The organism is Isoptericola sp. Y541 (assembly GCF_059445465.1).
Genome location: NZ_JCAIUJ010000007.1, coordinates 222,274 through 279,944, shown reverse-complemented (window position 1 = coordinate 279,944; position 57,671 = coordinate 222,274). Strand labels below are relative to the sequence as shown.

Genomic DNA, 57,671 nt, shown 5'->3' with positions numbered 1-57,671 from the left:
GCGTACCGTTTCGGGCCCGCCGACAGGTCGAGGATCTCGTCCGCGTGGTAGCCCGCGAGCGCCACCTCGCTGGTGCCGACCAGGTACAGGTCGTCCTTCTCGAGGTGGTACACCTCGTCCGCGTGGCTGCCGAGGAAGCCGGTGCCGCGCATCGTCTCGGGCTTGACCAGGGTCGGGGTGATCATCGGCGTGAAGCCCGCGCTCACCGCCTGGTCGATCGCGGCGTTGAGGATCGCGAGCTCGAGGCGGGCGCCGATGCCGGTGAGGAAGTAGAACCGCGACCCCGAGACCTTCGCCCCGCGGGCGGTGTCGATCGCGGCCAGGCCCTCGCCCAGCTCCAGGTGGTCACGCGGCGTGAAGCCCTCGGCCGCGAAGTCGCGCGGGCTGCCGACCTGCTTGACGACGTCGAAGTCCTCCTCGCCGCCGGGAGGCGCGCCCTCGACCACGTTGGCGATGCGGTAGAGCAGCTCGTCGACGTGCTTCTCCGCGCTCGACGCCTCCGCCTGCCGCGCCTTGACCTGCTCAGCCAGGTGCTTCGTGCGCGTCAGCAGCTCCGCCTTCTCGTCGCCCTGCGCCTTCGCCACCTGCTTGCCGAGCGCCTTCTGCTCCGCGCGCATCGACTCGAACTCGGTCAGGGACGAGCGACGGCGCGCGTCGGCGTCGAGCGCCGCGTCCACGAGGGCGGGGTCGTCGCCACGGGCCAGCTGGCTGGCGCGGACGACGTCAGGGTTGTCGCGGAGGAGTCGGAGGTCGATCACGCCCGCCAGCCTAACCGGCCGGCGTCGTGCGGCCCGGGGAGACCACCCGGAACTACCTCGCGCCATTTCGAACTACCTCGCGGGGTTCCGAACTACCTCGCGGGGTTCCGAACTACCTCGCGGGGTTCCGAACTACCTCGCGGGGTGGCGGACGTCTCGTCTGGCTCAGCGGGTCGCGGGGTGGGAAACGTCGTAGGTTGCGCTCATGGCGCTCATGCCGGGAGAACTCGTGGTGGGGATCGTCGTGCTGGCGATCGCGCTCGTCGCGCTCACGGTGATGCTCGTGGGGTGGCGGCGGGCGCGGGGGCGCGAGCGCGCCCTCGACGAGCGGGACGCGCAGCGCGCGCAGGAGGACGGGTCGCAGGGCATGCGGCTCGCGGTGGTCATCAACCCGTCCAAGGAAGGCTCCGCGGAGGTGCGCGCCGTCGTCGAGCGCATGTGCGGGGACGCGGCCCTGCCGGCGCCCCTCTTCTACGAGACCACCGTGGAGGACCCGGGCACGGGCCAGGCGCGGCAGGCGCTCGCCGACGGGGCGGACGTGGTGGTCGCCGTGGGCGGCGACGGCACGGTGCGGGCAGTCGCCGAGGCGCTCACCGGGACCGGGCACGCCATGGGGCTCATCCCCGTCGGGACCGGCAACCTGCTGGCCCGCAACCTCGACCTACCGCTGGCGTCGGTCACCGAGGCGCTCGCCGTCGTGCTCGGCGGCAGCGACCGGGCCATCGACGTCGGCAGGGCGCGCGTGGCCGAGTACGCCCCGGACGAGGAGCCGCCGGACGACCCGGACCGGGCGCACATCTTCCTCGTCATCGCCGGGCTCGGTTTCGATGCCGCGATGGTCGCGGACACGGACGACCAGCTCAAGGCCCGGGTCGGCTGGGTGGCGTACTTCCTCGCGGGGGCGCGGCACCTGCACGGGCGCAGGATGCACGCCACGATCCGCCTCGACGACGGCGACGCGGTGGAGGCCCGGCTGCGCAGCTTCATGGTCGGCAACTGCGGCCGGCTGCCGGGCGGCCTCACCCTGCTCCCGGACGCCATCATCGACGACGGCGAGCTCGACGTGGCCGCGATCGATACGCGCGGCGGTCTGGCGGGGTGGGCGCAGCTCCTGGGCGAGGTCGTGGCGCAGGGCATCGGCGTCCGCAACGACCTGCCGGGCAAGATCGGCCGTATCGACCACACACGGGCGCGCCGTGCCGTCATCCGCGTGGACGAGGGCGAGCAGGCGCAGGCCGACGGCGACCCGCTCGGGCGCGCCGTCGAGTTCGAGACCTGGGTGGAGCCCGGGGCTCTCGTGGTGCGCACCCCCTGACGCCGGAGGTGCAGCGGAGGGTGGGGCCGAGGCACGAGGACCCGCCCGCAGCGCAACCGCAGGCGTCCGGCGCACAAGACGGGATGATCGCGTGAACGTCCCGGTCGGGCCGGGACCCCGAGGAGGCCACGAGGACCGCCCCGCATAGGGTGGCCAGCGTGATCAGCCCCGCCCGCCCGCCCGTGGCCGCCCGAGCCCCCCGCGTCGTCCTGGTCGTGGCGGCCGTGGCGGCCGTGCTGCTCCTGCTGCTCACGACGCTCGCCGGCGCCGCACGGGCCTCGGCGGCGCCCGCGGACGGGGACGGGGCCGACCAGCCCGACACCCCGCTGGTCCTCGCCGGCGTGTCCGGGCTGCAGTGGTCCGACGTGGACGTCGCCCGCACCCCGAACCTGTGGCGCCTCATCGGCGGCGGCTCGGTGGCGTCGGTCGCGGTGCGGACGCTGACCCCGACGTGCCCCCTCGACGCGTGGCTGTCGGTGTCCGCCGGCGGCAAGGTCGCGGCGGAGAACGACACCCCCGACGCCGACGCCGACGCGCCAGCGGACGAGTCCGCCGACGAGTCGGCCGGCCAGGAGGACGCCGAGGACGCCGCCGCGCTGGGCTGCTCCCCGCTGCCCGTACCCGCGAGCACCGCCGGCACGGCCGAGCGGGTGTCGGTGCCCGGCTGGTCCGCCCTCACCGTCACCGACCCGGTGGTGCCCCCGACCGCCGAGCCGGGCGCGCTCGGCGACCTCGTCGACCTCAGCGGCACGTGCGCCACCGCGGTCGGCCCCGGCGCCGCCGTCGCCCTCGCCGACTCCGCCGGCGAGGTGCCGCGCTACCTGTCGGACGCCGGGCAGCTCACCGCCGAGCAGCTCACCTCCTGCCCCGCCACCGTCGTCGACCTGGGGGTACTGCCCGACGCCGCCGGCGAGCGGAGCGCCGCCGTCGAGGAGCTCGACGCCCAGCTGGGCCGCCTCGCGGACCTGCTGCCGACCGGGGGCAGGCTCGTCGTCGCGGGCGTCTCGGACACGCCGCTCGGGCCGTCCGACCTGCAGGTCGTGGTCGACTGGACGCGCCCGGGCGGCTCCGCGACCTGGCTCTCCTCCACGTCGTCGCGGTGGGTGGGCGTCGTCGTGCTGGCCGACCTGTCCGCGACCGTCGCCGACACCGTCACGGGCGGCGCGCTCTCCGGCACGGCGCCCGTCCCGTCCGACGAGGACGACGTCGGGGACGCGGAGGAGGCCGGCGACCCGCTCGCCGAGGCGCTCGCGCCGTTCACCGGCTCTCCGCTGGAACGCGGCGACGACCGGCGCATCCCCGTGGCCCGCACGGTGGAGAACCGCCAGTACCTGAGCGTGCTCACCGACACCGTGCCACGCCTGTCCCCCCTGCTGATCGGCCTCGTCGCGCTGTCCGGCATCGCGGTGGTCGGCGCCCTGCTCCTCGCTCACCGGCGGGGCCGGGCGAAGCCGGGCCTCACCCCGTCGGGCCGCCGCATCGCGCTTGCCGTCCTGGTGATCGCGTCCAGCCTTCCGGTCGCGGCGACGCTCGCGACGCTCTCGCGCTGGTGGGCATGGCCCTCGCCCGTGATGACGCTCGTGCTGTCCCTGGCGGTGGCCGCCCTCGTCGCGGCGCTGATCGCGTGGGCCGCGCGCCGGCTCCTGCCGCCGTCCCCCTGGCGTCTCACGACGTGCCTCGCGGGCGTCACCTGGCTGGTGCTGACCGTCGACGGCCTCACGGGCACCACCCTGCAGCAGGGGTCGCTGCTGGGCCCGGCCCCCTCGCTCGGCGCCCGCTTCTACGGCTTCTCCAACACCGTGTTCGCCGTGTACGCGGTGGCCGGGATCGTGCTCGCCGCCGGGCTGACGGCAATCCTGCGGGCCCGCGGCGCGGCGCCGTCGCGCGCGGCGTGGGTGGCGGGCGCGGTGGGCGTCGTGACGGTCCTCGTGGACGGCCTCCCCCCGTTCGGCGCCGACCTCGGCGGGATCCTGGCGCTCGTGCCCGGCTTCGCGGTGCTGGTGCTGGGCATCGCCGGCGTGCGGGTGACGTGGCGGCGGGCGGTGCTGGTGGGCGCGGGGACGGTCCTCGTCGTCGCGCTGATCGCCGCCGTGGACTGGCTCGTCGGGGGCGGCAGCAGCCACCTGGGCGGATTCGTGCAATCGGTGGTGGACGGTCGCGCGCTGGGCGTGCTGGCCGGCAAGGCCGCGGGCGCCTGGGCCACCGTCGCGAACCCGGCCGGGGCCGCCGCGCTCCTCGCGTGCCTCGCCGCGGCGTGGGCGGCGCTCCACCCGGACCGCGCGCGCCTCGGCGGCCTCGCCGCCGCCTACCGCCGCGACCCCCTGCTGCGCCGCCTCGTCGTCGCGCTCGTCGTGACCGGCACCGTCGGCACCCTGCTCAACGACTCCGGGATCGCCATCGCGTTCCTCGTGCTCGTCCTGTCCGTCCCCGTGATCCTGGCAGGCCACCTGGAGCTCGCGGCACAGTCGGGCGCGCAGCCGGGGTCGGTCGAGGGACCCGAGTCCCGCGAGCCCGGCATCCGTCGGATGCCGACCATGCTCCTGACGGCGAGCGGCACGCTGCTCGTGGTGCTCCTGCTCGCCTCCACGGTGATCTCCGCGGCCGGGCTGCGCCCGGCGTCGGACACCGCGAACGCGGGCTCGCAGGTCACGCCCACGCGGGAAGACACCGTCGCGTCCGAGGGCCCGCTCGTCGTGGTCGGCACCACCGGGGTGCAGTGGGACGACGTCGCCGAGGGCCGCGCGCCCACCCTGAACGGGCTCCTCGCCGACGGTGCGGGCGCCGGCGGCGTGTCCCAGCCCACGGGCGCCGCCGCCCGGTGCGTGGTGGGCGGCTGGCTCGCGCTCTCGGCCGGCACGCTTGCCGACGTGGCCGACCAGCGGGCAGCCGACGGGTCGTGGGAGTGCCCGACGGCGGAGCCCGCCACCGCCGGGGACGGCGCCACGGTGGACGGCTGGGACAGGCTGGTCGACCTCCAGCGGGGCTCCACCTACCAGGCCCGCCTCGGGACGCTCGGCGCCCAGCTCGCGCCGGCCGGGTGCGCCACGGCCGTCGGCCCCGGCGCCGCCGTCGCCCTCGCCGACCCGAGCGGCGACGTCGCCCGCTACCGCGACCTCGACGCCGCCCTCGCCCCGGGCTCCGACGCGTTCGCCTGCCCGGTCACGGTGGTCGACGCCGGGGACGCGACGCCCTCGGGCGTCGACCCCGGGCTGTCCGGCGCCGAGGCCCGCGCGGCGCGGGAGGAGGTGCACGCGGACCGCCTGGCCGACGTCGACGACGTCGTCGGGCGCGTGCTCGACGCGGCCCCGCCCACTGCGACGGTACTGGTCGTCGACCTCGCCGGCACGCCCGGCACCCGGCCCGTGCTCGGCGTCGCGCTCGCGCGGCCGACCGCCCACGCGCCGGAACAGCCCCGGTACCTCACCAGCGCCGCCACCCGCACGGACGGCGTGGCGCGCATGCTCGACCTGCCCGCCACCGTGCTGGGCGCGGCGGGGATCACCCCGGCGGCACCGATCCAGGACACCCCGTTCGCGTGGGGGTCCCCGCGCCCGCAGGACGCCACGTCGTCCGCCGAGGCGCTCGCCGGCCTCACGTCGCTCGACCTCGTGCGCCGCACCGTGTACACGTCGTTCGTCGACGTCCCTCTGTACGCCGGGCTCGCCCTCGCCGCGGCCTGCCTGCTGCTCGGCGCGCGGGCGGCACGGACTGGGCGGACGCTGACGGCGCGCGCCCGCGCCCGTCGCCCGATGCTCTGGGCCTGGGCGCGCGGCGCCGCCCTGGTGCTCGCCGCGCTTCCCGCGGCGGCGTTCCTCGTCTCGCTCAGCGGCTGGTGGCGGTTCGACCAGCCCTTGCTCGCGTTCGTCGCGTCCACCCTGGGCGCCACGGCCGTGGTGGCGGCGCTCGGCGCGCTCGCGCCCCGACGGCCCGTGTGGCTCGGGCCGGGAATCGTCGCCGGCATCACGTTCGGCGTCCTGACGCTGGACGCCTTCATCGGCACGCCCCTCAACCGGGCGAGCCCGCTGGGCTCGGCGCCGACGTTCGGGGCGCGCTTCTACGGCTTCGGCAACCCCACCTTCTCCGTGTACGCGGTGGCCGCGCTCGTGGTCGCCGCCGCGATCGCGCAGGCGCTGGTGCGGCGCGGGCGGCGCGGCGCGGCCGCCGCGGCGGTGGGCGTGATCGGCGTGGTGACGATGGCGGTCGACGTCTGGCCCACCCTCGGCGCCGACCTCGGGGGCGGCCTGGTACTCGTGCCGGCGTTCGCCGTGCTGGGGCTCGCGGCGTCCGGCGCCCGGCTGACGTGGCGCCGGTTCTTCCTCGTGGCCGCCGCGGGCGTGGCCGCGGTCGCCGTCGTCGGGGTGCTCGACTGGCTGCGGCCCGCCGACGAGCGCTCGCACCTGGGCCGGTTCGTCGCCCAGGTGGTCGAGGGCGAGGCCTGGGAGACGCTGGCGCGCAAGGCCGGCTACGCCGCGCGCTCCGTCCTCGGCGGCGTCCCGGTCTGGCTGACGCTCCTGGTGCTGGTGGCGTGCGCGCTCCTGCTGTTCGCGCCGGGCCGGTTCACCCCACGCTGGTTCGCGCGGACCGAGGACGCGTGGCCCCTGCTGCGCCCCACCGTGCTCGCGATCTGGATCGTCTGCGTGGCCGGCTCCGCGGTGAACGACTTCGGCGCCCGCATCGCGGTGATCGCGCTCGTGCCCACCGTCCCGCTCGTCACGGTGGCGGCGCTGCACGCGCTGTGGCCCTCAGGCCCGCTGGTCGAGCCCGTCGAAACCGAACCCGGCGGTTGAGCCCGTCGGGAGGTGTCGTGGTCAGTGACCGGCGCCGAGGTGGCCGGCGAGCCGCGACAGCCGGGCAGTGCTGTCGGCGTCGAGGCCGCGGAAGGTCACGGTCTTGCCGTGGGCGGCGTACTTGTGCTGGACGGCGTCCAGGGCAGCGACGGTCGAGGCGTCCCACACGTGTGCTTTCGACATGTCGATGACGATGCGGTGCGGGTCTGCCGTGTAGTCGAACTGGTAGACGAGGTCGTTGGACGAGGCGAAGAAGAGCTCACCGTCGACGGCGTAGACGCGCTCGTCGTCGGCGTCGTCCGCATCGAGGCGCGTGACCGTCGTCAGGTGCGACACGCGCCGCACGAACAGGATCGCCGCCACCACGACACCGACGAGCACGCCGTAGGCCAGGTTGTGGGTGGCGACGGTGACGACGACGGTCGCCAGCATGACCGCTGTCTCGGATCTCGGCATCCGCCGCAGCGTGGACGGGCGGATCGAGTGCCAGTCGAACGTCCCGACCGACACCATGACCATCACCGCGACGAGCGCCGCCATCGGGATGATCGCGACCACGTCCCCGAGCCCGACCACGAGGATCAGCAGGAAGACGCCGGCCAGGAACGTCGAGAGCCGCGTGCGGGCGCCGGACGCCTTCACGTTGATCATCGTCTGGCCGATCATGGCACAGCCGCCCATGCCGCCGAACAGGCCGGTGACGACGTTGGCGACGCCCTGCCCCCAGGACTCGCGGGTCTTGTTCGAGTGGGTGTCCGTGATGTCGTCGACCAGCTTGGCCGTGAGCAGCGACTCGATGAGGCCGACCAGCGCCATCGCGAGGGCGTACGGCGCGATGATCTGCAGCGTCTCGAGGTTCAGCGGCACGTCGGGGAAGAAGAGCGTGGGCAGCGACTCGGGCAGCGCGCCCTCGTCACCCACCGTCGGGACGGCGATCGCGGCCGTGACGGTGACCACCGTGAGCAGCACGATCGCGACCAGCGGTGCCGGCACGACCTTCGTCAGGCGCGGGAAGAACACCATGATCGCGATGCCCGCGACCACCATCGGGTACACCGCGAACGGCACGCCCCGCAGGTGCGGCAGCTGCGAGCTGAAGACGAGGATCGCCAGCGCGTTGACGAAGCCGACCATCACCGACCGCGGGATGAACCGCATGAGCCGGGCCACGCCCAGCAGCCCCAGGACCACCTGGATCACGCCGCCCAGGATGACCGTGACGACGAGGTAGTCGAGCCCGTGCTCGCGCGCGACGGGCGCGATGACCAGGGCGATCGCTCCGGTGGCGGCGGAGATCATCGCGGGTCGGCCGCCGACGAACGAGATCGTCACCGCCATCGTGAACGCCGCGAACAGCCCGATACGCGGGTCGACACCCGCGATGATCGAGAAGGCGATCGCCTCCGGGATGAGGGCGAGCCCGACCACGAGGCCGGCGAGGACCTCGGTGCGCAGGGTCCGCGCCGAGGCGAACGCGGCCCGGAACGACCCTGGGGCGGCGGCCTCGGGCGCGCCGGTCACGCGCAGGGGCTCGGGGGCGGGGTCGGGCAGCGAGGCACGCAGGTCGTCCGACACGCGGAGTCTCCGATCGGTCCGGGGCGGAGGCGCGTCGTCGCGCGGAGGGGGTCGTGGGCGCCGCATCGCCACGCGGCACGGCGGCGCACGCATCGACGTCGGGGGCGCCGGGCACTCTACCCGTCGTCGGCTCGCCCGAGGTCAGGCTCCCGGGTCAGGCCTCAGCGGCGGCGGGCAGGCCCCGGTCGAGGGCGCGCGCGCGGAGGTGGTCGACGGCCATGCGGACGGCGCCGGTCCGCACGACGTCCGGGCCGAGGTCGGAGACCACGATCTCGACGGCCGGGTGGTGCAGGTGCACGGGGAGCAGCGCGCGGGCGCGCTCGACGACGGGCCCCAGCGCCGGCGCCATGGCGCCGGTGACGATGACGCGGTCGAGGTCCAGCAGCCCCGACAGGACGGCGCAGACCCGGGCCAGCCGGTCCGCGAGGTGGTCGCAGAGGCGCAGGGCGACGGTGTCCCCCTCGGCGGCGGCCGCGAGCACGTGCTCCGCGTCCAGCTGCTCGGGGGCGACGCGGGCGAGCGCGCTCCCGGCGGCCTCCCCGGAGGTGACCGCGCGGCGGGCCTCGTCCCGGGCGAGCGCGCCGAGCCCGTCGCTCGACCCGACGCCCTGAACCAGGTCGAGGATCCGCATCTCCCCGATCGCGCCGCGCGGCCCGCGCAGCAGCGCGCCGTCGAGCACGATGCCCGCCCCCAGCCGCTCCCCGACCAGGAGCGCGGCGTAGGCCGCCGCCCCGTCCCCGTGCTCCGACTCGGCGACGGCGGCGAGGTTCGCGTCGTTCTCGACGACGACGTCCCAGCCGCGGGAGGCGAACAGGTCGCCCAGCCCCGGGTTCATGAGCGCCCAGAAGGGGTTGCGCTCCCCCGCCGGCATGCCCGTCGTCCCCACGGGCGCGGGCACGCCGACCACGACGGTCATGACCGTGCCCTCGCCGCGGCCGGCACGCGCGACGGCCGCGTCGACGGCCCCGAGGACGGCGGCCCGACGACCCCCGGCGTCGCTGTCCGGGTCCAGGTGCACGGCTTCCTCGGCGACCACGTGCCCGTGCAGGTCGGCGACCGCGGCCGAGACCCGGTGCTGCCCGGCGTCCACCCCGACGACCAGCGCCGCGTCCGGGCGGAACGCGTACCGCAGCGCCGGGCGGCCCTTGGTGTAGGCGCCGGCGGCGCGGGCGTCGTCGAGCTCGACGAGCCAGCCGCGGTCGGTGAGCTCCCGGCACAGGGCGAGGACGGTGGAGCGGGCCAGCCCGGTGGCGGCCATGAGGGCGCTGGCCGTGACGGGCTCTCCGCCCCAGACCTCCTGCAGCACGCGCTCGGCGTTGAGCCGTCGCAGCAGGTGCGTCGAGGGCATGGCCTCCTGACCGTGGGTCATTACGCTCCGGTTCGTCGTCGCCGTACCCCGGATGCCGCCGGGGGCAGTTCGGGATCAGTTCGGGTTCAGTATGGTCGAGCAGTTGATTCTAGTGTTAGATTTTCTGCGCCAACAAAGTAGCGGCTTCACCTCCAGTCCGCCACACCGGGAGAGGAACCACCCCATGACCGACCTGCTCGACGTCCCTGCCGTCGCCGCCTCCGACGCGACCTGGTGGCGTCAGGCCGCCGTCTACCAGATCTACCCGCGCAGCTTCGCCGACTCGGACGGCGACGGCATCGGCAACCTGCGCGGCATCACCTCGCGCGTGGACTACCTCGCCGCGCTGGGGATCGACGCCGTGTGGCTCAGCCCCTTTTACCCGTCCGCGCTCGCCGACGGCGGGTACGACGTCGCCGACTACCGCGACGTGGACCCGAGGATCGGCACCCTCGCCGACTTCGACGAGATGGTGGCGGCGCTGCACGGCGCCGGGATCCGCGTCGTCGTCGACATCGTGCCGAACCACTCGTCGGACCTGCACGCGTGGTTCCGCGAGGCCCTCGCCGCGCCGAAGGGGTCGCCCGCGCGCGACCGCTACATCTTCCGCGACGGCCTCGGCCAGGACGGCGAGCTGCCGCCCGCGGACTGGACGTCCGCCTTCGGCGGCCCGGCCTGGGAGCCCGTCGGCGACGGGCAGTGGTACTACCACCACTTCGCGACCGAGCAGCCGGACCTCAACTGGGACAACCCGGAGGTGCGGGCCGACTTCCTGGCCACCCTGCGGTTCTGGTCCGACCGCGGCGTCGACGGGTTCCGCATCGACGTGGCGCACATGCTCACCAAGGATCTCCCCGCGCCCGGCGAGCCCCTGCCGTCCCAGGCCGACCTGGAGGCGCTGCCCCAGGACGGCAACCACCCCCTGTTCGACCGCGACGACGTGCACGACGTCTACGCCGAATGGCGCGAGGTCTTCGACTCCTACGACCCGCCCCGCACGGCGGTCGCCGAGGCATGGGTCGCCGCGGAGCGCCGCGCCCGCTACGCGAGCCGGGCGGGCCTCGGGCAGGCGTTCAACTTCGACCTGCTCGAGGCCGACTTCGACGCCGACCAGTTCCGCCGCATCATCACGGCCAACCTGGAGCTCGCGGCCGTGTCCGGGTCGTCGACCACCTGGGTGTTCTCCAACCACGACGTCGTGCGGCACGCCACGCGCTACGGCCTGGCGGCCCGCGGCGACAAGCCCGGCAAGGGCGGCGCCGACTGGCTGCTCGCGGGCGGCCCCGAGGCGGAGCTCGACCGCGAGGCCGGGCTGACGAAGGCCCGGGCGGCGACGCTGCTCGAGCTCGCCCTGCCCGGCTCGTCCTACCTCTACCAGGGCGAGGAGCTGGGCCTGCACGAGGTCGCGGACATCCCGGACGCCGAGCGGCAGGACCCGGCGTTCTTCCGCAACCCGGGGGTAGACCTGGGCCGCGACGGTTGCCGCGTCCCGCTTCCCTGGTCCGCCGACGGGCCCTCGCTGGGCTTCGGGGAGGGCCCGGCGCACCTGCCCCAGCCGGCCTGGTTCGCCGAGCACGCGGCGTCGACCCAGGACGGCGTCGACGGCTCGACCCTGGAGCTGTACCGCACGGCCCTCGGTCTGCGGCGTCGGCTGCAGACCCGCGAGGAGCTCGAGTGGCTCGACACCGACTCGGCCGTCGTGCTCGCCTTCCGGCGCCCGAACGGGTGGACCAGCGTGACGAACTTCGGCAGCGCGGCGGTGCCGCTGCCCGAGGGCGAGGTGCTGCTGAGCAGCGGTCCGCTCGCAGACGGCGAGCTGCCCGGCGCGACGACGGTGTGGCTCCTCGCTGGTTGAGCCTGCGCCGTCCTGAGCCTGTCGAAGGGTCGAACCCCGATGGTCGGGCCTGTCGAAACCCTCGCCGGGTTTCGACAGGCTCAACCAGCGGCCACGACAGGCTCGGCCGGCGCCGCGGCGCGCAGGGGGTAGAACCAGAAGCAGACGAACGCCAGGGCGGCCAGCACCACCGGCACCCCGCCGATCAGCAGGCGGATGCCGGTCGCGACCGCCGGCAGCTGCACGTCCGCGCCCTCCACGTACCCGCTGGCGCCAAGCACCACCGCCAGCACCACCGCCTGCACCACCACCGACCCGCGCACCACGAAGCCGTTGGCGCCGAAGTACATGCCCTCGCGGCGCAGGCCCGTACGGCTCTCGTCGTCGTCGATCACCTGGCCCAGGGCCACCTCGAGCACCTGCATGAGCCCGGCCACGCCGAGGCCCACCGCGAGGCCGGCCGCCGCGCCGCCGAGTACCGTCGTCGGGACGAGGTACAGGCAGGTCGCGAGGCCGTACACGGCCACGACGAGGAGCATCGTGGTACGCGGGCCGACCCGCCGCACCACCCACGACCAGCCCCAGATCGCGGGGATCGCGACCACGAAAATGGGCGCCAGGAGCAGGGTGGCATCGGCCTCGCCACCGCCCACGGTGTACCGCACGTAGAACGGCACGCCCGCGAGCAGGATCGCCGTCGTGCTCTGCAGCATCAGCGAGCCGAGCACGTAGGTGACGAAGGCGCGGTTGGCGAAGGTGTACCGGAGCTGGTCGCGCAGGCCGACGGTGGACTCGCGGGCCCGGACCGTCTCGTCGGCGTCCCGCTCGACCATCCCCACCAGCGACCAGGCGAAGAAGCCCGCGCACACCACCGCGAGCACGAGGGCCATCGCGGCCCAGCCGATCGAGTCGTACAACAGCGGCGCCCCGGCGGTGCCGAGGATCATCCCCACCAGCGCGAACAGCTGCCGCGGGGAGTTGCCGCGCGCCCGCTCCGCCGTGGTGCGGAAGATCTCCGGGAAGAGCGCGGAGACGTTCAGCACCACCGCGACGTACGCGACGTCGTACACCGCGACGACCACGAGGAACCACACGACCAGCCCGGCCGGGGGCAGCGACGGCGGCATCCAGACCAGCGCGAACGCGACGATCAGCGGCACGATCCCCAGGCCGATCCACGGCACGCGCCGGCCCCAGCGGGTGCGGCGCCGGTCGGACGCGGCGCCGACCAACGGGTTGAGCAGCGCGTTGAGGATGCCGTGCGCCACCATCGCCCCCGCGACCCACCCCGCGGGCACGCCGAGGTGGTCCACGTAGAAGTAGACGACGAAGGCGGAGAACGTCTGCAGCAGCAGGTTGGCGGGGAACGCCGACGCCCCGTACGCGATGGTCTGCGCGCGCGTCGGCGCGCCCACCAGCCGCCGGTCGCGCACCCCGGCGAGGCGCGTCATCGCTCGCCCCGCTGCACGGCGCGCAGGTCGCGCCATCCGACGCGGACCAGCCCTTCAGCCTCGATCGTCGCCGCGACCTCGGGGTCCCGCAGCAGCCGGAGCTCGTATCCGCGCTTGGGCGCCGCGTAGTCGACGGTGTCGGTGAGCTCGTCCCCGGGCAGCATCGGGTGCAGGAAGATCTCCGTGACCCCCGGGCGCGCCCGGCGCAGCAGGTCGAGGAAGCCCGCCTTCACCGCGTCGTAGCCCTCTTCGTCGGGGGTACCCTCCCCCGCGAGCTGGAACGGGTGCGTCCAGAGCTGGTCGAGGATCACGACGCCGGCCGCGTCGGCCGCCGACGTCGCGGCGTCCAGGATCTTCTGCGAGCCCGGTGCCTCCGGGTCGGCGCCGGTCGCCGCGAGGCCGTCCAGGGAGCGTGGCAGCCGGAACGGCAGCCCCCGGGACGCGGCGAGCGCTAACACCTGCGGCAGGAACGAGCGCCCCGTCGCGAGCCCGTAGACGGACCCCATGTGGTTGTCGAGGTGGCTGACGTCCACCCCCGCCGCGAGCGCGGCGTCGAGCTGCGCCGCGAGCTCCGCCGCGACGTCCTCGTCGCGCGCCCCGCGCTCGACCGCGTCCACGGCGGCCGGGAAGTACCCCGCGCCGTCCACCAGCGACGTGCCCAGGCCGGTGAGGGGGCGCCACCGGTAGCGGGTCCACTCGCTCGTCAGGACCAGGTGGACGCCGACGTCGAGGTTTGGGTCGGCCGCAGCCTGGGCCAGGGCGTCCGGCGCCCACGAGCACGGCACCATGACCGTCGTCGAGTCCAGGTGGCCCGCCGCCAGCAGCGGCAGGATCGCGCGGTTGGCCGCGCGGCACATGCCCAGGTCGTCGGCGTTGAGGATGATCGCCCGAGCGTCGCGGCCGAGCCCGAGGCGGTCCGTGAGGTCGGATGGCGGCGCCGCCGGTGCGCTCACCGCGGCGCCCCGTCGCCGGCCGGCGCGCCGTCGTCCGTCCCTGCGTCGGGGCCTGCGGCCCCGCCCTCGCGCAGCGCCTGGCTCGCCGCCCACGCGGCGCCGAGCACGACGCCGTCCGCGCCGAGCGGCGACGGCTCGATCCGCGCGGGCAGCACGGCCACCCGGTCCCGCATAAAGGTGACGACCCGGTCCGCGATGGGCGCGCGCGCGGCCTGGTCGACGAGCACGAAGACCTCCGGGTCGAGCACGATCGCCAGCGTCGCGACCACCACGGCGATGCGGCGTGCCATCTCCGCGGCGACCTCGTCCGCCACGGCGTCCCCCGCCACGGCCCGGTCGACGACGTCGCGCACCGTGATGTCCTCCGGCAGGCCGTGCTCCTTGGCCAGGGCGGCGAGGGCGGCGTCGCCCAGCACCTGCTCGCCCAGCGCGTGGCCCGGTTGCGGCAGGAACGCGACCTCGCCCGCGATCCCCGTCGCCCCGCGGTAGAGGCGCCCGTCGAGCACGATCCCGGCGCCGAAGCCCTCGCCGAACGCGACCGTCACGAACGACGCCCGGCCCCGCCCCGCCCCGAGGTGCTGCTCGGCCACGGCCGCCAGGTTGACGTCGTTGTCCAGCGACACCGGGCAGGCGAGGGCGTCCACGAGCGCGTCGTGCAGGGCGGTGCCGCCCTTCTCGTAGCCCGGCACGTGCAGCACCGTGGCGAAGTCGGCGCCGACGACGGCCGGGAACGCGGCCACCGCCTGGCGCACCTGGACGGGATTCCCGGGGCCGAGTCGCGCCTCCACGTCCTCGCGGCACGAGCTCGCCAGGACGGCGGCCGCTCGCGCGCGGGCCACGGGCGTGCGCTGCACGTCGCGGCGCTCGGCCCGGGCCCGGACCGTGCCGGCGGCGTCGACCAGGGCGACCCGCACCCGGTCTCGGGCCACCTCCACTCCCAGTCCTAGGAGCAGGTATGCACCGGCCGACGACGTGGCGCCGTCCGGTGCGGGCGAAGCGGCAGCTGGCGTGTCCATTGAGCCTCCGTCGAGCGGTAGGACGTCGGGGCCGGCGTGGGCGCGGTCGCGCCCTCGCCGGCTCTCCGAGCCTAGTCACGCCCAGGGACGGTGTCGACGCACCGGGCCCGTCGGACCACCCCTCGTGGCGCGCCGCAGCGCCGGTCGGAGGCGTGCGTGCGCCCTGCTCAGGAGCGGTGTGGTCAGGATCCGGCGTGGTCGTGCGAACGGCCGATGCCGCGCACGGCGTCCACCGCGCCCCGCACCCGCCGCGCGTTCACGGCGAGGACGACGTCGCGGTACTGGGCGGCGCGGTGCATCTGGCCCTTGAGGTCGTTGGACGACGCGCGGTGCTTGAGGTCGCACGGCACCTCGACGGCGACGTACCCCCGGCGCAGCAGGTCGATCGTCATCCCGGTCTCCACGCCCCAGCCGTGCGCGAGCGGCGTCGCCGACTCGAACGCCTCGCGGGTGAGGCAGCGCATGCCGGACAGCGGCTGGCTGGGGCTCCACCCGGTGAGGTGCTGGATGGCGCGGCGTGCCGTGCCGACGACGATGCCGCGGCCGCCGGCACCGGTCTGCTTCGGCAGCAGGGCGATCGCGAGGTCCGCGACGCCCTCACGCACCGGGGAGACGAGCGGGGCGGTGTTCACGGCGGTGTCGCCGAGGTCGCCGTCCACGAAGAGCAGGAGGCGCGGGGCGCGCCCGTCGGCGTCGCGCATCGCGACCACGGCCGCACCGGTCTCCATCGCGGCGGCCTTGCCGCGGTTGTGCGAGTGCCGTACGACGACGGCACCGGCGTCGCGCGCCACGTGCTGCGTGTCGTCCGTGGACCCGTCGTCGACGACGAGCACCAGGTCGACGTGCGGGATGGCACGGGCCGAGCGGACCGTCGCCGCGATGCGCGCCGACTCGTCCTTGGCGGGGATGATCACGGCGACCCGCTGGGGGTTGCGCCGGCCCTGGGCCGCTGGTGGTCGCGGCGTCTTGGCGACCGGCAGCGCCCCCGCCCTCGTGGCGACGGAAGCTCCGTCGCCCCGTCCGGCGACGCTGTTCGCCTCGCCGGTCTCGTCCTGACTGGTGGACACCGCGTCGGCGCCCGTTCGGGTCGCCCCCTGGTCCGTGTTCACGACTCCCTGCCTGTTGTCCTAGCCCGTGTCCTGCCGGACGGTGGTTGGTCCGCCGGCGCTCAAGTGCGGTGATCTTTGGTGGAATCACCGGGTATCAGAAGAGCAAACTTTTCCTGAAGAACTGTACTCCCCCGGAAGGCCCGATCTCGGGTCAAGAAACGGTGTCGGGCGGGACGGGTCGTGAAGATCGTGCGGAGCACTGCGCCGGCGCGAGCGATCCTGGGCGGATCCTGGGTGGGAGCTTGCCGGGGTGTGTGCCGGGTGGTGCGGTGCCGCCGCGTCAGCGCAGCGTCACCTGTCGGGAGACGATACCGGCGCGGGCGCGGCGCTCGTTCGCGTCGAGCGGGTCCGTGACTGCGAGCGCCTCGTCGATCTTGCGGGCCAGCTCGGCCACCGGCTCCTCGAGCTCCGCGGCCTGCGTGCCGCGCGGCAGCTCCCAGACCGGCACGACCAGCCCGCAGGCGCGGAACATGCCGAGGAACTTGCCGCCCGCGAGGCCGGACTCCCGGCGCGCGTGCAGGCGGGCGATGGCGTCCACGACGCGGTCCTCGTCCTCCGTGCGCGCCCAGCGCAGGAACTCCCGCGACATCTGGCACCAGTACGCCGCCGGGACCGACGCGAGCTTGACCGTGGGGATCGAGGCCTCGGCCGCCTCTTCGAGGGAGGCGCGGATCTCGTCCGTCATGTCCGTGCCCGCGTCGACCCAGTAGTCGTAACCCTCGTGCACGGTCACCTCGAACGGCGCGTCGAGGTCGAGCACGTCCTGCAGGCGGGGGTCGCCGTCCTGCGCGGCCGGCAGCTCCTCCGGGAGCACGCCGGTGCCGGGCTCCGCCGCGATCGCGGCGAGCAGGGCGGTGGCGAGATCGCGGCTCAGGTCGTCCGAGCTGCCCATGCCGTGCAGCGCCAGCAGCACCGTTCCGTCCTCGCGGTGCAGCGCACACCAGCCCCCGGGCAGGACGGTCGTGATGACGACGTCGCGGCCGCCGTGGTCCGCCGTGGTCCGCGCGGTCGCCGTCGCCGACGGCACGACCTCCCGCAACGCCACCCAGTCGGCCTCCCCCGGGAGGCCTTCGAACGGACGCAGGACAGGGGTGGACGCAGAGCTCTTGGCCATGCCCGCGATCCTAGCGGCCCGCAGCCGTCGCCCCTCCGCGAGGTAGTGCCCCATCGGGCCGAGGTAGTCCGAAAATCCGCGAGGTAGTTCCAAATCTGCCGAGGTAGTTCGATCTTCTGCGAGGTAGCGCCTTCCTCGTTCGGACTCGAACTACCTCGGCAGATTTGGAACTACCTCGCGGATTTTGGAACTACCTCGCGGGATGCGGGACTACCTCGACGGGACGGCGTGGGTACCGTGGCGGGATGGAGTCGTGGCGCCGCCTGGTGGCGGACTACGAGTCGGGGGTCGGCGACGGCGGCACGTCGCCCGGCCGGGCCGGCGGCGAGCCGGGCACGCTCGACGGCGAGCGCGAGGCGTGGCTCGCAGCGACGCTGCCGGTGCTGGACCTCGCGCTCGGGTCGGTGGCCGCCCTGAGCGCGGCCGCGGGGCGGGCGGGGGCTACCGGGCCCCTGGTTCGCCACGGGCCGTCGCCCGCGCGGGTCGCGGCGTCGTTCGGCTCGGACCGGCTGCTGCGGCTCGACGGGCGGCCGGTGGAGTCTTTCGCGGCGCTGTCCGGCTTCTTCCGCACGGGTGACGGCTGGGTGCGCACGCACGCGAACTACCCCCACCACCGCGCACGGCTGCTGCAGCTGCTGGCCCTGCCCGACGGCGCGGGCCGCGACGACCTGGCCGCGCGCCTCGCGGACGCGTCCGCCGCCGCCCTCGAGGACGACGCCGCGGCGGCCGGGGCCATCGCCGTCCGCGTGCGCGACGAGGCCCAGTGGCGCGACTCCGCACCGGGCCGGGCGGCGCACGCCGGGCCGCTCGTCCGCGTCGAGCCGCGCACCGGCCCCGTTGCGGTACCGCGCCCGCCCGCCGGTGGCGCCGCGCCGCTCGCCGGGGTGCGGGTGCTCGACCTGACCCGCGTCATCGCCGGCCCGGTCGCCACCCGCGCGCTCGCGGCGCTCGGCGCCGACGTGCTGCGCGTGGACCCGCCCGTGCCGGCGGAGATCCGGCACCAGCACCTCGACGTCGGGCAGGGCAAGCGCACCACCCTGCTCGACCTGCACGACGCCGGCGACCTCTCCCGAGCGCAGGCGTTGCTGGACGACGCGGACGTGCTCGTGACCGGCTACCGCCCGGGCGCACTCGACCGGTACGGGCTCCGCCCGCCGCCCGGGGCCGTGGCCGCGCGCGTCTGCGCGTGGGGCGACGACGGCCCGTGGGCGCACCGGCGCGGCTTCGACTCGATCGTGCAGGCGGCGTCGGGCATCGCGATGACCGAGTCGCCGGACGGCGACACACCGGGCGCGCTCCCCGCGCAGGCGCTGGACCACGCGACGGGCTACCTCCTCGCGGCCGGGATCGTGGACGCGCTCGCCGCCCGTGGCCGTGACGGGCAGGGCCGGGACGTCTCGGCGGCGCTGGCCCGCACCGCGGCGTGGCTGCTCGACGCCGGCGGCCGCGACCACGCCCACCCGGCGCCGGCGGCGCCGGGCGGCGACGCCGTCGTGAGCCACGGGCGCCGGCCCTGCGTCACCTCCGCTCGTCCCGCCCTCCCGGGCGTCGACGACTACGCGTTCCCGGCCCGCCCGTGGGGCACGGACCACGCTTCGTGGTGATTCCTCCTGTCGCCGGCCGAGCTTGTCGAGACCACGTCCCCGGTTTCGACAAGCTCAACCGGCGAGGGTTCTACATCCGGTCGAGCCGCTGCAGCACCGCGCCCTCGCGCAGCGCCCACGGGCAGATCTCGACCTCGTCGACGCCGAGCGCCCGCATGGTCTCCTCGGCCACGACCGCCCCGCCCACGATCTGGTAGGTGCGCTCGGGCGTGACACCGGGCAGCGCGGTGCGCCCGTCGGCGGGGATACGGGCGAGGCGCGGCACCCAGTCGGCGAGCTGCGCCAGGCGCATCCGCCAGCGGTCGTCCGGGCCCACCGCCTCCACCTGCATGCCGGCGAGCCGCGCCAACGACCGGAAGGTCTTGGACGTCGCCACCACGTGGTCGGGCGGCGGCAGGGTGGCGAGGCGTTCGACGACGGGTCCCAGCGTGGCCCGGGTGTGCTCGCGCAGCGCCTGCACCTGCGCGGGGGCGGGCGGGTCGTCGGGCAGGAAGACGCGCGTGCTGCGTCCGGCGCCGAGGGGGACGGACGTGGCGAGGTCGGGTGTCTCGTCGACGCCGGTGGCGATCTCCAGCGACCCGCCGCCGATGTCGAGCACAAGCAGCCGGCCGGCGGCCCAGCCGTGCCAGCGCCGGGCGGCGAGGAACGTCAGCCGGGCCTCGTCCTCGCCGGACAGCACCTGCACCTCGCGCCCCACGCGCTGCGAGATCGCGGCCAGCACCTCGGCGCCGTTGGAGGCGTCGCGCAGCGCGGACGTGGCCATGGGGAGCAGCTCGTCGACGGCGGACTCCCGGGCGAGCGTCATCACGTCGTCGACCGCCGTGAGCAGTGCCAGCCGTCCCTCGGGCACCACCGCGCCGTCGGCGTCGAGGTAGCGCATCAGCCGCACCGCGATCTTGCGCGACGCGTGCGGCACGGGCCGCACCCCGTGGCGGGGATCCATGATCAGCAGGTGCACCGTGTTGGAGCCGATGTCGATCACGCCGAGGCGCGTGGCCCGGGTCGTGGGGGCGAGCGTCGCGCCGCCCGAGGTCGCGCCGCCCGAGGTCGCGCCGCCCGAGGTCGCGCCGTCCGAGGTCGCGCCGTCCGAGGTCGCGCCGTCCGAGGTCGCGCCGTCCGAGGTCATGGCTGCCGAGCGTAGCGACCGCGATCCGCCGGGGTCAGGAGAGGGCCTTGGCCTTCAGCCGCTCGTACTCCTCGGGCGTGATCGTGCCCTCGTCGAGCAGCTTCTTGGCCGACGCGATGTGGTCGGCCGGGGACCCTGCGACCGACTGGATGTACGCGTCCGTGCTCTGCTTCGCAGCCTTCACCGCCTCGAGCTGGCGCTCCGACATGCCCCGCCCGCGGGCGATCAGGTACACCAGCGACGTGAGCAGCGGCACGAAGATCAGGAAGATCACCCACAGCGCCTTCCACCAGCCGGACAGCTCCCGATCCCGGAACAGGTCCGTCAGGATCTGGAAGAGCACGATGAGGTAGGCGACGAACAGGAAGATCCAGACGAGGTACCAGAAGAAGTCCCAGAACGTATCCATCTCACGCGTCCTTTCGAGGCGGGCCCAACCGTCGACGGCCGGCTTGTGGCGGGCCGTTGGCCCCGTTCGGCACGTTAGTGCCGACATGCCGGACGCGCGCGTCGAAACGGGGTGATCTGGGCCTGCATCCGGCGAACCGGTCCCCGTGGGAGGTTCGCGACAGCCGGGCGGTCCTCGCGGTCCGCGCCGCGGCGGGACGGGGGCGACGCCGGTCAGCGCCCGGCGACCTGCTCCACGTCCGTGACCAGGCCCTCGGCGCCCGCCACGACCGCAGCCTCCTGTGCCCGGGCCCGGGCCAGCGCGTCGGCGCGCACGGCAACGATCCGCTCGTGCAGGGCGGAGTGCACCCGCTTGCGGACGCCGCGCGCGATGGCGTCGACGTCGGACTCGTCGGGCGCCTCGCCCCGCGAGGCCAGCTCGGTGGCCAGCCGATCCACGGCGGCGTCCACCTCCCGGCGCACCCGCACCTCCGCGGCGTCGAAGAGCGCTACGACCGCGGCGTCCGCCGCCCGGCCCAGGCGCGTCTCCTCGAAGTCGGCGGCCGCGTTGTCCACGATGCGCCGCGCTCGGTCGACGACGTCCGCGGCGGTGGCGGGGGCGTGCGCCTTCAGCGTGCTCAGGTCGTACAGCAGCACGCCCTCGACGTCCGCCACGCCGGGGTCGACGTCGCGGTGCAGCGCCAGGTCGAGCACGACCAGGGGCGCCATCTCCTCGCGCCGTCCTGAGCCTGTCGAAGGGTCGCCTGCGGCGGCCGCGGCACGCTCGCGGGCGCGCACCACGGCGGCGGCGTCGAGCACGTACTCCAGGGAGGCCTCGGCCGAGGTCCCGACGGGCTCGGCCACCGCCGGGGCGGGGCCGCGGCGTCCGCGCGCGCCCGAGCACGACACCACGAGGTCGGCGTCCGCGAGCGCCGTCACCAGGTCGTCCACCGGCTCGACGTCGTGCCCCCGGGCGAAGTCCTCCGCGCGGCCGGACTGTGAGTAGACCCGCACGTCGTCGCACCCGCGGGCCCGCAGGGCCGCCACCGACGCCCCCGCGTACGAGCCCGTGCCGATGAGGACCACGCGGACATCGCGCCACGACGCGCCGGGCGTGGAGTCGCCGCGGGCGGGCGGGAGATCGCGACGGGCGAGGTCGAGGCCGAGGGCGACGACGGAGCGCCCCGCCGCGCCGAGCGCCGTCCGCGTGCCCACCCGCTTGGACGTGCGCGACGCCGTCTGGAACAGCAGCTCGAGGGTCTTGGACGTGGTGCCGTCGGTGCGCGCCTCGGCGAGCGCCCGCTTCACCTGGCCCGCGATCTCCCGCTCGCCCACGACCATGGAGTCCAGCCCCGCGGCGACGGTGAAGAGGTGCTCGGTGACCTCGGAGCCGGTGCGGACCGTGAACGAGTCCGCCGCGACGTCTTGCGTCACCCCCGAGCTCTGCGCCACCAGCGCGGCCACGTGGCCGGTGGCGTGCCGGACGGAGTCGCCGTGCACCGGCGCGTCGACGTCCAGGTAGAGCTCGAACCGGTTGCAGGTGGAGATGACCACCGAGCCCTGCACGGGGCCGCAGGCCCCGACGACGGCACGCCCGAGGGAGCCCGCGCCGGTGGACAGCCGCTCGAGCGCATCGAGGTCCAGCTCGCGGTGCGAGGCGGTGAGAGAGAGGAGAACCACAGTGCTCCCACTTTAAGAGGATGGGCGGGGCGGGGCAGAATCATTGACCGTGACATCCCCCACGATCCCGTCCGAGCCGAGCCTCCTACCCGCCGACCACCCGCTGGTCGACGGCCGGACCCTCCGCTCCCCGTTGGTGCAGGCCCTGCAGGGCGAACGTCCGGACGTGACCCCCGTGTGGTTCATGCGGCAGGCCGGCCGGTCGCTGCCGGAGTACCGCGAGGTCCGTCAGGGGGTAGGGATGCTCGAGTCCTGCCTCCGGCCACAGCTCGCGGCAGAAATCACCCTCCAGCCCGTGCGCCGCCACCACGTGGACGCCGCCGTCTTCTTCAGCGACATCGTGGTGCCGCTGAAGCTGGCGGGCGTCGATGTCGACATCAAGTCCGGCGTCGGGCCGGTCATGGACCAGCCGTACCGCACGGCCGAGGACGTCGCCCGGCTCACGGAGCGCACGCTCGACGACGCCGCGCTCGCGCCGATCGCCGAGGCCGTGCGGCTCACCGTGGCTGAGCTCGGCGACGTGCCGCTGCTCGGCTTCGGCGGCGCGCCGTTCACGCTCGCGGCCTACCTGGTGGAGGGCCGCCCGTCGCGCGACCACCTCGCCGCCCGCACGCTCATGCACGCCGACCCCGAGACGTGGGCCCGGCTCACGGCGTGGACCGCCGACCTCACGGGCCGGTTCCTACGGGCGCAGGTGCTGGCGGGCGCGTCGGCCGTGCAGCTCTTCGACTCCTGGGCCGGGTCGCTGGCGCTCGCGGACTACGTGGCGCACGTGGCGCCGTCGTCCACCCGGGCGCTGGCGCGCGTCGCCGACCTGCGCACGGCCGCCGACGACGGCACTCCCTCCCGCATCGGGGTGCCGGGCATCCACTTCGGCACCGGCACCGCGCACCTGCTGCCCGCCATGCGAGACGTGCTGGAGGACGCCGGCATCACGCACCCGACCGTCGGCGTCGACTACCGCACCCCGCTCGACGAGGCCGCCGCGCTGCTGGCCGGCGGCCCCCGTGGCCCCGTCCCCGTGCAGGGCAACATCGACCCCGCGCTGCTCGGCGCCCCGTGGCCGGTCCTCGAGGCGCACGTGCGCGACGTCGTCGCCCGGGGCGCTGCGGCGCCAGGGCACGTCGTGAACCTCGGCCACGGCGTCCCGCCCGACACCGATCCCACCGTGCTGACCCGCGTCGTCGAGCTGGTGCACTCGCTGTGACCCCGCTCCCGCCGCTCGGCGCCCCGGCGACCGACGCACCGGCGGCCCGTGCGGCGGAGCGCGTCGACGCGGTGGTCGTGGGCGGCGGTGTCGGCGGGCTCGTCGCGGCGCGCACGCTCGCCCAGCGCGGGCTGCAGGTGGTGCTGCTCGAGGCGGCGGACCGCGTGGGCGGCCCCGTGCGCGGCGGCGCCTTCCCGTCGCTCCCCCGGCTGCGGCTCGACCTCGGCGCGGAGTCGTTCGCGGCGCGCGGCACGGCGGTCACCGACCTGGCGGACGAGCTGGGGCTGGACGTCGTGAGCCCGGCGCCGCTGTCCGCCTGGGGGTACGCGGCGGGGCGCGCCTTCCCGCTGCCCGCCGCGGGCGTGCTCGGCATCCCGTCCGTGCCGTGGGCGCCCGACGTGCGTCGCGCGATCGGGTGGCCCGGCGTCGCGCGTGCCGCGCTCGACCGGGTGCTGCCGCGGTTCGTGGCGGACCCGTCCGACCTGGGCTCGCTGGTGCACTCCCGCCTCGGGCGCCGGGTGACCGAGCGGCTGGTGGGGCCCGTCGCCGCTGGCGTGCACTCCGCCCCGCTGGACCGGCTCGACGTCGACGCCGTCGCACCAGGCCTGCTCGACGCGTTCGCCCGCACCGGGTCGCTCTCGCTCGCCGTGGGAGCGCTGCGGGCGGCCGCGCCCGCCGGCTCCGCCGTGCGCGGCATCGACGGCGGCATGCACGCGCTGGTCGAGGCCCTCGCCGGCGAGATCGCCGCGAGCGCCGAGGAGTTCACCGACTCGCCCCTGAGCGACGCGACCGGGCCCATCCACGCCGCCGTCCGCGTGGGGCAGCGGGTGGTCGGCGTGGTGCGCACGGGTCGCTCCGGTAGCCCCGGGGGCGAATGGCAGGTGACGACGGACTCCGGCGCGACGGTGCGCGCGCCGAGGCTGGTCGTGACGACGCCGACGGTCGCGCCCCTGCTCGTGCCGTGGGTCGCCTCCCCCAACGGTCCGCGCGACGCCGGCGGCCCGGTGGTGCCGACGCCCGAGCGCGGCGCCGACATCTGGCTCGCGACCCTGCTGCTCGAGGCGCCCGAGCTCGACGACGCACCCCGCGGCTCGGGGCTGCTCGTGGCCCCCGACACGGACGACGGTGGCGCCGGCGACGTGCGGGCCAAGGCGCTCACGCACTCCACGGCCAAGTGGCCGTGGCTCGCCGACCGCGTCCGCGCCGCCGTGGGGCCCGGGGTCCACGTCGTGCGCCTCTCGTACGGCCGCATCGGCACCCCGACCGACCAGCCCACGGCCGACGAGGCCGCCCGCGACGCGACCGCGCTTCTCGGCGTCGACGTCACCGACCGCGTGCGCGACCACCTGCTGCAACGCTGGGACGGCTCCCTCCCCCCGCCCACGCCCGCCTACCGCGCCGACGTCGCGGCGTTCGGCGCCGCCGTCGGGCACACCCCCGGCCTCGCCGTCGCCGGTGGCTGGGTGGCCGGCACCGGCCTCGCGGCGATCGTCACGCACGCCCAGGCCGCCGTCGCCGCCCTTTGACGGCGAGGTAGTCCCGAATTCCGCGAGGTAGTTCAAAATCTGCCGAGGTAGTTCGAACTTCCGCGAGGTAGTGCGCTACCTCGCGCAGAATCGAACTACCTCGGCAGATTTTGAAATACCTCGCGGAATTTGGGACTACCTCGCGGAATTCGGGACTACCTCGGCGGGTGATGACGCACTGTCATGACCTCGCGTCAGGACGTCGGGCAGAACGGTGTGAGATCGGCCCCCGTGGCGGCCCGGGGTTGTCCACGGGGCGGGCCGCTGCGCGACACTGGAGGGGTGAGCACCCCCCGTCCCGACCCCGCCCCGCTGCGTCTCGGCACCCGCGGCAGCGCCCTCGCCACGACGCAGTCCGGCCGGGTGGCACGCCGCCTGGAGGAGCTGCTCGGGCGGCCGGTGGAGCTCGAGCGCGTGCGCACCGAGGGGGACGTGAAGACCGGCTCCCTGGCGTCCCTCGGCGGCACGGGCGTGTTCGTGACCGCGTTGCGCGAGGCGCTGCTCGACGGGCGTTGCGACGTCGCCGTGCACTCCCTCAAGGACCTGCCCACCGCGCAGCCGGCGGAGCTCACCGTCGTCACCCCGGAGCGCGAGGACCCGCGCGACGCCCTGTGCGCGCGCGACGGGCTCACGCTCGACACCCTGCCCCGCGGCGCCCGCGTCGGCACCGGCTCCCCGCGCCGGGCCGCACAGATCAAGGCCGCGCGCCTCGACCTCGAGCTCGTGGACATCCGCGGCAACGTCGAGACCCGCCTGGCGCGCGCCCTCGGGCCGGACGCCGACCTCGACGCCGTCGTCCTCGCGTTCGCCGGGCTGTCCCGCCTGGGCCGAACGTCGGTGGTGTCTCAGCTGCTCGACCCGATGGTCGTCGCCCCCGCCCCCGGGCAGGGCGCGCTGGCCATCGAGGCACGCACCGCCGACCTGGCCGCCGGGTCGGCGCTGGGCGACGCGTTCGCCGCGCTCGACCACCGCCCCACCCGGCTGTGCGTGCTGGCCGAGCGGGCCGTGCTCGCGCGGCTCGAGGCCGGCTGCGCCGCGCCCGTCGGCGCGTACGCCCGGATCGAGGCCGGCGAGCTGCAGCTCACCGCGGTGGTCGCGCGCGTGGACGGCACGGAGCAGGTGACCCACAGCGCCGCGGCGGCACTCGCCGCAGACGCGGGCGGACCGCACGACGCAACGGCGCAGGACGAGGCCGCGACGGGCCTGGGCGTCCGCGTCGCCGAGGCGCTGCTCGCCGACGGCGCGGCGCGGCTCGCCCCCCTCGTCGGCGGCGAGGACGCCCCACACGCGCCGGAGGACGTCGCCTCGCGCGCCGACGTCGCCCCGCTGCGCGCCCCCACCGGCACCGACGACCCGGAGGGCTCGTGACCGCAGAGCCTCGCCCGACGGCGGTGCTGGTGGCGCGGGCGCCCGAGCGCGCGGCCGGGCTGGTCGCGCGCCTACGCGCCGCCGGACACGACGTCGTGGTGGCCCCGGTGATCGAGCGGGCCCCGGCGCACGACCTCGCCCCGCTGGACGACGCCGTCCGACGCGCCTCCCGGGGCGAGCACGCGTGGGTCGTCGTGACCAGCGTCAACGCGGTCGACGCGCTGACCGACGCCGCCGCCCGCGCCGGCGTCGACCTCTCGGCTGCCCCGGCCCGGTGGGCCGCCGTCGGGCCCGCGACGCGCCAGGCCCTGGAGTCGGCCGGCGTGCGCGTCGACCTCCTCCCCGCGGCGGACGACGCGACGGCGGCCGGGATCGTCGCCGCCTTCCCGGATGCCGACCTCGCGCCGGCGCCCGCCCGGGCGCCGGGCGTGCTGCTCCCCCTCGGCGACCTCGCCCGCCCGACGCTTGCCGACGGGCTCGCCGCCCGCGGCTGGGCGCCGGACGTCGTGACGGCGTACCGCACGGTGCGCCACGATCTGCCCGAAGACGTCGCGACCCGCGCCCGGACCGGCGGCTTCGACCTCGTGGTGGTCGCCTCCGGTTCCGTCGCGCGGGAGATCGCCGCCCAGGCGGGCACCGGGACGGCGATGGTCGCCATCGGAGCGCCGTCCGCCGCCGCCGCCCGCGCCGCCGGCCTGCGCGTCGCCGCCGTCGCCGCCCGCCCCACCGACGACGCGCTCGCCGCGGCCGTCGCCACCGCCCTCCAGAACCCCGCATCGACCGTCACCAAGGAGACCCCGTGAGCACCTCGGGCATCGTCTACCGACCCCGCCGCCTGCGCACCACGCCGCGCATGCGGCGGCTGGCCGCCGAGACCCGCCTGCACGCGGCCGACCTCGTGCTGCCGCTCTTCGTCAAGGAGGGTCTCGACGCGCCCGCGCCGATCCCGTCCATGCCTGGCCAGGTGCAGCACACCGAGGCCTCGCTGCGCGACGCCGTGGCGGACGCGGCCCGCGCCAGGCTGGGCGGCGTCATGCTCTTCGGCATCCCCGCCGAGCGCAACGCGACCGGCACGCAGGCCGACGCCCCCGACGGTGTGCTGCAGCGCGGCATCCGGATCGCCCGGGAGGCCGTCGCGGAGGTCGAGGCCGCGGTGGTTGAGCCTGTCGAAACCTCCGGACGGGGCCCGACGAGACCGACCGTCGGCCCCGTCGTCATGGCCGACACGTGCCTGGACGAGTTCACGGACCACGGGCACTGCGGGGTCCTCACGGCCGGCCCGGCCGGCGAGCAGATCGTGGACAACGACGCGACGCTCGACCGGTACGCGTCGACGGCCGTCGCGCAGGCCCGGGCGGGCGCGGAGGTCGTGGCGCCGAGCGGCATGATGGACGGGCAGGTCGCCGTCATCCGGGACGCGCTCGACGACGCCGGCTTCGAGCAGGTGAGCATCCTCGCCTACAGCGCCAAGTACGCGAGCGCGTTCTACGGCCCGTTCCGCGACGCCGTCGACAGCGCCCTGCAGGGCGACCGCCGCACGTACCAGATGGACGCGGCCAACTCCCGCGAGGGGCTGCGCGAGGCCGACCTCGACCTGGCCGAGGGCGCCGACATGGTGATGGTCAAGCCGGCCGGCACGTCGCTCGACGTGCTGCGCGGCGTCGCAGATCGTTCCGACGTGCCGGTGGCGGCGTACCAGGTCAGCGGCGAGTACGCGATGATCGAGGCGGCCGCCGCGAACGGCTGGATCGACCGCAAGGGGGCCGTGCTCGAGTCGGTCACCGCGATCAAGCGGGCCGGGGCCGACGTCGTGCTGACGTACTGGGCCACCGAGATCGCCGGCTGGCTGCGCTGAGCGCGCTGGCCCGCCCACGACACACTCTTTCGGAAGGACCACGATGACGGACACGGCAGGCTTCGGCCAGATCGAGACGGCGATGGTGGACGCCACGCCCCAGGCCGACACTTCGACAGGCTCAGCACGGAGCAACCACGCGGCATTCCTGCGCGCGCAGACGGCGATCCCCGGCGGCGTGAACTCCCCGGTGCGGGCGTACGGGGCGGTGGGCGGCGACCCGCGGTTCCTCGCCTCGGCGCGCGGCCCGTACGTCACGGACGTGGCCGGCCGCGAGTACGTGGACCTGGTGTGCTCGTGGGGCCCGGCGCTGCTGGGGCACGCGCACCCCGAGGTGGTCGCCGCGGTGCAGGACGCCGCGGCGCGCGGCCTGTCGTTCGGGGCACCGACGGTGGCCGAGGTGGAGCTCGCGGAGGAGATCCGCCGGCGGGTGCCCGTCGCGGAGCGCGTGCGCCTGGTGTCCACGGGCACCGAGGCGACGATGACGGCGGTGCGGCTCGCGCGCGGCGTCACCGGGCGGCCGCTGATCGTGAAGTTCGCCGGCTGCTACCACGGGCACGTCGACGCGCTGCTGGCCGAGGCCGGGTCGGGCGTCGCGACGCTCGCCATGCCGGGCACCGCCGGGGTCACGGAGGCGTCCGCGGCCGAGACGCTCGTGCTGCCGTACAACGACCTGGCCGCCGTCGAGGCCGCGTTCGCGCAGCACGGCCCGCGCATCGCCGCCGTCATCACCGAGGCGAGCCCCGCCAACATGGGCGTGGTGCCGCCGGCCGAGGGCTTCAACGCGGGCCTGCGTCGCATCACCCGCGAGCACGGCGCGCTTTTCGTCATGGACGAGGTGCTCACCGGCTTCCGCGTCGGTCCGTCCGGCTGGTGGGGGCTGGAGAACGAGTCGATCCGCACGGGCAGCACGGCTGGCGGCGAGGGCTACGAGCCCGACCTGCTGACCTTCGGCAAGGTCGTGGGAGGCGGGATGCCGGTGGCCGCGCTGGGCGGACCGGCGTCGATCATGGACCAGCTCGCCCCGACGGGGCCGGTGTACCAGGCGGGCACGCTGTCCGGGAACCCGGTGGCGGTGGCGGCCGGCCTGACCACGCTGCGCCTGGCGGACGACGCCGTGTACGCCCGCGTCGACGCCGTCGCGGACACGCTGGCGTCGGCGCTCGGCGACGCGCTGTCGGCCGAGGGCGTGCCGCATCGCGTCCAGCGGGCGGGCTCGCTGTTCTCGGCGTTCTTCGGGCCGGACGCGGCCGAGCACGGCGTGCGGGACTATGCCCGGGCGCAGGCCCAGGAGATCTTCCGCTACCGCGCCCTGTTCCACGCCCTGCTCGACGCGGGCGTGAACCTGCCGCCGTCGGTCTTCGAGGCCTGGTTCGTCTCCGCCGCGCACGACGACGACGCCGTGAACCGCATCCTCGATGCCCTGCCCGCCGGAGCGAAGGCGGCCGCCGCGGCGACCGCGTGAGGTAGCGCCGCCCCTGGGTACGGCCGCGTGGGGTGAGGACGCCTTCGGACTCAGGGGGCGATGGCCTTGCCGACCGTGCGCATCAGCTGCTGGACGACGTCGTGTCGCGACTCCTGCCCCTCACGGAGGGTCTCCCACGCCAGGTAGAGCTGCGACCAGAGGGTGCCGACCACCCAGTGCGCGCTGAGCTCGGGGTCGATGCTCCCGTCGGCGTGCCCCCGCGCGACGAGCGCCGCGAGCGGATCCTCGCCGTCGCTCCCACCGTCGCCCTCGAGCGCCGAGTCCGGGACGACCTCCGTGAACAGCAGCGTGAGCAGGTCGCCCAGCTGGAGGTATTCCGGGCACAGCCGGCGCAGCGCCTCGCGGGCGGTGCCGTCCTCGAGCCGCGCGCGCACGTAAACCTCGTCCAGGCGGACGGCGGTCTCCGTCGCGACGGCCTCGAGCAGGTCGGACCGCTCGGGGAAGTACCGGTGCAGGGTGGTGCGGCCCACCCCCGCGGCGTCGGCGATCTGGCCGAGCGACACACCGGCGTCGCGGGCGAGCTGCGCCACCGCCGCCTCGACGATGGCCCGCCGGGTCCGCGCCCGGGCCCCGGTCTCCGTGTCCTGCACCTCCGTCATGGCGGGAACGCTACACCCGAATTCTGGATGAATGCTTGACCATGTTGGAACAGTCGTGTTCCACTCTGGGGAGCATTAGGCCCCCACTCATCCGTCAACAAGGGTTGACGAACCGAGGAGCGTCAACCATGGTTGACAGCGTGACCGCCACCGACCCCGCGACCTCTCCCCCGGCCTCCGGCACGCCGGGCGACACCCCCGCCACCAGGGCACCCGAGAAGACCGGCCGCGAGCGCCTGCGCATCCTGCTCGGGTTCGTGCGCCCGCACCGCCGCACCCTGGCGCTCGGCCTCGCGCTCGGCCTGCTGGCCACCGCGATGAGCCTCGCCACCCCGATGGTCACCAAGTGGGTGCTCGACACGCTGTCCACGGGCACCTCGATGGGCGGGCCGGTCGCCTGGCTCGTCGTCCTGATGATCGTCGGGTCGGTGGTGGCGCTGTTCCAGTGGATCCTGCTCGGCCGCCTCGCCGAGGACGTCGTCTACGAGGCCCGCGAGTCGATCGTGCGGCGCTACCTGCGGGCCCGGGTGGGCGCCGTCACCTCGAAGCCGGCCGGAGAGCTGGTCACGCGGGTCACGTCCGACACGCTGCTGCTGCGCGAGGCGACGTCGAACAGCCTGGTCAGCCTCGTGAACGGGTTCATCTCCCTGGTCGGCACGCTCGTCCTCATGGCGGTGCTCGACCTCACGCTGCTCGGCTCCACCGTCGTGGCGATCGTGGTCGTCGCGGTCGCGATGGGTCTCCTGCTGCCCGGCATCGGCAAGGCGCAGCACCGCACCCAGGAGGCGGTCGGCCGCCTCGGTGGCGCCGTCGAAGGCGCGGTGCGCGCCGTGCGCACGGTGAAGGCGAGCGGCGCCGAGGAGCGACAAGGGCGCAAGATCCTCGACGACGCCCGGGAGGCACGGAAGCACGCCGTGGCGGCGGTGCGCATCGAGGCCGTCGCGTGGACGGTCTCCTGGGGCGGGATCCAGCTCGCGATCATCGTCATCCTGGGCCTGGGCGCGTGGCGGGTGTCGGAGGACCTGCTCGCGGTCTCGAGCCTGGTCGCCTTCCTGCTCTACGCCTTCAACATCGTGGGCCCGATCTCCGAGCTGACCCAGGCGTTCACCACCCTCCAGTCCGGCCTGGCCGCCGCGGAGCGCATCCGCGAGGTCGAGACGATGGAGCTCGAGGAGCCGGACGACGTCGCGCGCCCCGCCGCCCCGGAGCGGCCCGCGCCGGCCGACGCCACCGGGCCCGTCCTCGTGCTCGACAGCGTCACCGCCGGCTACGCGGACGACATACCGGTGGTGCACGACGTCTCGCTCGAGGTGCCGCGCCGCGGGCACGTCGCGCTCGTCGGGCCGTCGGGCGCAGGCAAGACGACCCTGCTGTCGCTGCTGCTGCGGTTCATCGAGCCGTCCGGGGGCGAGATCCGGCTGGACGGCGTGCCGTACCGGGACCTGGGCCACGCGGACGTCCGGGCCCGGTTCGCGTACGTGGAGCAGGAGACGCCCGTGGTGCCCGGCACCATCCGGGAGAACCTGCTGTTCAGCCGCCCGGACGCCACCCCGGAGCGGGTGCAGGAGGTGCTGCGGGCCGTGCGACTCGCCGACGACCTGGAGGCGCTGCCCGACGGGCTGGACACGTCCCTCGTGTCGTCCGCCGTCTCGGGCGGGCAGCGGCAGCGGATCGCCCTCGCCCGCGCGTTGCTCAAGGAGCCGGAGGTGCTGCTGCTGGACGAGGCGACGTCGCAGGTGGACGGCCTGACGGAGGCCGCGATCCACGACGCGATCCGCGCCCACACCCGGCACGGCGCGGTCGTCACGGTGGCCCACCGGCTGTCCACCGTGCTCGACGCGGACCGGATCCTCGTCATGGAGGGCGGGCGCATCCGTGCGGGCGGCACCCACGAGGAGCTCCACGCCTCGGACGAGCTGTACCGCGACCTGGTCGCGGCGCTGCGCATCGCCGTCGACGCCGAGCCCGTTCCGTCCGAGCCCGCGCATGACCGCGCCCGCGCCTGACCGAGCATGCGGTCTCGACGGCCGGGTCGCGCCCTTCCGCATCACCTGATCCCCCCGGCCACCCGGTCAGTCGAGGACGGCGTACGCCTCGATCTCGACGAGCACGTCGGACTCGAAGAGCACGTCGGACTCGAAGAGCACGTCGGACTCGAAGAGCACGTCGGACTCGAAGAGGATGTCGACGCGATGAGCGAGACGTGCCCTGCGAGGTCGCCGGGGCCCCGGCATCGCTTGACACCTTACCCCCTAGGGGTATCGTGGAGCTCATGACCGACACCACCGCACCCGCCGACGCCCCGGCGCACAGCTCGCACCAGCACGACGGGCCGCACGGTTATGCCTCCGACAAGGAGGCCTACCTCAAGCGCATGCGTCGCATCGAGGGCCAGGTCCGCGGGATCGCGCGCATGATCGACGAGGACGTCTACTGCATCGACATCCTCACCCAGGTGTCCGCGGTGACCAAGGCCCTGCAGGCCGTCTCCATCGGCCTCGTCGAGGACCACCTGAGCCACTGCGTCGTCGACGCCGCCCGCTCGTCCGAGGCGGAGGGCGCCGCCAAGGTCAAGGAGGCCGCCGACGCCATCGGCCGCCTCGTGCGTAGCTGATCCGCTCGACCCACTCGATCCACTCATTGCGAAGGAGCACCATGAGCACCGTCACCACCCTGGGCATCACCGGCATGACCTGCGGCAACTGCGTCGCGCACGTCACCAAGGACCTCTCGGCCGTCGCAGGCGTCGAGGACGTCAGCGTCGAGCTGCACGCCGGCGGCACCTCCGACGTCGCCGTCTTCTCCGACGCCCCCCTCGACGAGGCCGCGCTGCGCGAGGCCGTCGACGAGGCCGGGTACGCCGTCGCGTCGGTCGCCGTGCAGAACGACGCGCTCGCCGCGCAGCAGGCCGCCCAGGCCCCCGCGCGCCAGGAGGCGCACGACTGCGCGTGCGGCTGCGGCACCGGCGCGGCCTCCGCCGAGCCCGCCAGGACGCCCGCCACGAAGACGTACGACCTGTCCGTCCCGCCCCGCGCCTGAGCGCACCGCCCCGCGGACCGCCTGCCGAACCGTCGCCCGCGCTCGTGCGAGCGCCCGCGACCCAGGCCCTCCGCGCCGCGCCGACGTCCACCCGACCGGCGCCCCCACCGCGACCCCGCCACCCCGGGCCGTCGCGGGTGACCTCCGACCCGGAATCCCCAGGAGTCACCCATGACCACCCCCACTGAGACGTCCCGCCCGGACGCCGCCGATACTCCCCCGGCATCGATCCTCGAGGTCGACCTCGCGATCGAGGGCATGACCTGCGCGTCGTGCGTGGCCCGCGTCGAGAAGCGGCTCAACCGCGTCGACGGCGTCACGGCCACCGTGAACCTGCCGCTGGAGAGCGCGCACGTCGAGCTCACCGCCCCCGTCGACGACGACGCGCTCGTCGAGGCCGTCGAGAAGGCCGGCTACGGCGCCAGCGTCACCGCGCGGCGCGACGTCGCCCCGAAGCGCACCCCGTCGGTCGAGACCACCCCGTCGGTCGAGCCGACCCCGTCGGTCGAGCCTGTCGAGACCACGGTTCCGACGAGCTCGACCCGCGGGGACGCCCGCGGCACGGACCTGCTGCGCCGGCTGCGCGCGTCGGCCGTGCTCACCGTGCCCGTCGTGGCGCTGTCGATGATCCCCGCGCTGCAGTTCACGGGCTGGCAGTGGGTGGTCGCGGCGCTGGCGCTGCCGGTGGTGGCGTGGGGCGCATGGCCGTTCCACACGGCGGCGGCGCGCGCCGCCCGGCACGGCGCGTCGACGATGGACACGCTGGTCTCGCTCGGCGTGATCGCCGCATCCCTGTGGTCGCTGTGGGCGCTGACGCTTGGGGGCACCGGCGAGTTGGGGATGCGGATGCGGCCGTCGCTGCTGCCGTCGGCGGCCGAGGGCGCGCCCGAGCTGTACTTCGAGGTCGCGGCCGTCGTCACGACGTTCCTCCTCGCCGGCCGGTACGCCGAGCACCGCTCCCGCCGCCGCGCGGGCGACGCGCTGCGCGCGCTGCTGGAGCTCGGCGCCAAGGACGCCGAGCGGGTGCGCCTGGCCGCGGACGGCACGCCCGCCGTCGGGCCGGACGGCGCCCGCCTCACCGAGCGCGTACCGGTGGCCGAGCTGGCCGTCGGCGACGTGTTCGTGGTGCGTCCGGGCGAGAAGGTCGCCACCGACGGCGAGGTGGTCGAGGGCGCGAGCGCGCTCGACACGTCGCTGCTCACGGGCGAGCCCGTGCCCGCGGACGTCGGCCCCGGGGACGCCGTGACCGGCGCGACCGTCAACACGTCGGGTCACCTGCTGGTGCGCGCCACCCGCGTGGGCGAGGAGACGACGCTCGCCCAGATCGGCCGGCTCGTCACGCGGGCGCAGACGGGCAAGGCACCGGTCGCGCGACTGGCGGACCGGATCTCGGCCGTCTTCGTGCCGGTCGTGCTGGGGCTGTCGGTGCTCACGCTGGTGGTCTGGCTGCTCGCGGGCGCCGACGCCCAGTTCGCCTTCACCGCCGCCGTGGCCGTGCTCATCATCGCGTGCCCGTGCGCCCTCGGGCTGGCGACCCCGACTGCCCTCCTGGTCGGCACCGGCCGGGGCGCACAGCTCGGCATCCTCATCAAGGGGCCGGAGATCCTGGAGTCCACGCGCCGCGTCGACACGGTGGTGCTCGACAAGACCGGCACCGTCACCGAGGGCCGCATGGCGGTGGAGCGCGTCGTCACCCCGGAGTTGTCAGGGCCAGGCGCACGCATTCATGGTCCTGGCCCTGACAACTCGCGGGAGCGGGAGGTGCTGGCCTACGCCGGTGCCGTCGAGTCGCTGAGCGAGCACCCCATCGCCCGCGCGATCGCCGACGCCGCCTCCGAGCTGTCAGGACCACACGCAGGTTCCGGTGCTCCTGGCCCTGACAACTCGTCGGGCGGGGGCGACGTCGGCGCGGACGGCGTGACGATCGGGTCGCTGCAGGCGTTCGACTTCGAGTCCGCGCCGGGCGGCGGCGTCCGGGCCGTGGTGCGCCGCGCGCACTCGGGGCTGGCCGGCCTCGCCGCCGACGGCGGCCTGAACGCGCGGCGCGTGCTGGTCGGACAGCCGTCGTGGCTCGCCGGCCAGGGCGTCACGCTGGGAGACGACCTCGCCGCGGCGTTCGACGAGGCCGAGGTGACCGGGGCGAGCGCGGTCGTCGTCGCCTGGGACGGCGCCGCCCGCGGCGTGGTCGTGCTGCGCGACCCGGTCAAGGCGACGTCTGCCCGCGCGGTGGCCGAGCTGCGCGACCTCGGCCTGCGGCCCATGCTCCTCACCGGCGACGGCGCGGGCGCGGCCCGGGTCGCAGCCCACGAGGTCGGGATCGCGCCCGACGACGTGATCGCCCGCGTGCTGCCGCAGGACAAGGCGGCCGTCGTGGCCCGGCTGCAGGGCGAGGGCCGCGTGGTCGCAATGGTCGGCGACGGCGTGAACGACGCCGCCGCCCTCGCCACCGCCGACCTGGGGCTGGCCATGGGCACGGGCACCGACGTCGCGATCGAGGCGAGCGACATCACGCTGGTCCGCGGCGACCTGCGCTCCGCCCCGGCCGCCGTCCGCCTGTCCCGGCACACGCTGCGCGTGATCAAGCAGAACCTGTTCTGGGCGTTCGCGTACAACGTGGCGGCGATCCCGCTCGCCGCGACGGGCCTGCTCAACCCGATGATCGCTGGGGCGGCCATGGCCGCGTCGTCCGTCATCGTGGTCGGCAACTCGCTCCGCCTCCGCCGCGCCGCCTGACCTCCGTCGGACGTTGTGGGCGTGGGGGGGGGGGATGGCCAAAGGGCGGGGGGTCCAGATATTGCGGCCACAACGCACAGAACGGGGCGCATGNTGGGCGTGAGATCGGGGACTATCCGAGGTCCGATAGTCCCCGATCTCACGCCCACAACGCACAGGTCAGAACGCCCAGCGTGCTCCTCCGGCGTCAGCCGGCCGCCGTGCTCGAGGACGTTCGTGAGCCCGAAGACGCCGGTGTGCACGCCGCGCTTCCCCGGCGTGGGCGACTGGAACCGAACGAGCATGTCGCCGTCCCACAGCACAGCGTCGGGGTCAGCGGAAGCGGCGCCCCTCGTCGCGGCGGTAGGCCCACACGGCGAGTGCGGCGAACAGCGCCGTCCAGCCGAGCAGCACGAGCCACGCCAACGGGTAGGCGGGCTCCCCGGTGAGGGCCTGCACCAGCAGGTCACGACCGGCCCTGGTCGGCGTGGCCTGCGAGATCGCGTCGAGCCACGGCGGGAACATCTGCGGCGGCAGGAACAGCCCGCCCGCGAACGACAGCGGGAACAGGATCACCTGCACCACCGGCAGCGCCGCCTTGGCGGACAGCGAGTACCCCACCGCCATGCCCAACAGAACGAACGGCACGGAGACCAGAAGTGTGGTGCCGACCCCGGCCAGCAGCTGCCCCCACGTGACGGTCGCGGCGGTGAACAGCCAGCCGATGAGGATCAGGGGCACCAGGCCGAACAGCGCGAAGATCGCGCCGTTGCCGATCCGCGCCACCATCCGCGGCCCCGGGCCGGCGGGCAGGGAGCGCAGGAACGGATCGAAAGGGAGCTGCCGATCCTCGGCCACGCCGAGCCCGTAGGTGAACAGGCTCGCGGAGCAGACAGCGAACAGCCCGAGGCTCGCGACGGACATCGTGGCCCACAGCGGGTTCTGCGCCACGTCGCGCTGCGGCACGACGAAGAAGAACATCGCCAGCGCCGGGAAGAGCATGTTGCCGAGCACCGCGATCGGCACCCGCACGGTCTCGAGGAACTGGTAGCGCAGGTGCAGCCACGTCAGCTGCAGCACGCCCGGCCCACCCGTGGGCGCCGGCGTCGTGCTCCTGGTCGCGCGAGTCGTGGTGCTCATCGGTCCGCCCCCATTGCCACCATCTCCTCGAAGGCCTCCTCGAGGCTCGCGCCCCGGATCTGGAGGTCGGCGAACTCGACGTCCGCCCGGACGATGTCGCGCACCAGCGCGTCCGCGTCCGCGGTATACAGCTCCTGCTGCCCGTCGTCGAGCCGCTCGGCCCGCACGACGCCCGGCCACCCGGCGAGCTCCACCGACGAGCGCACCAGGACCCGCCGCAGCCCCACGCGGCTCAGGATGGCGTCGAGGCTGTCGTCGGCCCGCACCACGCCGCGGTCGATGACGACGACGCGCTGCGCGAGCGCCTGCACCTCCTCGAGGTAGTGGCTGGTGAGCAGCACCGTGCCGCCGCCGGCGTGGTAGACGCGGATCGCGTCCCACAGGGCCTGACGGGCGCCGACGTCGAGGCCGGTGGTCGGCTCGTCGAGCAGCACGACCTTCGGCCGCCCGACCAGGGACAGCGCGACGGCCAGGCGCCGCTTCTGCCCCCCGGACAGCGCGCCCGTCTGGCGCCGGGCCAGGTCGGCGAGGCCGAACTGCTCCAGCAGCTCGCCGGTCGGCACAGGGTCGGCGAAGTGGCCGCCGACGAAGTCGACCACCTCCCGGACCCGCAGGGTCGCAGGTAGCCCCGTCTCCTGCGGGGTGATGCCGAGGCCACGCCGGCTGGCCGCGTCGCGCGGGTCGCCGCCCAGCAGGCGCACCGTCCCGGAGTCGGGCCGCCGTTGGCCGCTGATCAGCGACAGCAGCGTGGACTTCCCGGCGCCGTTGGGCCCGAGCAGCCCCACGAGCTCGCCGGGCCCGACGTCGAGGCTCACGTCGTCGAGCGCGACGACGTCGCCGAAGCGGCGGCTCGCACGGTCCACGGCGACGACGGCGGGCGCGCGCTCCAGGCTCCGCGCGCCCGCCGGGGCGGGGACGCGTTCAGGTGGTCGGGTGCGGGTCATGATCCGGCTCCTCTCAGGAGGCCGGTGAGGGCCTCGGTGTAGTCCTCGAACGCGCGCCGCCCGTGGGGGGTGAGCGCGAGGTACGTCGCTGGGGTGCGGCCCTCGTGGGTCTTGGTGACGCGGACGTAGCCGGCGTCCTCGAGCTTGCGCAGGTGGGTGGACAGGTTGCCGGCGGTCATGTCGAGCAGCTTCTGCAGCTTGGGGAAGCTCAGCTCGTCGCCGGCGCCGAGCGCCGCGAGCGTCGCGACGACGCGCAACCGCGCGGGGGCGTGGATGACTGGGTCGAGGGCGTCAGGCACGGCGCGCCTCCTCACCGGAGCGGCGCCGCCGGCGGGCGAGGCGCAGGTGCTCGATGCCCGCCATCACGAGGAACCCGCCGCCGCCCGCGAGCGCCATCACGAGGTAGGTGCCGGGCAGGCCGACGAGCGTCGCGGCCCCCGCGACGAGGAGGATCCACGCGCCGAGCACGAACAGGCTCCGGTCGCCGAACGCCGCGCCCCCGCCCAGGTAGAGCAGCCCGACGACGAGGCAGGCCCCGCCGTTGCTGGCCAGTGCCATGACCTCCGCGTCCGCGCCGGCCCGGGCCAGCCCGCCGAGGAAGACACTGAAGGTGAGGAAGCCGAGCATCCACGACCAGCCGTACATCGCCCCGGCGCGGGCCGAGACGCCGCGCACGCCCGCCGTCCGGCTGATGGTGTGCACCATCGTGAAGACGACGGCGGCCGCGATGGCGCCCGCGAAGACCCAGTACGCCCATGCCTCGGGCTGCTCGCGCCCCCGCGCGCTGGTCCACAGCACCAGGTAGCCCGCGAGCCACGCGGCGCCCCACGCGCCGTAGAGCGCACGGCCGTCCGGCTCGAGGGCCGAGCGGGCGCGGTCCTGCTGCTCGCGGATGAGGCGGAGCGAGTCGGCCGCGGCCAGCTCGGCGTCGTCGGGTCGGTCGGGGATAGCGGTCATCGATACCTCGCAAAGGAGTTTGTGTGGCAAACCTGTTTGCGATCTTGGCACGTTGCGAGGCGTCCGGCAAGACCCCGGTGCGCCTGGCGCACGGCGAGATTAATGTGATATCACTTTGATATCGCATCAACCGGACCGACCCAGGAGCACACGATGACGGACGCACCTCCCCCGACGCAGGCCACCACCGGAGGCGCGCCCGCCGGCCGACCCGTCGGCCACGACGGCACCCGGGTCGACGTCGAGGAGCGCGCGGCCTGGTCGCTCGGCGCCGGCGGCGCACTTCTCGCCGTGCTCCTGACGGTGGTGCTCGTGCTCGGCGGCATCCTCACGATGACGACGGGAAGCCCTGCGGGGGTCGTCCTCGGCATCGTCGCCATCCTGGTCGGCATCCTGCTGCTCACCGGGGTGGGCGTCATCAGCCCCGGCCGGACACTCGTCGTGCAGCTCTTCGGCCGCTACCTGGGCACGATCCGGCGTACGGGACTCGTCGTCACCGTGCCGCTGACCACCAGCCGCCGGGTGTCCGTGCGCGTGCGCAACTTCGAGACCAGCGAGCTCAAGGTCAACGACGCGGACGGCAACCCGATCAACATCGCCGCCATCGTCGTCTGGCAGGTGGCCGACACAGCCAGGGCAAGCTTCGCCGTGGAGGACTACGACGACTTCGTCTCGGTGCAGGCGGAGTCCGCGCTGCGCCACGTCGCCATGTCCCACCCGTACGACGGCGGCGACGACGTCGAGTCACTGCGCGGGGCCACGGAGCTCGTGTCCGAGGAGATCGCAGCGGAGGTCGCGGCGCGGGTCACCGTCGCCGGCGTCGAGGTCGTCGAGGCCCGCATCTCCAACCTCGCCTACGCCCCCGAGATCGCCCAGGCCATGCTGCAGCGCCAGCAGGCGGGCGCGATCATCGCGGCCCGGTCCCGCATCGTCGACGGCGCGGTGTCGATGGTCGAGGACGCGCTCGGCCGGCTCGAGGCGGACGGCATCGTCACGCTCGACGACGAGCGGCGAGCCACGATGGTCTCCAACCTGCTGGTGGTGCTGTGCGGCGAGAGCCGGGCGACGCCCGTCGTCAACGCGGGCTCGCTGTACCAGTGACGCCCGCCGGCACCGGACCCGGTGACGAGACGGCGCCCCCGGGTTCCGGGCGCACCGCCCGGCCCACCCGCAAGCAGGTGCTGCTGCGGCTCGACCCGGCGATCCACGACGCGCTCGCCCGGTGGGCGGCCGACGACCTGCGCAGCGTCAACGCGCAGATCGACCTGCTGCTGCGCCGGGCGTTGAAGGACGCCGGGCGGCTGCCGCGCGACGCGGCCCCCACGCGGCGTCCGGGTCGCCCGCCCCGTCAGGACGGATGATCCCTGCCCGGCACCACCTCGGGGCCACCTGCGCCCCGCCCGGTGACCGCCTCGAGGTGGTGCCTAGGTTGCCGTTCCCAGGGCGCGGCGCGGCCTACGCTGGGGCGCGTGACCGTGCCGCACCCCGCGCTCCCCGCCCCCGTCGCGCCTGCGACCACGCCCGCCGCCCGCCGCCGCACCACGGCGGAGATCTGGATCGTGCTGGGCCTGAGCCTGGGCCAGAGCGGCGTGTACGCGCTGGTCAACATCGTCGCGCGGCTCACGGCGGACACCCCGCTGGCGGAGCAGTCCGCCACCCTCAACGCCAGCCAGTCCGAGCGCTCGCTGCTCGACCTCGTGTACCAACTGCTGAGCATCGGCTTCGCCCTCGTGCCCGTCGCGCTGGCCCTGTACCTGCTCAGCGGACGCGCGACGGCCACGTGGACCGGCACGCGCCGGCGGATCGGCCTCGACTGGGGGCTGGCCGGCGCCCGGCCCGGGCGCGACGTCGCGTGGGGGTTCGGCCTCGCCGCCGCCATCGGCATCCCCGGGCTGGCGTTCTACCTGCTCGGGCGGGCGCTCGGGATCACCGTGTCCGTGCAGGCCAGCGCGCTCGCCGAGCACTGGTGGACGGTGCCCGTGCTGATCCTCGCCGCCCTGCAGAACGGGCTGCTCGAGGAGGTGATCGCGGTCGCCTACCTGCACGAGCGCACGCGCGACCTCGGCTGGTCCCGGCTGTGGTTCATCGTCGCCAGCTCGCTGCTGCGCGGCTCGTACCACCTGTACCAGGGCATCGGCCCGTTCCTCGGCAACGTCGTGATGGGCGTCGTCTTCTCGTGGTTCTACACCAGCAGGTGGGGGCGGCACCGGGTGGTGCCGCTCGTCATCGCGCACACCCTGCTCGACGTCGTCGCGTTCGTCGGCTACGCCCTCCTCCCGGAGGCGTGGAAGGCCGCCCTCGGTCTCTGATCGTGTTGTGGGCGTGATTTCGGGGACTATTCGGTCGCGAATAGTCCCCGAAATCACGCCCACAACACGATCATGCAGGGCGCGCTCAGCGAATCTTGGCGCGGTAGCGGGCGATCGCGACGCCGTACGCCACCGCCAGGATCCCGACGAGCCACGCCAGGGCGACCCAGATGTCGTCGCCCACCGGCTGCTGGGCGAACAGGGCGCGGACGGTGTCCACGATGGACGTCACGGGCTGGTTCTCGGCGAACCAGGCGACCGGGCCGGGCATCGTCTCGGTGGGCACGAACGCCGAGCTGATGAACGGCAGGAAGATCAGCGGGTAGCTGAATGCGCTCGCGCCGTCGACCGACTTCGCCGAGAGCCCGGCGATCACCGCGAGCCAGGTGAGCGTGAGGGTGAACAGGACCAGGATCCCGGCCACCGCGAGCCAGCCGCCCACGGACGCCCCGGTGCGGAAGCCCATGACCAGCGCGACGCCGACCACGATCGCGACCGAGACCAGGTTTGCGACCAGCGACGTGAGCACGTGCGCCCACAGGGCGCTCGACCTCGCGATCGGCATGGACTGGAAGCGCTCGAAGATGCCACCCTGCACGTCGAGGAACAGCCGGTAGGACGTGTACGACGTGCCCATCGCGATCGTGATGAGCAGGATGCCGGGCAGCATGTAGTTGACGTACGACTCGCTGGACCCGGTGTTGATCGCGCCCCCCAGCACGTAGACGAACAGCAGCATCAGGGCGATCGGGGTGATCGCGGTGGTGATGATCGTGTCGGGGCTACGCAGGATGTGGCGCAGCGAGCGACCGGTGAGGACGCGGGTGTCGCTGAGGACGGCGGTGGTCATCGGGATTCCTTTCCAGCCGGGACGACGCCGCCGGTGCGGTCGTCGTCAGAGATGCCCGTCTCGCCGACGAGCGCGAGGAAGACGTCCTCGAGAGACGGCTGCTTCTCGACGTACTCGACCTTGGCGGGCGGCAGGAGCTGCTTGAGCTCGGCGAGGGTGCCGTTCTGGATGATCGTGCCCCGGTGCAGGATCGCGATCCGGTCGGCGAGCTGCTCGGCCTCGTCGAGGTATTGGGTGGTCAGCAGCACCGTGGTGCCACCCTGGGCGAGCCGCTTGACGGTCTGCCACACCTCGATCCGCGCCTGCGGGTCCAGCCCGGTGGTGGGCTCGTCGAGGAAGATGACCGGCGGGTCGCCGATCAAGCTCATCGCGATATCCAGCCGGCGGCGCATGCCGCCCGAGTACGTCGCCGCCCTGCGGCCCCCCGCCTCAGTGAGCGAGAAGCGCGCGAGCAGGTCGTCGGCGATCTTGCCCGGGTCCTTCAGGTGCCGCAGCCGGGCGATGAGAACAAGGTTCTCCCTGCCCGTGAGGACCTCGTCGACCGCAGCGAACTGGCCCGTGAGGCTGATCGACTCACGCACGTCGCCGGGCTTCGCGGCCACGTCGAAACCGTGCACCGTGGCGGTGCCCGCGTCGGGCTTCAGCAGCGTCGACAGGATCTTCACCAGGGTGGTCTTGCCCGCTCCGTTCGAGCCGAGCAGCGCGAAGATGCTCCCGGCCTTCACCTCGAGGTCGACCCCCCGCAGCACATGCAGGTCGTCGAAAGACTTCTCGATGCCCTGCACCCGGATCGCGGGTTCGAGGGCCTTGTCGGTGGTCATGGCGATTCTCCGTTTCATCAGTGCGGTTCAGGGACGGCGGACGATGACGTCGCCGTAGCCGGTGCTGGCGTGGATCTCGGCGGTGGCCTCGTCCTCGACCGGCCCCTCGGTGGGGGTCAGCCGGTTGCGGACGGTGCCGTGCTCCGACGCGACGTCGAGGTAGGCGGCGGTGCCCACGGGCACGCCCACCTCGATCGAGCCGAAGGAGGTCGTGAGGGTGGCGCTGCCGGACTCGAGGTTGTTGACCCGGATCCCGGCATGGGCGGACTTCACGGTGAGGGTGCCGCGCACGCGGCTCACGGCGATGTCGGCGTGCGCCCCATGCACCTCGAGGGACCCGGTGACGGAGCCGACGGTGGTGGTGCCGTTGCTCGCCCGGACCGTGCCGCTGCCGGCCACCTCGTCGATGACCACCGAGCCGGCGCTCACCTTCACGTCCAGGGCCCCCGCCACCCGGCGCGCGGCGACAGAGCCGGCGGAGACCTTGAGGTCGAGCCGGTCGACGTCCTCGACCCGCACGTTCCCGGCGGAGAGCGTCATGTCGACGGCGCCGAGCGGCCCCTCGGTGTAGAGCGAGCCGGACTTGCCGCGGAGGTCGGACCCCGCGGGCAGCTCGACGGTGATGTTGGCGGTGCCTGCGGCGAACGGGAGGACCCACTGCTTCCAGGATCCCGGGTAGGTGATCGTGACCGCGTCGCCGTCCCGCTCGACGCGGACCTCCTCGGCGGCCCGGACGCTGCCGGACTTCCCGGGTTCGGTGGGCAGCACGGTGACGACGACGTCGTCACGCTCCCCGGCGACGACCTGCAGGTTGGCGAAGGGCACGTCCACGACGACCGGGACGGGACGGGGTGCGGGGAAAGTGGGCATGGCGGGGCTCCATCAGTGGTGTCGGACTGGTGTCGGGGGGGGTTCGGTTCGCCGGTCGAGCGTGCCGAGACCTGGTTTCGACAAGCTCCACCGACGGTGGTCAGCGCACCCAGCCGGTAACGCGGCCGGTGCCGTGCTGCTCAGGGCGGGACTGCGCGACCGGGCGGCCCGCGGGCTGCTCGAGCGCCGCGGCGACCGCCCGCACGAGCCAGGTGTTGACCGAGACGCCGTCTCGCGCGGCGGCGACCTCGGCCTGCGTCTTGAGGTGGTCGGGCAGGCGCAGTGTGGTGCGGGTGGTGGCGCCCCCCTCGGCGTCCAGGCCGGACGAGGCCTGCGGCTCCGCCGTGGCCGGCGCCGCGGCGGGCACGACGGGCTCCTCCCGCAGGGCAGGGGCGGCGGGGGCACGGGGCAGAGCGACGACGAACTCGGGGGCGCCGCCGCGCAGGCGCACGTCCACGGACCCGGGAGCCAGGTCGGCGGTGATCTCCCCCGCCGCGTCGGAGAGCGCGTCGAGGAGGACGAGGCGGGCTGCGGCATCGAGCGGGGCGGTCAGACGTTCGGCAAGCTCGCGGGCGTCGTCACCGCCCGCAGCGGCGGCGGTGGCGAGCTGGCGGTGCAGCTCGTCGACGTATCGGGTCAGGTCCATGACGCCACTATGACACCATCATGGTGTCACCGCAAGAGGTGCGGCGTCATTCTGGTGTCACCGTGGCGTCGTTGCTGGTCGCAGGCTCACATTGGTCCCGGACGCACCACAGGCCGGCCCACCCGTGAGGGCAGGCCGGCCTGAGGCGCTCAGATCCGGGAGGTCAGAACGGGGAGGTCAGAACGGGGAGGTCAGAACGGGGAGGTCAGAACGGGGAGGTCAGAACGGGGAGGTCAGAACGGGGAGGCGCTGAACATACTCTGCGATAACGCCACGAACCCGGCCACGAACGCGAGGAACACGAGCGCGAACACGATGCGCCCGAACGCCGCGCCGGTGCCCATCCGCGGGCCCTTCGGCGCGATGAAGCGCTCGGGCCGCTCGGGGTCGTAGAGCACGCGCACGTCCATGTCGGCGCGGTCGAGCATCCCGACGTCCGAGTAGGCGGGCACCGCGCGGACCCGACGCCCGTCGAGCGTGGGAACTCGACCGTCTCGACCAGCCGGGAGCTGACCGACCGGCTGTTCCCCGAACCGTTGCTCGAGTGCTTGACGTGGCTCGCGATCACCCGGCCCCTGGTCTCCTGGCCGGACCGTTCGAGCGAGCGCACGCCCGCGACCTCACGGATCGCGCCCACCACCATCAGCACCCCGACCAGGGCCAGAACGGCGGGCACGAGGATGAACAGCGCCTCCACCACTCAGCCCACCCGCAACGCCCGCAGCGCTTCCCGGTGCTCGGCCTGCGCCGCCGGGTCGGGCACCGGGAGGGAGGCCAGGAGCTGCTGGGTGTACTCCTCGCGGGGGTTGCCCAGCACCTGCTCGCCGGTGCCCTCCTCCACGAGCCGCCCGCGGTAGAGCACCGCGATCCGGTCCGCGAGCCGGTCCACGACGGCCAGGTCGTGCGAGACGAACAGGCACGCGAATCCGAGCTCCTTCTGCAGCTCGGCGAACAGCTCCAGCACGCGGGCCTGCACCGACACGTCGAGGGCCGACGTCGGCTCGTCCGCGATGAGCAGCTCCGGGTCGAGCGCCAGGCCGCGCGCCAGCGACGCACGCTGCCGCTGCCCGCCGGACAGCTCGTGGGGGAAGCGGTCGCCGTAGCTGCGCGGCAGCTGCACCGCCTCGAGCAGCTCGTCGACCCGCCCGCGCGCGGCCTCGGGGTTGCGGAACCGCCCGTGCACCACCAGGGGCTCGGCCACGCACTCGGCGATGGTCAGCAGCGGGTTGAACGATGTGGCCGGATCCTGGAAGACGAACCCCAGCCGCGGGCGCATCACCTTGAGACCCCGCTCCTTGGCGCCGCGCATCTCGGTGCCGAGCACCCGCAGCGAGCCGTCGTTCACCGGCGTCAGGCCCGCGATCGCCCGGGCGATCGTCGTCTTGCCGGAGCCGGACTCCCCCACGAGCCCCAGCACCTCGCCGGGTCGGATCGCGAGGGTCACGCCGTCCACCGCGGTGAACGCCGGCTGCCGGAACCGGCCGGGGTAGGTGATCGTGAGCCCCTCGGCGCGCACCACCGGCTCGGTGGACTCCCATCCCTCGGGCCGGGCGGCCGCGCGCTCGGCGGCGCGGGCGGTGCCCTCCCCGACGCGCGGCACGGCCTTGAGCAGCGCCTTCGTGTACTCGGCCTGCGGGTCCGCGAACAGATCGCCGACGGTCGCCTGCTCCACGAGCTCGCCCTGATACATCACGGCGACCCGGTCGGCCAGGTCGGCCACGACGCCCATGTTGTGCGTGATGAGCACGATGGCCGCGCCCGTCTCGTCGCGCAGGCGGCGCAACAGGTCGAGGATCTCGGCCTGGACGGTGACGTCGAGAGCCGTGGTGGGCTCGTCGGCGACGATGAGGTTCGGCCCCAGGACCAGTGCCATCGCGATGACGATGCGCTGCTTCTGCCCGCCCGAGAACTGGTGCGGGTAGTGGTCCACACGGTGCTCGGGGTCGGGGATGCCCACGGTGCCGAGCACCTCGATCGCCCGCCGGCGCGCCTCCCTGCGGGAGACCTCGCCGTGGGCGCGGATGCCCTCGGCGATCTGCCAGCCCACCGTGTACACAGGGTTGAGCACGCTCGACGGCTCCTGGAACACCATCGCCACGTCGCGTCCGCGCACCTGGCGCAGCCGGGCCGCCGACACCGAGATCACGTCCGTGGTCGCGCCGTCCCTGCCGGTGAGCACGACGGCACCGCTGGTCGTCGCCGTCTCGGGCAGGAGCCCGAGGATCGTCTTGGCGGTGACGGTCTTGCCCGAGCCCGACTCGCCGACCACGGCGAGCACCTCACCCGGCTGGACCTCGAGGCTCACGCCTGCGACCGCCCGGACCGGGCCGGCGTCCGTGGCGAACGAGACCTCGAGGTCCCTGATCGATGCAACGGCGCTGATCGATGCGACGGCGCTCATGCGTCGTCTCCCTTCGAGTTCTCCTCGGAGTGCTCGGCGGACGCGGGGTTCTCCGGGTCGGAGGGGTCCGCCTCGACCGACTGCTCGACCGCCGTGGCCGCCACCGCGCCGGACACCTGGCCCGAGCGGGCACGCGAGCGCAGCCGCGGGTCGGCGAGATCGTTGAGCGACTCGCCCATGAGGGTCATGCCCATCGCCGCGAGGACGATGGCGACGCCCGGGAACAGCGCGGTCCACCAGATGCCGGACGTGACGTCGGCGACGGCGCGCTGCAGGTCGTAACCCCACTCGGCGGCCGCGGTCGGTTCGATGCCGAAGCCGAGGAAGCCGAGCCCGGCGAGCGTGAGGATCGCCTCCGACGCGTTGAGCGTGACGATGAGCGGCAGCGTGCGCGTGGAGTTGCGCAGCACGTGACGCGTCATGATGCGCCAGTTCCCGGTGCCGAGCACGCGCGCCGAGTCGACGAACGCCTCCCCCTTGATGCGCACCACCTCGGCGCGCACCACGCGGAAGTACTGCGGGATGAACACCACGGTGATGGACAGGGCGGCGGCAAAGATGCCGGCCCACATGCCGGATCTGCCGCCGGAGATGACGATGGCGAGCAGGATCGCGAGCAGCAGCGACGGGAACGCGTAGATCGCGTCCGCCACGACCACGAGCACGCGGTCGAGCCAGCCGCCGAAGTACCCGGACACGAGTCCCAGCAGCACGCCCACGACGATCGACGCCAGCACGGCCACCAGCACGACGAGCAACGCCGTGCGCGCGCCCCACACGACGCGGGAAAAGACGTCGTAGCCACCTACGGTGGTGCCGAACCAGTGCTCGGCCGACGGCGGCTGCTGGGCGCCGAACGCGCCCTCGAGGTCGCGCAGCTGCGACCAGCCGAACGGCGCCAGCAGCGGCGCGAACACCGCGACCAGCACGAACACGGCGGTGAGCACGAGGCCGGCGATGAGCATCCCGCGCTGCAGCCCGACGCTCTGGCGTAGCTGGCGCACCACGGGCAGCTTCCGGAGCCACGCGCCCCGGCCGCCGAGGTGCTCGGGGGCGGCGCCGGCAATGCCGACGCCGGTGATCTCTCCCGCGGTCATCAGTACCTCACCCTCGGGTCGACCAGTGCGGCGATGATGTCGACGAGGAAGTTCGTCACCGCCACGACCACCGCCATGAGGACGACGATCCCCTGCACGGCCACGAAGTCGCGCGCCTGCAGGTACTCCGAGAGCTGGAAGCCCAGCCCCCGCCACTCGAAGGTCGTCTCGGTCAGCACGGCACCCACGAGCAGCATCGCGACCTGCATGCCGGCCACGGTGATGATCGGGATGAGCGCCGGACGCCACGCGTGCTTGCGCACGAGCCGGCTCTCCTTCACGCCCCGCGAGCGGGCCGCGTCGATGTAGCCGGCGCCGAGCGTGCCGATCATGTTGGTGCGCACCAGCCGCAGGAACACGCCGGCCGTGAGCAGGCCGAGCGCGAGGGCCGGCAGCGCAGCGTGCGACAGCACGTCGAGGATGACCTCGGGGTCGCCGGTCCGGAACGCGTCGACCAGCATGAAGCCGGAGTCCGCCCCGGCGAGCTGCATGGCGATCTCCCCGTCGGTGGAGACGCGCCCGGCCACCGGGAACCAGCCCAGCCAGACGGAGAACACGAGCTTGAGGAGGAGGCCGGCGAAGAAGACCGGGGTCGCATACGCGAGGATCGCGAGGATACGCAGCACCGCGTCAGGCAGCCGGTCGCGGAAGTAGCCGCTGATCATGCCGAACGGGACGCCGAGGACGAGCGCCACGAGGATCGCGTAGAGCGAGAGCTCCAGGGTCGCGGTGCCGTAGGTCGTGAGGACCTCGGTGACCGGCCGCCCGTCGCTGATCGTCGTGCCGAAGTCGCCGGTGAAGATGCCGGTGAGGTAGTCCCAGTACTGCACGAGGACGGGCCGGTCGTAGCCGGCCGCATGGATCCGCTCGGCGAGCTGGTCGGGCGTCAGGCGCCCGCCCTGCGCGGCGGTGATGGGGTCACCGGTCGCGCGCATGAGCACGAAGACCGTGGTGACCAGGATGAACACAGTGGGGATGATGAGCAGGAAGCGCACCAGGACGTAGCGTCCCAGTGCGCTTCCCGTCGCACTACGCGTAGCCACGGAGCTGGATCAGCCCTTCGCCAGCGCGCCGTAGCGGAACTTGAACGACGCGTCGAGGGTGTCCTCGACGCCGGTGACGTCCTTGCCCGCGATGGCGACCTGGTCGCCCTGCAGGTACGGGACGGTCGACAGGTCCTTCGCCTCCTCCTCCTGGATCTGCTCGATGAGCGCCGTGCGCTCGTCGGCGTCCGGCGTCGACGTCTGCTGCTTGATCAGCTTGTCGACGGCGGGGTTCAGGTAGTTGTTGTCGAGGAAGTTGCCCTCCGCGAAGAACGGCGTCAGGTAGTTGTCCGCGTCGGAGTAGTCCGGGAACCAGCCGAGCTGGTAGGCCGGGTAGACGTCCTCCGTGCGGTCCTTGGAGTACTGCACCCACTCGGTGGTCTGCAGGTTGACCTTGAACAGGCCGCTCTCCTCGAGCTGGTCCTTGATCAGCGCGTACTCGTCGCCCGACGACGGGCCGTAGTGGTCGTTCGAGTACTGCAGGTTCAGCTCGACCGGCTCGGTGACGTCCGCGTCCGCGAGCTTCTTCTTCGCGGCGTCAGCGTCGGGGCCGCCCTCGCCGTCGCCGTACATCTCCTTGAGGGGCTGCGTGGCGCCCGTCAGGCCCTCGGGCACGAAGGAGTACAGCGGGCTGTAGGTGCCCTTGTAGACCTGCTCGGCCAGCGCCTGCCGGTCGATGAGGTCGGCCACCGCCTGGCGCACCGCGAGCGCCTTCGCCTCGTCGGCGTCGGGCTGCTTGGCGCCGAAGGGCTGCGTGTCGAAGTTGAACGTGATGTAGCGGATCTCGCCGCCCGGGCCCTTGACGACGTTGACGCTGTCCTCGCTGCCCAGGTCCTCGATGTCGGTGGGCGACAGCGAGCGGAAGGCGACGTCGACCGACCCGTCCTGCACCTCGAGCTTGAGGTTGGAGGCGTCGGTGAAGTACTTGACGTTGACCTTGGGCGTCTTGGCCGCGCCGTTGAGGCCCTCATAGCCGTCGTACGCCTCGTAGCTCACGAGCTCGTTCGGCTTGTACGCCGCGATGGAGTACTGACCGGCGAAGGCCTTGCCGTCCACGATCTCCTGGTCCGGGGTGAGCTCGTCGGGCGAGAACACCTCCTCGTCCACGATCGGGCCCGCGCTGGTCGACAGGACCTGCGGGAAGGTCTGGTCGTCCGGGTTCTTGAGGTGGAAGACGGCGGTGGTCTCGTCCGGCGTCTCCACGCTGTCCAGGTTGGCCAGCAGCGACCACGGGCCGTTGTCGTCCTTGATCTTGAGCTGGCGGTCGAACGTGAACTTCACGTCGGACGACGTGAGGTCGTGCCCGTTGGCCCACTTCAGCCCCGGCTTGAGCTTCACCGTGTACTCGGTGGGCGCCGTGAACTCCGCCGACTCGGCGAGGTCGGGCTCCACGTCCGAGCTGCCATACGGGTTGTTCATGAGGAACGGGTAGACCTGGAGCATCACCGCGAGCGAGCCGTTGTCGTACGCCCCGGCCGGGTCGAGCGACGTGATCTTGTCGGTGGTGCCGATGATCAACGACTCGGCGCTCCCGCCGTCACCTCCGTCGCCGCCGTCGTTCGAGCCGCCGCCGCCGCACGCGGTCAGCACCAGCGCCAGCGCTGCCGTCCCGGCGGCACCCGCGAGCAGGCGTCGTGAGCCTCTGATGGCACTCATGGTCGTGGTCCCCTTCGTCCAGGCCGGCCCGCGGCAGTGGCCGCAGACTCGTCACAATGCTGGCGTTTCTAGCACACCGGTGTGTCGCCAGGGTCATAGGCGTGGGTCACACCCGGACCGTGATCGCATCGTGGTCCGGGAACCTACCACTGCGCTCCTGCCCGTGTCACAAGCCGTGAACCCGGCTTCCCCATAGACTTCCCGACATGTCCGGAGCAAGCGCAGCGGGTCCCGACCGGGGTCCGTCGCACCGGGATCCGGAGCACGACCCCTCACCGCCGACCGGTCCGCTCCAGGCGCTGCTCTCCGGAAACGCCTCCGACCAGGGCACGGGCTCCGATCTGGTCCGCGTGGTCGACACCCCGGAGGCCCGGGTCCGGCACCCGTCCGACATGCTCGGGATGGTGGTCAGCGCCCTCGCCGTGGCGCTCGTGCTGGTGCTGTCGGTGGTCGCGCACGCCACGACGGAGGGCGTCACGCAGGACGTCCGCAACTTCAGCACGCTGCTGGCACGCATCCTGTTCGTGCCGGTCCAGGTGCTCGAGGGGCTCATCACCCTGTTCGTGCCCGCCGCCGTGCTGATCGAGCTCGGGCTGCGCCGGCTGGGGCGGCAGGTGGTGGAGTCGATCTGCGCCGCCGCGCTCGGGCTGGTGCTCGGCGTCGTCACGGTGCTGAGCATCTCCCGGTTCGGCAGCGACGAGCTGGTGCGCGGGCTCTCGGTGTTCCGGGACGGCGAGTGGCAGCTCACGGTGCCCGGGTACGTCGCCGCCATCGCCGGCCTGCTCACCACGGCCGGCCCGCGCACCCGCCGCCGCACCGTGCGCTGGTCGTGGAACGTGCTCTACCTGGCGCTGTTCATCGTGCTCATCACCGGGCAGGTGTCGCTGCCGGGCGTGCTGGTCACCCTGCTGCTCGGCCGTCTCGCGGGGCAGGCCGTGCAGTACGTGTCCGGGGTGCGCAGCGAACGCGCCTACGGCGCCGACCTCGTGGCCGCGGTGCGGCGGGCGGGGTTCCACCCGACCGCGCTGGTGCGGGTGCGCGACGTCTCGACCGCCGTGGACGACGACGACGAGGTGCCCGTGCCCGAGGACCCGGTCGCGGCCTACGACGCCGACGGCGACGTCGTGGACGCGCCGGACGCCGACGAGGAGACGATGCCGGCGGACCCGACGACGGCGGACGCGGCGGCCCTGGCGCTCACCCGGGCGGGCGACAACCGCATCTACGCGCTGTTCACGGGCGACGGCGAGCCCCGGCGCGACGTCGTCGTGCTGGACGGCGACCGTCAGGTCATGACCACCGTGCAGCGGCTGTGGCGCGCGCTGCGGCTGCGCGGCCTCGAGGGCCGCGCGGCGATCTCGCTGCGCGCCGCCGCCGAGCGCACCGCCCTGCTGGCGTACGCCGCCCAGGCGGCCGGGGTGCGCACCCCGCGGCTGGAGGGCATCGGCGTCGCGGACGACTCGGTCGTCCTCGTGCAGGAGCACGCGCGCGGCGCCGTCTCCCTGCGCGACCTCGACGCCACCGACCTCGAGGGGCCGCGCGGCGACGCGGTGCTCGCCCAGGCGTGGGAGCAGCTGCGGCGCGCACACGACGCCGGGCTCACGCACCACGCCCTGACGCCCGACGTCCTGCTGGTGCACCACGACGGCGCGGGTGCGCCGCACGTGTGGCTCACCGGCTGGGAGCAGGGCGAGATCGCGTCGTCCAACCTGTCGCGGCGCCTCGACCTCACGCAGATGCTCGCCCTGCTGGCGCTGCGCGTCGGGGCGCACCGCGCGCTCGCCTCGGCGGTGCGCGCGCTGCCCGACGAGGACATCGCCGCCATCGGCCCGCTGCTGCAGTCCATCGCGCTGCCCAGCCCGACGCGCGAGGAGGTGCGCCGCGCCAAGGGCCTGCTGGACGAGCTGCGCGACGCCCTGGTGGAGCGGCTGCCCCAGGCGGACGTGCAACCGCAGAACATCACCCGGTTCGGTGCCCGCACGGTCATCATGCTGACCCTGACGATCGTCGCCGTCTCGGTGATCGTCACGACGATGAACTTCGAGGAGATCGCGGCGGCGATCGCCGAGGCGAACCCGTGGTGGGTCGCCGCCTCGTTCGCCTTCGGCGCGATCACGTGGTTCGGCGCCGCCCTCACCTTCTCCGCGTTCTCCCCCGAGAAGCTGCCGCTGTGGCGGGCCACGCTCACGCAGATGGCCGGGTCGTTCGTCTCCCTCGCCGCGCCCGCCGGCATCGGGCCGGCAGCTCTCAACCTGCGCATGCTCCAGCGCCGCGGCGTGGCCACGCCGATGGCCCTCGCCACCGTGGCCCTGGTGCAGCTCTCGCAGTTCGTCGTCACCGTGCTGCTGCTCGTGGTGCTGTCCGTGTTCACCGGGTCGGGCGGCCTCATCGAGCTGCCCTCCACCACGGTGCTGCTGGCGATCGCCGGCGTGGGCGTCGCCGTCGTCGCGACGCTCCTGGTGCCGTCCGTGCGGCGGTGGGCGTGGGAGAAGGCCCGGCCCACGCTGGAGCAGGTGTGGCCGCGACTGTCCCAGATGCTCGCGCAGCCAGCCCGGCTCGCGCTCGGCCTGGGCGGCAACGTGGTCATGACGCTCGGCTACGTGCTGGCGTTCCACGCCGCGCTCTCCGCCTTCGGCCAGTCCCTCAAGCTCATCGACGTCGCCGTGATCTACCTGGTGGGCAACGCCCTGGGCGCCTTGGTGCCCACGCCTGGCGGCCTCGGCGGCGTCGAGGGCGCCCTCATCGCCGGGCTCACCGCCGCCGGCATCCCGGCGTCCCTCGCGTTCTCCGTGACCATGCTCTACCGCGTCGTCACCTACTGGGCCCGCGTGCCGATCGGGTGGATCGCCATGCGGTTCCTTGAGCGCAAGGGCGACCTCTGAGGAAGCAGCACGACCTGCGGAAACCCGGGCTCTGGCGCGGCGTCCGTGACATTCTCCTGACGTCGGACCCGACACCACCCTGGAGGGACCATGACGCTGGTCGATGGCCCGGCACCGGCCGGGGCGCGCGCCTGCGCTGCTCGGTGAGGTCGGTCGACGCCGCCGGCGAGGAGCTCGACGGCGTGCTGGGCGACCGGGCCGTCACGTTGATCCAGACCTGCACCACGTTCAGCACGCCCCCGAACGCGGCCCCCCACACGACGACCGCCGGACAGGCGAGCGCGGGCACCGCCGGGGCCAGCCCGACGGCGGCCACGCCCACGCCGATGGTGACCGGGACGGCGAGCAGGAGCACCGGCAGGTGCCGGTCCACGATCGCGCCCACGGCGAGGTTCCCCACCAGCCCGCCGACCCCGAAGACCGCGAGAAGGACGGCGATCTTGCCGACGTCGGCGCCGGGCAGCAGGGCCACGTGCATCGCGACCGCCGTGACGACCGCGGCGACCGTGGTGCCCGTGGTGCCCGCGTTCACGATCATCATCGCCGGCCCACCCGGTCGGCCCGGGGACGACGGAGGCCCGCCGCTCGCGACAGGGCGAGGGGCGGGCCTCCAGGTGGCTGACGTGGCGCGCAGCGGCGCCCGTCAGCGAAGGATCACTTCGCGACGGCCTTCTTCAGCAGCGAGCCGGCGCTGATCTTCACGCCGTGGCCGGCCGGGATCTGGATCTCCTCACCGGTGCGCGGGTTGCGACCGGTACGGGCCGCACGCTCGACGCGCTCGACCGAGAGCAGACCCGTGACCTTGACAGCCTCACCCTTGGCGAGCGACTCCTCGAGCACCGCCTGGAAGGCGTTGAGGAACTTCTCCGCCTCCGCCTTGCTGAGCTCGGCCTTGCCGGCGATGGCCGAGACCAGCTCGGACTTGTTCAGCGACATGTGCATCCCTTCTTCGGTTCACGACGCACGCGACCCGTGCGTCGTCACGTTCTCGTCCCTGACCGGCTCGCGCCGGTCGGACGGGGAACACACTAGGGAACAACCGCGGATTCCTGCGACTTTTGCGCGCGTGGCGTGCCGAACATCCCGGAATCCGGGTGGTTCCAGCGTGCGATTCGTCCTGCTATGGGCGGCCATGGCGGGACAGATCGCGTGGTCGAAGGCCGTCGTCAGGCCTCGGGGCCGGGCTGCTCGTCGTGGTGGTCGCCGTGGTGGTCGCCGTGGTGGTCGCCTGTCTGGTTGCCCGCCTGGTTGTCCGACTGGCCCCGCCGGCGCGCCAGCAGCACGGCGGCGGCGACCCCCACCGCCGCCAGCACCCCGACCGGGAACAGCCAGACCGTCGTCCACCCGGCCTCCCCCGCCGCGTCGAGCTCGGCCCCGGGCGTCCCGGTCCCGTGCTCGTGCGCACCGCCGGACGACTCGCCCTTCCCCGCGCTCGGCGACGCCCCGGGCGCCGAATCCGTCGGGGACGGCGAGACGGTCGGGGACGACGTCGGCGAGGGCGACGCCGCGCCGGCGACGGTGTACGCAAGCTCCCCCTCGATCGGGTGCCCGTCGGAGGAGACGACGCGCCACGTGACCGTCCAGTCTCCGTCGGGCAGTTCGTCGGGCGGGTCGTCGGGCAGGTCGTCGGGCAGGGTCGCGGTCGCCTCCTCGCCGTCCACGCTCACCTGCGCGGGCACGGTGCCGTCGGGCGTCGTGACGGCCACCTGCGCGCCGGCCTCGAGCACCTCGGCGCTGAACACCAGGGTGATGGTCGACGGCGGCTCGTCCAGCCGCGCGCCGTCCGCCGGGTCGGAGGAGACGAGCCGGTCGTGGGCGGACGCGGGCAGCGCCACGGCCAGGCCCGCGATGCCGAGCAGGGCCGCGAGGAGGACGCCGGCCAGGACAACGGGCAGGACAACGGGCAGGACGGCGGGCAGGATCGCGGGCGTGGACGCGGCGCGAGGCGCGAGGCGGAGGTGCACGGGCCCGACGATAGCGATCCCCGTCCGCCTCACCGGTTGAGCCCGTCGAAACCCCGGTCGCCGGTTTCGACGGGCCCAACCGGCGGACGTTCTTACACTCGGGGGGTGGACTTCTCCTCCGCGTACGCCCACGGGTTCGCCCGGGTGGCCGCCTGCACCGTGCCCGTCACCATCGCCGACCCCCGCGCGAACGCCGCCGCGATCCTCGCCGAGGCAAGCGCCTGCCACGACGACGGCGTGGCCGTCGCCGTCTTCCCCGAGCTGTGCGTGTCCGGCTACGCCATCGACGACCTGCACCTCGCCGACACGCTGCTGGAGGCGACGTCCGACGCACTCGCCGCGATCGTGGCGGCGAGCTCGGGCCTGCGCCCGATGCTCGTGGTCGGGGCCCCGCTCGAGGTGGGGAACCGGCTGCTGAACTGCGCCGTCGTCGTGCAGGGCGGCCGGGTGCTCGGCGTCGCGCCCAAGTCGTACCTGCCGAACTACCGCGAGTTCTACGAGAAGCGCTGGTTCGCGCCCGGCGACGACCGCCGCGGCGCCACCGTCACGCTGCCGTTCGCGGACGGTCCCGTGCCCTTCGGCCCGGATCTCATCTTCCGCGCGTCCGACGTCGCGGGGCTCGCCGTGCACGTCGAGGTGTGCGAGGACCTGTGGGTGCCGGTGCCGCCGTCGGCGGAGGCCGCGCTCGCCGGGGCGACGGTGCTGCTCAACCTCTCCGCGAGCCCCATCACGGTGGCGCGGGCAGAGGACCGGCGCCTCATGGTGCGCTCGGCGTCGCACCGCGGCCTGGCCGCCTACGCGTACTCCGCGGCGCAGGGCGAGTCGAGCACCGACCTGTCGTGGGACGGCCAGACGATGGTCTACGAGATGGGCGACCTGCTCGCCGAGACCGAGCGCTTCCCGGACGGCGCGCGGCGCTCCGTGGCCGACATCGACCTCGACCGGCTGCGCCAGGAGCGGCTGCGGCAGGGCACGTTCGACGACAACCGCCGCGCCCTGGCCGACCGGACCGACCGCTTCCGCACCGTGCGATGGACCGTGGACCCGCCGTCTGGCGACGTCGGGCTGCACCGCAAGGTCGACCGGTTCCCGTTCGTGCCCGACGACCCCGAGCGCCTGGCCCAGGACTGCTACGAGGCGTACTCCATCCAGGTGGCCGGGCTGGAGCAGCGGCTGCGGGCGATCGGGCAGCCGAAGATCGTCATCGGCGTCTCCGGCGGCCTGGACTCGACGCACGCCCTGCTCGTCGCGGCGCGCGCGATGGACCGCCTCGGCCGGCCGCGCACCGACATCCACGCGATCACGATGCCCGGCTTCGCGACGACGTCCGAGACCAAGGACCGCGCCACGAGGCTCGCGACCTCGCTCGGGGTGCACTTCGAGGAGCTGGACATCCGGCCCGCCGCCGAGCAGATGCTGCGCGATCTCGACCACCCCTTCGGGCGCGGCGAGAAGGTCTACGACGTCACGTTCGAGAACGTGCAGGCCGGGATGCGCTACGACTACCTGTTCCGCCTCGCGAACCACCGCGGCGGCATCGTGCTCGGCACCGGCGACCTGTCGGAGCTCGCGCTCGGCTGGTGCACCTACGGCGTGGGCGACCAGATGTCGCACTACGCGGTGAACACCGGCGTGCCGAAGACCCTCATCCAGCACCTCATCCGCTGGGTGGCCGACTCGGGTCAGCTCGAGGCGTCGACGAACGACCTGCTGCTCGACATCCTCGCCCAGGAGATCTCCCCCGAGCTGGTGCCCGCCGCCGAGGGCGAGGCGCCGCAGTCCACCGAGGCGACGATCGGCCCCTACGCGCTGCAGGACTTCACCCTGTTCTGGACCCTGCGGCACGGTCTGCGGCCTTCCAAGATCGCCTTCCTCGCCTGGCACGCGTGGCACGACGCCGAGGCGGGCGAGTGGCCGCCGAACTTCCCGCACGACGAGCGGTCCACCTACGACCTGGCGACCATCCGGAAGTGGATGTCGGTCTTCTTCCGGCGGTTCTTCTCGTCGCAGTTCAAGCGCTCCGCCATCCCGAACGGCCCCAAGGTCGCCGCCGGCGGCTCGCTCTCGCCCCGCGGCGACTGGCGCATGCCGTCCGACGCCTCAGCCGCCGCCTGGCTCGCCGAGCTGGAGGAGAACGTTCCGGCGGAGTGAGCGCCGGGCCGGTCGGCCGTCAGCCCTCGGCCGTCAGGGCCAGCGCGTCGAGCACCCGTGTGCGCAGAAGCTCGTACTGGGCGCGGTGGTA

Annotated in this window: 48 protein-coding genes (2 of these 48 only partly in view); 19 read left to right on the top strand and 29 right to left on the bottom strand. The window is 74.1% G+C overall.

The genetic code is table 11. From position 1 onward, the window contains the following. On the bottom strand, positions 1-758 hold the 5' portion of the coding sequence (gene serS / locus AC1C2V_RS16335) for a serine--tRNA ligase (RefSeq protein WP_495390690.1). The gene continues 517 nt to the left of window position 1, outside the view; 758 of the gene's 1,275 nt are visible here — the first part of the coding sequence; its start codon is at positions 756-758; its stop codon lies off the left edge, out of view. Between the two features lie 214 nt (positions 759-972). Between serS and AC1C2V_RS16330 the strand changes: the two genes are divergently transcribed. Further along, positions 973-2,073, top strand: coding sequence for a diacylglycerol/lipid kinase family protein (locus tag AC1C2V_RS16330; protein WP_495390715.1), 1,101 nt, complete (start codon positions 973-975; stop codon positions 2,071-2,073). A 158-nt stretch (positions 2,074-2,231) separates the two neighbouring features. Then, the gene (locus AC1C2V_RS16325; protein ID WP_495390689.1) at positions 2,232-6,860 is read left to right on the top strand and encodes a hypothetical protein; all 4,629 of its coding nucleotides are present in this window, start codon (positions 2,232-2,234) and stop codon (positions 6,858-6,860) included. 21 nt (positions 6,861-6,881) lie between these two features. On the opposite strand, the gene AC1C2V_RS16320 is transcribed toward AC1C2V_RS16325, so the two are convergent. After that, complete coding sequence (locus AC1C2V_RS16320; RefSeq protein ID WP_495390688.1) at positions 6,882-8,435, bottom strand: SulP family inorganic anion transporter; 1,554 nt, start codon at positions 8,433-8,435, stop codon at positions 6,882-6,884. Between the two features lie 154 nt (positions 8,436-8,589). Then, positions 8,590-9,783 (bottom strand): ROK family protein, encoded by a 1,194-nt coding sequence (locus tag AC1C2V_RS16315; RefSeq protein WP_495390687.1) that lies wholly within the window; start codon positions 9,781-9,783, stop codon positions 8,590-8,592. A 184-nt stretch (positions 9,784-9,967) separates the two neighbouring features. On the opposite strand from AC1C2V_RS16315, the gene AC1C2V_RS16310 reads away from it, so the two are divergent. Then, positions 9,968-11,638: a glycoside hydrolase family 13 protein gene (locus AC1C2V_RS16310; protein ID WP_495390686.1), complete on the top strand. Its 1,671-nt coding sequence runs from the start codon at positions 9,968-9,970 to the stop codon at positions 11,636-11,638. 80 nt (positions 11,639-11,718) lie between these two features. Here AC1C2V_RS16310 and AC1C2V_RS16305 read toward each other — a convergent pair whose 3' ends face one another. The 5 genes from AC1C2V_RS16305 to AC1C2V_RS16285 all read right to left on the bottom strand — a co-directional run bounded on the left by AC1C2V_RS16305 (position 11,719) and on the right by AC1C2V_RS16285 (position 17,260). After that, the gene (locus tag AC1C2V_RS16305) at positions 11,719-13,068 is read right to left on the bottom strand and encodes an MFS transporter (RefSeq protein ID WP_495390685.1); all 1,350 of its coding nucleotides are present in this window, start codon (positions 13,066-13,068) and stop codon (positions 11,719-11,721) included. After that, positions 13,065-14,021: a ChbG/HpnK family deacetylase gene (locus tag AC1C2V_RS16300; protein ID WP_495390684.1), complete on the bottom strand. Its 957-nt coding sequence runs from the start codon at positions 14,019-14,021 to the stop codon at positions 13,065-13,067. Before AC1C2V_RS16300 ends, AC1C2V_RS16305 begins: the two co-directional genes overlap by 4 nt. After that, complete coding sequence (locus AC1C2V_RS16295; RefSeq protein WP_495390683.1) at positions 14,018-14,956, bottom strand: ROK family protein; 939 nt, start codon at positions 14,954-14,956, stop codon at positions 14,018-14,020. Before AC1C2V_RS16295 ends, AC1C2V_RS16300 begins: the two co-directional genes overlap by 4 nt. A gap of 263 nt (positions 14,957-15,219) precedes the next feature. Further along, complete coding sequence (locus tag AC1C2V_RS16290) at positions 15,220-16,017, bottom strand: glycosyltransferase family 2 protein (RefSeq protein ID WP_495390714.1); 798 nt, start codon at positions 16,015-16,017, stop codon at positions 15,220-15,222. A 409-nt stretch (positions 16,018-16,426) separates the two neighbouring features. Then, positions 16,427-17,260 (bottom strand): DUF5926 family protein, encoded by an 834-nt coding sequence (locus tag AC1C2V_RS16285; protein ID WP_495390682.1) that lies wholly within the window; start codon positions 17,258-17,260, stop codon positions 16,427-16,429. A 245-nt stretch (positions 17,261-17,505) separates the two neighbouring features. Here AC1C2V_RS16285 and AC1C2V_RS16280 point away from each other — a divergent pair, with 245 nt between their 5' ends. Further along, on the top strand, positions 17,506-18,864 hold the full coding sequence (locus tag AC1C2V_RS16280) for a CoA transferase (RefSeq protein WP_495390681.1): 1,359 nt from the start codon (positions 17,506-17,508) through the stop codon (positions 18,862-18,864). Between the two features lie 70 nt (positions 18,865-18,934). Here the strand turns inward: AC1C2V_RS16280 and AC1C2V_RS16275 are convergent, their stop codons facing one another. The 3 genes from AC1C2V_RS16275 to AC1C2V_RS16265 all read right to left on the bottom strand — a co-directional run bounded on the left by AC1C2V_RS16275 (position 18,935) and on the right by AC1C2V_RS16265 (position 22,057). Further along, on the bottom strand, positions 18,935-19,990 hold the full coding sequence (locus tag AC1C2V_RS16275) for a Ppx/GppA phosphatase family protein (RefSeq protein ID WP_495390680.1): 1,056 nt from the start codon (positions 19,988-19,990) through the stop codon (positions 18,935-18,937). Between the two features lie 34 nt (positions 19,991-20,024). After that, positions 20,025-20,399 (bottom strand): SHOCT domain-containing protein, encoded by a 375-nt coding sequence (locus AC1C2V_RS16270; RefSeq protein WP_495390679.1) that lies wholly within the window; start codon positions 20,397-20,399, stop codon positions 20,025-20,027. A 212-nt stretch (positions 20,400-20,611) separates the two neighbouring features. Further along, complete coding sequence (locus tag AC1C2V_RS16265) at positions 20,612-22,057, bottom strand: glutamyl-tRNA reductase (RefSeq protein WP_495390678.1); 1,446 nt, start codon at positions 22,055-22,057, stop codon at positions 20,612-20,614. Positions 22,058-22,106: 49 nt separating this feature from the next. Between AC1C2V_RS16265 and hemE the strand changes: the two genes are divergently transcribed. From hemE to hemL, 6 genes are all read left to right on the top strand, one after another. Next, complete coding sequence (gene hemE, locus AC1C2V_RS16260) at positions 22,107-23,264, top strand: uroporphyrinogen decarboxylase (protein ID WP_495390677.1); 1,158 nt, start codon at positions 22,107-22,109, stop codon at positions 23,262-23,264. Next, the gene (locus tag AC1C2V_RS16255) at positions 23,261-24,790 is read left to right on the top strand and encodes a protoporphyrinogen/coproporphyrinogen oxidase (protein ID WP_495390676.1); all 1,530 of its coding nucleotides are present in this window, start codon (positions 23,261-23,263) and stop codon (positions 24,788-24,790) included. Before hemE ends, AC1C2V_RS16255 begins: the two co-directional genes overlap by 4 nt. Positions 24,791-25,072: 282 nt before the next feature. Further along, the gene (hemC, locus tag AC1C2V_RS16250; protein ID WP_495390675.1) at positions 25,073-26,158 is read left to right on the top strand and encodes a hydroxymethylbilane synthase; all 1,086 of its coding nucleotides are present in this window, start codon (positions 25,073-25,075) and stop codon (positions 26,156-26,158) included. Beyond that, complete coding sequence (locus AC1C2V_RS16245) at positions 26,155-26,961, top strand: uroporphyrinogen-III synthase (RefSeq protein ID WP_495390674.1); 807 nt, start codon at positions 26,155-26,157, stop codon at positions 26,959-26,961. The genes hemC and AC1C2V_RS16245 overlap by 4 nt, the downstream gene beginning before the upstream one ends. A 50-nt stretch (positions 26,962-27,011) precedes the next feature. Further along, complete coding sequence (hemB, locus tag AC1C2V_RS16240) at positions 27,012-28,013, top strand: porphobilinogen synthase (protein ID WP_495390713.1); 1,002 nt, start codon at positions 27,012-27,014, stop codon at positions 28,011-28,013. An 82-nt stretch (positions 28,014-28,095) separates the two neighbouring features. Next, positions 28,096-29,478 (top strand): glutamate-1-semialdehyde 2,1-aminomutase, encoded by a 1,383-nt coding sequence (gene hemL / locus AC1C2V_RS16235; protein ID WP_495390712.1) that lies wholly within the window; start codon positions 28,096-28,098, stop codon positions 29,476-29,478. A gap of 50 nt (positions 29,479-29,528) precedes the next feature. On the opposite strand, the gene AC1C2V_RS16230 is transcribed toward hemL, so the two are convergent. Beyond that, complete coding sequence (locus tag AC1C2V_RS16230; RefSeq protein ID WP_495390673.1) at positions 29,529-30,098, bottom strand: TetR/AcrR family transcriptional regulator; 570 nt, start codon at positions 30,096-30,098, stop codon at positions 29,529-29,531. A gap of 128 nt (positions 30,099-30,226) precedes the next feature. On the opposite strand from AC1C2V_RS16230, the gene AC1C2V_RS16225 reads away from it, so the two are divergent. The 4 genes from AC1C2V_RS16225 (at position 30,227) to AC1C2V_RS16210 (ending at position 35,870) form a co-directional block, all read left to right on the top strand. Beyond that, complete coding sequence (locus tag AC1C2V_RS16225) at positions 30,227-32,104, top strand: ABC transporter ATP-binding protein (protein ID WP_495390672.1); 1,878 nt, start codon at positions 30,227-30,229, stop codon at positions 32,102-32,104. A 266-nt stretch (positions 32,105-32,370) separates the two neighbouring features. Continuing rightward, positions 32,371-32,712: a metal-sensitive transcriptional regulator gene (locus AC1C2V_RS16220; protein ID WP_495390671.1), complete on the top strand. Its 342-nt coding sequence runs from the start codon at positions 32,371-32,373 to the stop codon at positions 32,710-32,712. A gap of 41 nt (positions 32,713-32,753) precedes the next feature. Next, complete coding sequence (locus AC1C2V_RS16215; protein WP_495390670.1) at positions 32,754-33,137, top strand: heavy-metal-associated domain-containing protein; 384 nt, start codon at positions 32,754-32,756, stop codon at positions 33,135-33,137. Between the two features lie 171 nt (positions 33,138-33,308). Continuing rightward, a complete protein-coding gene (locus AC1C2V_RS16210; protein WP_495390669.1) occupies positions 33,309-35,870 on the top strand; it encodes a heavy metal translocating P-type ATPase in 2,562 nt (853 codons plus the stop codon). Positions 35,871-36,182: 312 nt separating this feature from the next. On the opposite strand, the gene AC1C2V_RS16205 is transcribed toward AC1C2V_RS16210, so the two are convergent. From AC1C2V_RS16205 to AC1C2V_RS16190, 4 genes are read right to left on the bottom strand one after another with little or no spacing between them, the layout of a single operon-like run. Continuing rightward, positions 36,183-36,989 (bottom strand): ABC transporter permease, encoded by an 807-nt coding sequence (locus AC1C2V_RS16205; protein WP_495390668.1) that lies wholly within the window; start codon positions 36,987-36,989, stop codon positions 36,183-36,185. Next, positions 36,986-37,933: an ABC transporter ATP-binding protein gene (locus AC1C2V_RS16200; RefSeq protein WP_495390667.1), complete on the bottom strand. Its 948-nt coding sequence runs from the start codon at positions 37,931-37,933 to the stop codon at positions 36,986-36,988. Before AC1C2V_RS16200 ends, AC1C2V_RS16205 begins: the two co-directional genes overlap by 4 nt. Continuing rightward, positions 37,930-38,232: a transcriptional regulator gene (locus AC1C2V_RS16195; RefSeq protein WP_495390666.1), complete on the bottom strand. Its 303-nt coding sequence runs from the start codon at positions 38,230-38,232 to the stop codon at positions 37,930-37,932. Before AC1C2V_RS16195 ends, AC1C2V_RS16200 begins: the two co-directional genes overlap by 4 nt. Beyond that, positions 38,225-38,890: a hypothetical protein gene (locus tag AC1C2V_RS16190; protein ID WP_495390665.1), complete on the bottom strand. Its 666-nt coding sequence runs from the start codon at positions 38,888-38,890 to the stop codon at positions 38,225-38,227. Before AC1C2V_RS16190 ends, AC1C2V_RS16195 begins: the two co-directional genes overlap by 8 nt. Before the next feature lie 153 nt (positions 38,891-39,043). Here AC1C2V_RS16190 and AC1C2V_RS16185 point away from each other — a divergent pair, with 153 nt between their 5' ends. From AC1C2V_RS16185 to AC1C2V_RS16175, 3 genes are all read left to right on the top strand, one after another. After that, positions 39,044-39,991: an SPFH domain-containing protein gene (locus tag AC1C2V_RS16185; RefSeq protein WP_495390664.1), complete on the top strand. Its 948-nt coding sequence runs from the start codon at positions 39,044-39,046 to the stop codon at positions 39,989-39,991. Next, a complete protein-coding gene (locus AC1C2V_RS16180; protein WP_495390663.1) occupies positions 39,988-40,251 on the top strand; it encodes a type II toxin-antitoxin system antitoxin in 264 nt (87 codons plus the stop codon). Before AC1C2V_RS16185 ends, AC1C2V_RS16180 begins: the two co-directional genes overlap by 4 nt. A gap of 108 nt (positions 40,252-40,359) precedes the next feature. Beyond that, complete coding sequence (locus tag AC1C2V_RS16175) at positions 40,360-41,199, top strand: CPBP family intramembrane glutamic endopeptidase (protein WP_495390662.1); 840 nt, start codon at positions 40,360-40,362, stop codon at positions 41,197-41,199. A gap of 85 nt (positions 41,200-41,284) precedes the next feature. On the opposite strand, the gene AC1C2V_RS16170 is transcribed toward AC1C2V_RS16175, so the two are convergent. The 9 genes from AC1C2V_RS16170 to AC1C2V_RS16130 all read right to left on the bottom strand — a co-directional run bounded on the left by AC1C2V_RS16170 (position 41,285) and on the right by AC1C2V_RS16130 (position 50,583). Beyond that, a complete protein-coding gene (locus AC1C2V_RS16170; RefSeq protein ID WP_495390661.1) occupies positions 41,285-42,049 on the bottom strand; it encodes an ABC transporter permease in 765 nt (254 codons plus the stop codon). Then, on the bottom strand, positions 42,046-42,870 hold the full coding sequence (locus AC1C2V_RS16165; RefSeq protein WP_495390660.1) for an ABC transporter ATP-binding protein: 825 nt from the start codon (positions 42,868-42,870) through the stop codon (positions 42,046-42,048). The genes AC1C2V_RS16170 and AC1C2V_RS16165 overlap by 4 nt, the downstream gene beginning before the upstream one ends. A 27-nt stretch (positions 42,871-42,897) precedes the next feature. Continuing rightward, positions 42,898-43,740: a DUF4097 family beta strand repeat-containing protein gene (locus AC1C2V_RS16160; protein WP_495390659.1), complete on the bottom strand. Its 843-nt coding sequence runs from the start codon at positions 43,738-43,740 to the stop codon at positions 42,898-42,900. A 100-nt stretch (positions 43,741-43,840) separates the two neighbouring features. After that, positions 43,841-44,386, bottom strand: a complete 546-nt coding sequence (locus AC1C2V_RS16155) for a histidine kinase (RefSeq protein ID WP_495390658.1) — start codon at positions 44,384-44,386, stop codon at positions 43,841-43,843. Positions 44,387-44,619: 233 nt separating this feature from the next. Further along, positions 44,620-44,838: a hypothetical protein gene (locus AC1C2V_RS16150; RefSeq protein ID WP_495390657.1), complete on the bottom strand. Its 219-nt coding sequence runs from the start codon at positions 44,836-44,838 to the stop codon at positions 44,620-44,622. A 248-nt stretch (positions 44,839-45,086) separates the two neighbouring features. After that, the gene (locus tag AC1C2V_RS16145; protein WP_495390656.1) at positions 45,087-46,787 is read right to left on the bottom strand and encodes a dipeptide ABC transporter ATP-binding protein; all 1,701 of its coding nucleotides are present in this window, start codon (positions 46,785-46,787) and stop codon (positions 45,087-45,089) included. Further along, positions 46,784-47,884: an ABC transporter permease gene (locus tag AC1C2V_RS16140; protein ID WP_495390655.1), complete on the bottom strand. Its 1,101-nt coding sequence runs from the start codon at positions 47,882-47,884 to the stop codon at positions 46,784-46,786. The genes AC1C2V_RS16145 and AC1C2V_RS16140 overlap by 4 nt, the downstream gene beginning before the upstream one ends. Beyond that, positions 47,884-48,927, bottom strand: coding sequence for an ABC transporter permease (locus AC1C2V_RS16135; RefSeq protein ID WP_495390654.1), 1,044 nt, complete (start codon positions 48,925-48,927; stop codon positions 47,884-47,886). The genes AC1C2V_RS16140 and AC1C2V_RS16135 overlap by 1 nt, the downstream gene beginning before the upstream one ends. A 9-nt stretch (positions 48,928-48,936) precedes the next feature. Beyond that, the gene (locus AC1C2V_RS16130; RefSeq protein WP_495390653.1) at positions 48,937-50,583 is read right to left on the bottom strand and encodes an ABC transporter substrate-binding protein; all 1,647 of its coding nucleotides are present in this window, start codon (positions 50,581-50,583) and stop codon (positions 48,937-48,939) included. Positions 50,584-50,789: 206 nt separating this feature from the next. Between AC1C2V_RS16130 and AC1C2V_RS16125 the strand changes: the two genes are divergently transcribed. Then, positions 50,790-53,465, top strand: a complete 2,676-nt coding sequence (locus AC1C2V_RS16125; RefSeq protein WP_495390652.1) for a flippase-like domain-containing protein — start codon at positions 50,790-50,792, stop codon at positions 53,463-53,465. On the opposite strand, the gene AC1C2V_RS16120 is transcribed toward AC1C2V_RS16125, so the two are convergent. The 3 genes from AC1C2V_RS16120 to AC1C2V_RS16110 form a co-directional block, all read right to left on the bottom strand. Next, positions 53,395-54,006: a hypothetical protein gene (locus AC1C2V_RS16120; RefSeq protein WP_495390651.1), complete on the bottom strand. Its 612-nt coding sequence runs from the start codon at positions 54,004-54,006 to the stop codon at positions 53,395-53,397. The genes AC1C2V_RS16125 and AC1C2V_RS16120 overlap by 71 nt on opposite strands. A 113-nt stretch (positions 54,007-54,119) precedes the next feature. Continuing rightward, positions 54,120-54,401: an HU family DNA-binding protein gene (locus AC1C2V_RS16115; protein WP_495390650.1), complete on the bottom strand. Its 282-nt coding sequence runs from the start codon at positions 54,399-54,401 to the stop codon at positions 54,120-54,122. Between the two features lie 230 nt (positions 54,402-54,631). Continuing rightward, entirely contained in the window at positions 54,632-55,429 is a 798-nt protein-coding gene (locus tag AC1C2V_RS16110; protein WP_495390649.1) for a copper resistance CopC family protein, read from the bottom strand. Between the two features lie 105 nt (positions 55,430-55,534). On the opposite strand from AC1C2V_RS16110, the gene AC1C2V_RS16105 reads away from it, so the two are divergent. Beyond that, positions 55,535-57,580 (top strand): NAD(+) synthase, encoded by a 2,046-nt coding sequence (locus AC1C2V_RS16105; protein WP_495390648.1) that lies wholly within the window; start codon positions 55,535-55,537, stop codon positions 57,578-57,580. Positions 57,581-57,599: 19 nt separating this feature from the next. Here the strand turns inward: AC1C2V_RS16105 and AC1C2V_RS16100 are convergent, their stop codons facing one another. Continuing rightward, on the bottom strand, positions 57,600-57,671 hold the final stretch of the coding sequence (locus AC1C2V_RS16100; protein ID WP_495390647.1) for a YunG family protein. The gene runs 318 nt beyond the window's last position; the window shows 72 of its 390 coding nt (coding positions 319-390); its start codon lies beyond the right edge, outside the window — the gene reads right to left on this strand; its stop codon occupies positions 57,600-57,602.

Bases quoted from the DNA above. Each gene is read 5' to 3' on its own strand.
- AC1C2V_RS16130 (WP_495390653.1), bottom strand. From the start codon at position 50,583: ATGAGTGCCATCAGAGGCTCACGACGCCTGCTCGCGGGTGCCGCCGGG.
- AC1C2V_RS16170 (WP_495390661.1), bottom strand. From the start codon at position 42,049: ATGACCACCGCCGTCCTCAGCGACACCCGCGTCCTCACCGGTCGCTCG.
- hemB (WP_495390713.1), top strand. From the start codon at position 27,012: ATGCGGCGGCTGGCCGCCGAGACCCGCCTGCACGCGGCCGACCTCGTG.
- AC1C2V_RS16220 (WP_495390671.1), top strand. From the start codon at position 32,371: ATGACCGACACCACCGCACCCGCCGACGCCCCGGCGCACAGCTCGCAC.
- AC1C2V_RS16120 (WP_495390651.1), bottom strand. From the start codon at position 54,006: ATGATGATCGTGAACGCGGGCACCACGGGCACCACGGTCGCCGCGGTC.
- AC1C2V_RS16145 (WP_495390656.1), bottom strand. From the start codon at position 46,787: ATGAGCGCCGTCGCATCGATCAGCGCCGTTGCATCGATCAGGGACCTC.
- AC1C2V_RS16205 (WP_495390668.1), bottom strand. From the start codon at position 36,989: ATGAGCACCACGACTCGCGCGACCAGGAGCACGACGCCGGCGCCCACG.
- AC1C2V_RS16185 (WP_495390664.1), top strand. From the start codon at position 39,044: ATGACGGACGCACCTCCCCCGACGCAGGCCACCACCGGAGGCGCGCCC.
- AC1C2V_RS16215 (WP_495390670.1), top strand. From the start codon at position 32,754: ATGAGCACCGTCACCACCCTGGGCATCACCGGCATGACCTGCGGCAAC.
- AC1C2V_RS16190 (WP_495390665.1), bottom strand. From the start codon at position 38,890: ATGACCGCTATCCCCGACCGACCCGACGACGCCGAGCTGGCCGCGGCC.
- AC1C2V_RS16305 (WP_495390685.1), bottom strand. From the start codon at position 13,068: ATGACGCGCCTCGCCGGGGTGCGCGACCGGCGGCTGGTGGGCGCGCCG.
- AC1C2V_RS16165 (WP_495390660.1), bottom strand. From the start codon at position 42,870: ATGACCACCGACAAGGCCCTCGAACCCGCGATCCGGGTGCAGGGCATC.
- AC1C2V_RS16115 (WP_495390650.1), bottom strand. From the start codon at position 54,401: ATGTCGCTGAACAAGTCCGAGCTGGTCTCGGCCATCGCCGGCAAGGCC.
- AC1C2V_RS16160 (WP_495390659.1), bottom strand. From the start codon at position 43,740: ATGCCCACTTTCCCCGCACCCCGTCCCGTCCCGGTCGTCGTGGACGTG.
- AC1C2V_RS16275 (WP_495390680.1), bottom strand. From the start codon at position 19,990: ATGACCTCGGACGGCGCGACCTCGGACGGCGCGACCTCGGACGGCGCG.
- AC1C2V_RS16310 (WP_495390686.1), top strand. From the start codon at position 9,968: ATGACCGACCTGCTCGACGTCCCTGCCGTCGCCGCCTCCGACGCGACC.
- AC1C2V_RS16280 (WP_495390681.1), top strand. From the start codon at position 17,506: ATGGAGTCGTGGCGCCGCCTGGTGGCGGACTACGAGTCGGGGGTCGGC.
- AC1C2V_RS16285 (WP_495390682.1), bottom strand. From the start codon at position 17,260: ATGGCCAAGAGCTCTGCGTCCACCCCTGTCCTGCGTCCGTTCGAAGGC.
- AC1C2V_RS16140 (WP_495390655.1), bottom strand. From the start codon at position 47,884: ATGACCGCGGGAGAGATCACCGGCGTCGGCATTGCCGGCGCCGCCCCC.
- AC1C2V_RS16315 (WP_495390687.1), bottom strand. From the start codon at position 9,783: ATGCCCTCGACGCACCTGCTGCGACGGCTCAACGCCGAGCGCGTGCTG.
- AC1C2V_RS16225 (WP_495390672.1), top strand. From the start codon at position 30,227: ATGGTTGACAGCGTGACCGCCACCGACCCCGCGACCTCTCCCCCGGCC.
- hemL (WP_495390712.1), top strand. From the start codon at position 28,096: ATGGTGGACGCCACGCCCCAGGCCGACACTTCGACAGGCTCAGCACGG.
- AC1C2V_RS16270 (WP_495390679.1), bottom strand. From the start codon at position 20,399: ATGGATACGTTCTGGGACTTCTTCTGGTACCTCGTCTGGATCTTCCTG.
- AC1C2V_RS16330 (WP_495390715.1), top strand. From the start codon at position 973: ATGCCGGGAGAACTCGTGGTGGGGATCGTCGTGCTGGCGATCGCGCTC.
- AC1C2V_RS16210 (WP_495390669.1), top strand. From the start codon at position 33,309: ATGACCACCCCCACTGAGACGTCCCGCCCGGACGCCGCCGATACTCCC.
- AC1C2V_RS16200 (WP_495390667.1), bottom strand. From the start codon at position 37,933: ATGACCCGCACCCGACCACCTGAACGCGTCCCCGCCCCGGCGGGCGCG.
- AC1C2V_RS16230 (WP_495390673.1), bottom strand. From the start codon at position 30,098: ATGACGGAGGTGCAGGACACGGAGACCGGGGCCCGGGCGCGGACCCGG.
- AC1C2V_RS16155 (WP_495390658.1), bottom strand. From the start codon at position 44,386: ATGGACCTGACCCGATACGTCGACGAGCTGCACCGCCAGCTCGCCACC.
- AC1C2V_RS16125 (WP_495390652.1), top strand. From the start codon at position 50,790: ATGTCCGGAGCAAGCGCAGCGGGTCCCGACCGGGGTCCGTCGCACCGG.